Source organism: Nesterenkonia aurantiaca (genome assembly GCF_004364585.1).
In the GTDB taxonomy this organism is placed as follows: domain Bacteria; phylum Actinomycetota; class Actinomycetes; order Actinomycetales; family Micrococcaceae; genus Nesterenkonia; species Nesterenkonia aurantiaca.
Genome location: NZ_SOAN01000010.1, coordinates 1 through 56,474 on the forward strand (window position 1 = coordinate 1; position 56,474 = coordinate 56,474).

Consider the following 56,474-nt stretch of genomic DNA (forward strand, 5'->3'; position numbering starts at 1 on the left):
CTGCTGACCGAGGAAGCCGCGAACAAGCAGTCCGAGCTCGATGAGTCACTGCCCAACGCAGCGACCCTGCCAGCTGCCTGTGGCACGCTGACCGCTTCACAGATGGACGGGATGCCTGAAGGCGGCGCCGACACCGGCGTTGCCGGCGGGTCCCAGGGTGCAGGCATGGCCATGGCCGCCGGTGGCGGCGTGCTCGCCCTCGGCGCGATCGGAGCCGGCGCGTACTTCATGCGCCAGCGCCCCACCGAGTCCTGAGCCTCACGCCCGCTGAAGGGCATGTAGGTTTCCAGCTCGGTCGCGTCTCCACCTCAAGGGTGGCGACCGGCATCGCTGACCTGGCCTCGACTGAGGCCACAGCTTGAGGGTGGCCCCGTGGATCCGAGAGGTTCCGTGGGGCCACCTGTATGTCCAGCCAGCAGATCGGGCACTCCGGCCCCGGCTGGGCGACGCAGACCCGGAAGGAAGATGAGCCCACACCATGACCTCCCCGCACTTACTTCTCGTCCTCGTGCGAGGCTTGTGCCTGATCAATCTTGGAGCCCTGGGGCTCCTCTTCGGCTCAGCAGGGTTGTACATCCAGGACTTCCGCGGACTGGACGTCCACGGCCTGGGGGCCATCGGGCTCCACGTCACCTCCGGATTGCTGGCGGTGGCGCTCCTGCTCATGGTCAAGGTTTCCAAGACTGGCCGCGTCCCCACAGTTCTCGCGTTGGCCACCTTTGGGTTGTCGTTCCTGCAGGCTGCCATCGGCAGCACCATGACCCTCGCGGGGCACGTCAGCGGAGCACTGCTGCTCACGGTGATGCTCACCTGGGTCACCGCCTGGGCCTTCTCGTCGCGGCGGCGCGGCGAGGAACACCGGAGAACCGAAACAAGAAATCACTCGCTAGAAGGAGCATCCTCATGAGCATCAACGATCAGAAGACCCTCCGGAGGAAGTTCCTCCTGGCTCCAGCAGCAACGGCAAGCCTGCTGCTGCTCGCCGCATGCGGCCAGAGTGAGAGCCCAGAGCCGGATGCCCCGGAGACCGAGGAGACCGAGGCTGTCCAGTCGGAGGAGACCGACGCCGGGGCGCCGGAGGACGCTACCGATGAGGAAGATGCCGAGGCCGAGGCGCCGGAGGACGCGACCGATGACGAGGATGCCGAGGCCGGGGAATCCGCCGAGGGGGTTCTCACGATGGAGGAAGTCGAGCAGAACGACTCCCCGGACTCGTGCTGGACCGTCATGAGCGGGACGGTCTACGACCTCACCGACTGGATCGACCAGCACCCAGGTGGAGCAGATCGAATCGAAGGCTTGTGCGGCACTGACGCGGCGGCCGCCTTCGAAGCACAGCACGGGGACCAGGACGGCCCCGAAGGACAGCTCGCCGAGTTCGAGATCGGCACCCTGGCCGACTGAGCAGCTCAGCGCGAGGGTGAAACGGGTCTGGCACCTGCTCGCCCGCTTCGGTCGGCAACCCATGAACTGAGGGCTTCTACGACAGGAAGACCCTATGGCTGGCCCGTCAGGGGCCACTAGAATGAGTCATGGCTCAGACCGGCCGGACCACTGTCGCGGCGGTGTTGCTCGTCCTGACGGCAGCACTGGCGCTGCTGGGGGTGCTGGTCCACCACAGTTTCCTTCTCGAGTACGGCGTCATCACCGATACTGCCTTCGAGGGCCTGGTCTGGGGTTTGACGGCCGGTTTCTCCGGTGTCGCTCTGGTTGTGGTCGGCGTCGTCGCGGTGTTCGTCCTGGTGCTCTCGCCGCGAATCTGGATTCGGTTCACCGCCATCGTGATCCCGGTGCTGATGCTCCTCGCGATGTTCGCTCTCAGCCCTGTGGCGCTCCGGCAGAAGATCGAGGCTCAGTACGACTCCGTTCCGCAATGCGTGACCGAAGGCTCGGGGGAGCCCGCGAGCACTGCGGAGCGTGAGTCGCAGCAGGCGTTCGACTCCATCGAGCACATCGGCCACTTCAGCCGGGGTGGCGCCAGCGGTGTCGATGGCTGTGACCGCAGCCTGGAGGTCTCCGAAGAGATCGATGTGCTCGGGCACTACCGCGCAGCGCTCCCGGAGGCCGGTTGGGAAGTGGTCGAGGACGACGGGCGCCATCTCCGCGCCGAGCGGGAAGGCATGGCGTTCGAGGTCGCGCTCGGGCCCGGAGGCGGGGTCGTCTGGGCCGGAACAGACGAGGGTGCCAGCGCCCATAGGATTGACCCATGACGGACACGCATCAGCAGCACGGGGAGTACAAGGTCGTGGGCGGCAAGCTCGTCGTCGTCGACCTGCACACCGACCTCGACCCCCGGATCCACCCGCGCGAGGCGAAGATCACCGCCGCCTCGGTCAACGGTGACTTCTTCCTGGAGCCCGATGAGGCGCTGGGCTCGCTCAACGCCGCGCTGATCGGGCTGCCGACCCGGGCGACCCGGGAGGAGATCGCCGAATCCGTGCGCGCCCAGCTGCCCGCGGAGGCACAGATGTTCGGCTTCGACGAATACGCCATCGCCACCGCAGTGCGCCGTGCGCTGGGCCATGCCACCCGCTGGGAGGACCACGACTGGGAGGTCATGCCCGCGGTGCAGCTGCCCGTGGAGATGCACGTGGCGCTGGATCAGGTGCTCACCGAGGAGGTGGGCCGCGGGAACCGCCCGCCGCTGATGCGGATGTGGGACTACTCCGGCCGCGCCGTGGTGATCGGCTCCTTCCAGTCCCTGGCCAACGAGGTGGATTCTGAGGCCGCGCAGCGGATGGGCGCCACGGTGGTCCGGCGGATCACCGGTGGGGGAGCGATGTACATGGACGAGGGCAGCTTCGTCACCTATTCGCTCTCGGTGCCGGCGTCTCTGGTGGACGGGCTCAGCTTCGCCGACTCCTATCCGTTCCTCGACGCCTGGGCGATGGAGGCGCTGACCTCGATCGGGATCACCGCCTCCTATAAGCCGCTCAACGACATCGTCTCCACCGAGGGCAAGATCGGCGGGGCCGCGCAGAAGCGACTGGCCAGCGGCGGCATGGTGCACCACGTGACGATGAGCTACGACATGAATGCCGATGACATGCTCCAGGTGCTGCGCATCGGGCGGGAGAAGATCTCCGATAAGGGGATCACCTCCGCGGCGAAGCGGGTGGACCCGCTGCGCAGCCAGACCGGGCTGGCCCGCGCGGAGATCCTGGACGCTTTCGTGCAGACCTTCGCGACCAAATACGGGGCACGGGTCGCCGAGATCCGCCCCGAGGAGCTGGCCCGGGCCGAGCAGCTGGTGCAGGAGAAGTTCAGCACCCAGGAATGGACCGCCAGGGTCCCCTGATCTGGGCGGATCCCGGGTTCGACGGCGAGTGCTGAAGCCCCCGATTCGCGGTCCCGTTCTGCGTCATGCTAATGTTTCTTGTCGTTGCCTTTGAGGCATAAACACGATGCGCGGGTGGCGGAATAGGTAGACGCGCTAGCTTGAGGTGCTAGTCCTCGTAAAGAGGGTAGGGGTTCAAGTCCCCTTCCGCGCACATCGGAGAACGAAGCAGAGACCCCGGTCTGATCTGGAGCAATCCAGTCGGCCGGGGTCTTTTGCGTGCCCGGACTCACCCCCCTGCGTTGAGGGGCTGATTCTCCGAGCATCTCATGCGGATTCAGGGTGTAACTGCTCGGTACTTCCGCCCCTCAGCAGCTGTCTAGCGCGGTGACGCGATGCTTAGAACGGGACCTGGGTGGTGAGCAGTCCCGCAGCGGGTGCCCGACCGCTGGTGGCGCGGCAGAACTCGAACGGGTCCATTGAGATGGGCTCTCCGTCCCTGCGGTGGCCCCCGCCTGCGTTCCCACCGTGGCCGAACGCCCAGTGCCCTCCCGCGGGTCCGCTGAGCTCGAGGGCGACGGGCCTCCCGTGACGCTGGGCCCACTCGCGGACGACGTCGTCGAGGATGACCCCTTCGTGGTCGGCCGTGGCGACCATCGGCACGCCCGTGGCTCGGGTGATGTCGATCCGGTGCATGAACGGGTCGCGGGTCAGGATCACGTCGAACAGGTAGCCGAAGGTCCATCGCCCGTCGGTCTCCTCCTCCATGGTCTGGTTCCGCAGGAACCTCGGTGCGCGGAGTCGGTTGCGGACAGCCCGTGGGCTCAGCCTCCGGTATTCCCGGGCGACCTCCTCGGCGGTGAGTGCTGCATTCTTCTCGACCTGTAACGCGGTGAGTGCGTCGATCTGCAAGCCGCTGCGGCGTCTTGCACGCAGGGTGGCCGTCGCCTGCTGGCGGATCATCTCGGGCACCGAGGCCGCCATCTGGACCATCCCCAGCATGTGCCCGGCCATATCTCGGACCTCCCAGCCGGGGCAGTCGGTCGGCGCCGCCCACTGCTCGGGCGTGAGGCGGTCCAGGAGATCGGCGACGCGCGCGTACTCGGCGGCGGCGAGCTGGGTCGCGAGGGTGCGGTCCAGCTGGGGGAGGCGGGCTTCCCGGGGCAACTCTTGCTGCTTGGTGCTCATGACTGCTCCTTAGGGCAGTGGGTGGTTGTGGACTCGAGGCAGACCGAGGTCGTCGGCCAGCATGTCGATGGCACGGTCGAGCAGTTGAGCCCAGCGGTCTCCGCCGGGATCGTTGGCGTGTTGAGAATCCACCAGGCCGCCTACCAGCGCGGTGAACAGGTCGAGGTCCTCCTGTGCCGTGAGGCCGTGACGAATGAAGATCTCGCGAGCGAGGTCCAGCGTTGCGACGGCGGGGGCGTAGTTCTGCGCGCTCGGGGTGAAGCCCGGGATCGTCCGCAGGTTCATCAATTGATGGCGGGGGAGGTCGCTCACGGCGAAGTCGAAGAAGCTGCGCGCGAGCAATCTGAGCGCCTCGCGTGCGTCGTCCGGGACCTGCTCCCGCATGGACTCGAACTGGGTGAGGCATTCGACCCAGGCCTGCCCGAACATGGCGTCGTAGATCGCGTGTTTGGATCCGAAGTGCGTATAGAGCGACGGCGCCCGCATGCCGACCCGCTCGGCCACCCCGCGCAGGGTGATCTCCGCAAGCCCCAGCTCACGCGCCATGGACCAGGCAGCAGCGAGGATCTCGAGCTGCGTGGCCTCACGCCGTTCGGCCTGCCTATCACGCGTAGTTCCACCTAACATAGTTAGGATTCAAGCACCGGTGCGAGCGGACTGTCCAGGCTTCGGGTCCGCATCCCCACCCCACGTTGAGGGGCGGATTCTCCGGGCATCTCATGCGGATCTAGGGCCCAACTGCTCGGTACTTCCGCCCCTCAACGTGGGAGGGGCTTGGCTCAGCCGTCGTTCGCGGCCCACTGCTCCGCGCAGGTGCCACCGGCCGGATTCTGCTCCCAGTCGGCGCGTGCCTGGGACTGCCGCCATAGCTGCTTGTCGACCTCTTCCTGGGACTGTCCGGTCCTCACAAGAGTCGAGGTCTCGTTGCCTTCCCAGCAGGCGGTGTGCGCCTCCAGGTCTTCCCACTCATCGATCTGCAGGTAATCGGGGTGGCATAACGGATCCGGCATCGTTCCGGTGCCGTCCCAGTCCTGCGGCCAGCCGATCGGTTCGGCGCCGTCGTTGTGCGCTGCCTTCGCGGCCAGCGCCTCGTCGTCCGCACAGTGCAGATGGAAGACTTCATCGCCGTCGTCATCCTCGGGCGAGATTTAGAAGAACTCCACACCGTCGGTGCCAATGATGAGCTGCTGGCCCCCCGGGTGGTTCGCATCGGCATCCTCGGAGCCAGGCGCGTCAGCGGCCGGTGCAGCAAGCTCATCATCGCCCTCGCCCGCGGCTGCCTCCTCGGACTCGCTGGAACTCGACGCCGGCTCCTCCTCGGTGACCTCGGCGGCAGGATCCCCGGCCGCGCAGGAGGCGAGCAGCAGGGCCGCACCGAGGGCGGGAAATACAGGCATCCATGTTTTCTTCAACATGATCACACCCTACGCAGTTACAACTATTTAGTGAACAACAATCGCTAATCTATTGGTCCGGCTTGGACGGAAAGAATCTCAACGTGGCGCTGATGGTGTTGTCCTGCGTCCTGCTTGCCCTGATGGTGTTCACGCCGCTGGGGGCCGAAGCGGATGGCAGCACGAATAGGATCCTGTGGGGTCCCATCACCGGTCAGCCCTCCGAGGTGGCGCAGCTCGCGCTGGCCCTCTGGGGCTCGGCGGTGCTGGCGCGCAGAGTCCAGGGGGTTCCAGGTGTCACCCACTGGTTGTTCCCGTTGGTGGCTCCGGGGGTGCTGGTGGTGCTCTCGCTGGTCCTGCTGGGCGGGGATCTGGGCACAAGCTTGATCATCCTGGTGATCGTCGGTGGACTGCTGTTGACCGCCGGCGTCGCCGCACGCCGTCTACTGCTCACCGCCGGCGTCGCCGTGTCTGTGGTGGTCCTGTTGATGTGGACCACGCCCTACCGGATGATGCGCGTCTCTGCCTGGTAGCGCCTGAACTGTGATCACCCTCCGGCGCCCTGCCAGCAGTGGGAGCGGGGCTTCGAGGCACTCACCGCAGGAGGATTCCGGGGCGTGGGGCTGGGCGAGTCCCAGCACCGGTCGGACCTCCCAGAGGCAGAGCATGACTTCATTTCCAGCATCCTCGGCGAGGAGCTGGGTCTGCTGGGGGCGGCCGTCGCAGCCTGGATCGCAGGTCAGGCGTCTCTCAATATCGGCATGGTCACAGGCCTGCTTCCCGTGGCCGGAGTGCCGCGGCCCTTCATCTCCGCAGGCGGTTCGGCGCTGACCTGCGGGCTGCTCGGCGTCGGGGTCATCCTGAACTTTGCGCGCGGTCAGCTGATGTCCCGACACGCGGGAACACCCCCACACGCGCTGAGGGGCGGATTCTGCGAGTAGATCAGCCTGTTCAGGGCCTAACTAGTCGGAGAATCCGCCCCTCAACGTGAAGGGTGGAGAAGGCTCAGCGGGCGGTGCCTGCGCTGGGGTTGCCGGGGCTGCGGCCCGAGCGGTTGCGGACGGTGCGGAAGACTTTGCGGCCGAGCCACATGAGGACTGTTCTGATGATCATGTTTTGGAGCATAGCCGAGGACACTCCCAAAGTGCGTATGCAACCTGAACAGGGCCTGGGAAGGTGAGACTCGCTAGGCTGGTGGCAGAAGATTCCCTACCCCAGGAGACGCCCTGTGAGCATCGCCCCCGGAACGAATCCCGCAGATCCCGCCGCCGCAGCCGAGACCGAGGTGATCGATTTCTGCCGCGACCTGATCCGCTTCGACACCTCCAACTGGGGCGAGGGCAAGTCCAACGGAGAGCGCGAGGCTGCGGAGTACTGTGCCGCAGTCATGCGCCAGGCCGGTCTCGAGCCGGAGATCTACGAATCCGCTCCCGGGCGCACCTCCGTGGTGGCCCGCATGAAGGGTGCCGACCCGGAGCTGGGCGCGCTGGTGGTGCACGGGCACCTCGACGTCGTCCCGGCCCAGGCGCAGGACTGGCAGGTCGACCCCTTCGCCGCCGAGATCCGCGACGGGATGATCTGGGGCCGCGGCGCGGTGGATATGAAGGACATGAACGCCATGATCCTGGCCGCGATGCTGCGGATGCACCGCGAGGGCCACCAGCCCCAGCGCGACCTGATCTTCGCCTTCTTCGCCGATGAGGAGGACAACGGCAACTTCGGCGCCAAGTGGATGGTCAAGCATCACCCGGAGGTCTTTGACGGCGCCACCGAGGCGATCAGCGAGGTCGGCGGGTTCTCCACCGACGTCGCGGGTCAGCGCGCCTACCTGATCCAGACCGGAGAGAAGGGTCTGCACTGGACCAAGATGACCGCCTCCGGCACCGCCGGGCACGGTTCGGCCATCCACAGCGACAACCCGGTGGTCCGGCTCGGCGCCGCAGTGGCGGCCATCGGTGAGCACGAGTGGCCGCTGGACTACACCAAGACCACCCGGGCGCTGATGGAGCAGCTCTCCGAGCTCACCGGGATCCCCTTCGACGAGAAGGACCCCTCGAAGCTTCTCGAGGCCACCGGCAGCGCCTCGAAGTTCATCGCCGCCACGCTGCGCAACACCTCGAACCCGACGCTGCTGGAGGGTGGATATAAGCACAACGTGGTCCCCGGCTCCGCCTCGGCGCTGGTGGACGCGCGCACCCTGCCGGAACAGGATGACCAGGTCGCCGCGAAGCTCAAGGAGCTGGCCGGCGAGAAGGTCAGCTTCGAGCTGCTCAACGGCGGGCCCTCGCTGGAGGTCCCGTTCTCCGGGCTGCTGGTCGAACAGATGGTCGCCTCGCTCAAGGCCGAGGACCCCGAGGCCGTGGTGCTGCCCTACATGCTCGGCGGCGGCACCGACAATAAGCACCTGGCCTCGCTGGGCATCTCCGGCTACGGCTTCGCCCCGCTGCAGCTGCCTGCCGACCTGGACTTCACCGGCATGTTCCACGGTGTGGACGAGCGCGTGCCCACCGAGGCGCTGACCTTCGGGGTCCGGGTGCTGCACCGCTTCCTCGCCGCCCAGTAAGCAGCCCGGAAGACACTCCCGACGACACCCACCCACCGCAGGAGCCCACCATGGACCCCATCACCGCCGTGCTGACCCCGTCGCTGCTGTCGCGCATCGCGGAACGCGCCCCGGGCTACGACGCCCGCAACGAGTTCTGCCACGAGGACCTCGCCGAGCTCACCGAGGCCGGGTACCTGCGCGCCATGGTTCCGACCGAGCAGGGCGGGCTCGGCTGGGACCTGCCGATCCTGGTCGCCGCGCAGCGCCGGCTCGCCGCCGCCGCACCGGCCACGGCGCTCGCGGTGAACATGCATCACATCTGGGTGTCCGTGGCACGCAGCATGGTCAGCGGCGGGCACACAGCCTTCGAGCAGGTCCTGACCGAGGCCGCCGCCGGGGAGATCTTCGCCTTCGGCATCTCCGAGGCCGGCAACGACGCGGTGCTCTTCGACTCCACCACCCATGCCGAGGTGCACGAGGACGGCGCGGTCAGCTTCACCGGCACCAAGATCTTCACGACCCTGTCTCCGGTCTGGACCAGGCTGGGTCTGTTCGGCAAGGACACCTCCGCCACCGGGACAGAGGGGGAGACCCCGCTGATCTTCGGGTTCCTGGAGCGGGAGGCTCCAGGCTGGCGCACCCTCGAGAACTGGGACACCCTCGGGATGCGCGCCACCCAGTCCCACGCCACAGTCCTGGAAGGTGCCCGGATCCCGGCGGAGCGGATCGTGCGACGGCTCCCGGTGGGCCCGAGCCCGGACCCGCTGGTCTTCGCCATCTTCTCCTCGTTCCTGACCCTGCTCGCCGCGGTCTACACCGGGATCGGAGACCGCGCGCTGAGCCTGGGTGCGGAGCTGGTCGCCCAGCGCCGCTCGCTGCTCAGCGGGGAGACCATGGATCGGGACCCCGACGCCCGGTACAAGCTCGCCGAGGCGCAGCTGGCCCAGCTGTCCCTGGACTCCCAGCTGCGCGGACTCGCCGCAGAGATCGAGGCCGGAGCCGAGCATGGCGCCTCCTGGTCACCTCGACTGGCCGCGCTGCGCACCAACGCCACCCGCACCGCCCGCAAGGTGCTGGACCTGGTGCTGGGCGTCAGCGGGGGAGCGCAGTACCACCGCGAGTCCGAGCTCAGCCGGCTCTACCGCGACGCCCTGGCCGGGATCCATCACCCCTCCGACGACGAATCGGCGCACCGCACGCTGGCGAACTACACCCTCGGCCCGCTCTGAGCAGAGCCTCGCTGGGCCGGTCCGGCCCGGCAGAAGCGACCGGTCCGACACAGACCGCGCGAGCGCCTCGACCCCCGGCGGAAACTACATCGTGCGCTGGACCCGCATCACCCGACGGCGCAGCCAGTATCGGCGCAGTCCGCCGGTGTAGATCATGGAGCGGCGCAGCTCCCATTTGCCGTACTCTGCGTGCTCGGTGACCCGGCGCCGAACCTCCTTCAGCGACTCCTGCGGCTGGCAGGTGATGACCATGTACTCCCAGGTGGGGCCGGCGTCGTCGGTCGTGGTGTAGAGCTCAGCCATGGGCTGGGACCACCAGTTCTGCTGGGTCATCAGGGGTTCACCTTCACTTTCGTGGGGAGGCTTCAGCCTACGTCGTAGCGAGTCTCCATCCGAGGTCTGAACCAGGACTTACCGAAGTGGTCTCTCGTTGGTACGGTGAGCATATGACTATGGATCCTCGCGTGGCACTCAACGCGCTGACGAACGCTCTCGAAGAGCACCTCTCCGCCTCGATGAACCGCCGGGGGAACGAGGATCCCTCAGTGGAGTCCGCGTTCTACAACATCTCCGACGCCTTCGAGGCCTACGAGGACGCGCTCTTCGCCGCCAGCGGCGAGGTCACCCCGCTGGACCTCTATGACGAGGACGACAGCGACGAGGACGACAGCGATGACGACGGCGACTACGACGATGAAGACGAGAACAGCGACGACGAGACTGACGACGCTGACGAGGATGCCGACGGCTCGGATGAGAGCTACGAGGACGAGGACGACGAGGAGCGCTGAGCTCAGCCACGCCTTCTTTTCTCAGAACACCCTCAGCCCGTTTCCAGGCCATTCCCAGCCATGAGTGATCCGCGCCACTGAAGTCGGTGTCCGGGATCCAGACTCCGATGCTCTAAGCTCGGCCTGTGCAGTGGATAGAAGCGATCATTCTTGGCCTGGTGCAGGGTCTCACCGAGTTCCTCCCCATCTCCTCGTCCGCGCATCTGCGCATCGTGGGGGAGTTCCTGCCCGGAGCCGCCGACCCCGGTGCGGCGTTCACCGCCATCACCCAGCTCGGCACCGAACTGGCGGTGCTGGTCTACTTCTGGCGCGACATCGTCCGGATCCTCAAGGCCTGGTTCTCGGCCCTGACGGGCAAGCTGCCGCACTCCGACCCGGATGTGCGGATGGGCTGGCTGATCATCGTGGGCACCATCCCGATCGTGATCCTGGGGCTGCTGCTCGAGGACATGATCGAATCGGTCTTCCGCACCCTGTGGCTGACCGCCACGATGCTGGTCATCTTCGGGGTGCTGCTGGCCTTCGCCGACGCCTATGGCAAACAGCGCAAACCGCTGGACCAGCTCAGCGTCCGGGACGGCATCATCTTCGGCTTCGCCCAGGCCATGGCACTGATCCCCGGAGTCTCCCGCTCCGGCGGCACCATCACCGCGGGCCTGCTGATGGGCTACACCCGTGAGGCGGCGGCCCGGTATTCGTTCCTGCTGGCGATCCCGGCGGTCTTCGGCTCCGGGTTCTACAAGCTCTTCGGCTCGCTGGGAGAGCAGACCGGCCCCTACACGATGGGCCAGACCTTGGTGGCGACGGCCGTCGGCTTCTTCGTGGCCTATCTGATCATCGGCTGGTTCCTGAAATACGTCTCCACGAACTCCTACACCTTGTTCGTGAACTACCGGATCCTGCTTGGCCTGTTCGTCTACGTGATGCTGGGGTTCGGAATCATCAACGCCTGATCGGCGTTGCGTAAATAACGACTCTCCTCCGGCGGCGAGATCTGCGGCAGCTCGACGCCGGAGACCACCTGCCGGGCTGCCCCACTGGTGAAAGGACCTCTGCGTGAAATCGTGGACCTCCCCCGACGTGCCCACCCTGCCTGCGCTGCCGGAAACCCTGCAGCTGCACGACACCTCGGCGGACGCTCTGGTCCCGGTGGAGTCCACCGACGGCGTGGGGTCCCTCTACGTCTGCGGCATCACCCCCTACGACGCGACCCATCTGGGCCACGCCAACACCTACGTGCAGTTCGACCTGCTGGTGCGCTACTGGCGCGCCGCCGGGCTGCGGGTGAACTATGTGCAGAACGTCACCGACATCGACGATCCGCTGCTGGAACGGGCCAGCGCCACCGGTGTGGACTGGTTCGAGCTCGCCCAGGACCAGACCCAGCTCTTCCGCGAGGACATGGCCGCCCTGGGCGTGATCGCTCCCGACACCTATCTGGGCGCGGTGGAGACCATCCCGGTGGTCGCCAAGGATGTGGCCCAGCTGGTCGAGCTGGGCATGGGCTACCCGGTGCCGGTGCCTCTGGAGGAGCTCGCCGACGGCGTCACCCCCGGTGACCCCGAAGCCTTCGACACCTACTTCGACACGACGGCGGCCCAGGCCAGCACGCCGTGGACCCTGGGCAGCATCGGAAACTACGACCGCGCCGAGATGGAAGAGCTCTTCCCGCAGCGCGGCGGAGACCCCGAGCGCGCCGGCAAGCGCGACCCGCTGGATCCGCTGCTGTGGCGTGCGCGCCGCAACGGGGAGCCGCACTGGGACGGCGGCAGCCTCGGTCAGGGCCGCCCGGGCTGGCACATCGAATGCTCGGTCATCGCCCGCCGGCATCTGCCCGCCCCCTTCATGGTCCAGGGCGGCGGCTCGGACCTGCGCTTCCCGCACCACGAGTTCAGCGCCGCCCACGCCACCGCTGCTGACGGTGTGGCGCTGGCCAAGACCTACCTGCACGCCGGGATGGTCGGGCTCGAGGGGGAGAAGATGTCCAAGTCCAAGGGCAATCTGGTGCTCTCCTCAAGGATGCGCGCCGAAGGCGTGGATCCACAGGTGATCCGGACGCTGCTGCTGGGCCACCACTACCGAGCGGAATGGAACTACACCCCCGATCTGCTCGAGGCTGCGGCGCAGCGCTGGGAGCGCTGGAACGCCGCACTGGCCGCGGCTCCAGAGACCGACGGCCACGGGGAGCTCGGCACCGCCGATGCCCGGCCCGAGGACCTGCAGTACGCGCTGCACTCGGCGCTCTCCCAGAACCTCAACGCACCGGCCGCGCTGGAGACCCTCGACATGTGGGCCACCGGGAAGCTCGCCGGAGGTACCAGCCGGGGGCGGGTCATCGCGGTGGTCAAGGCGCTGCTGGGGATCGAGCTGCAGGAGACGAGTCCCGCGCAGGGCGTGCCGGTGAGCTCGGTCAACACCGCCGCGGGCTGAGTCCTGCTGCGGAGCTAGCTCTCGGGACGCTTCCGGCGCCGCAGGTAACGCTCAAACTCCTGGGCGATGGCCTCGCCGCTCGCCTCGGGCAGGTTCGTGGTGTCGGTGGCCTCTTCGAGCCGCTTCACATAGTCGGCGATCTCGGCGTCCTCCTCGGCCAGGTCATCGACTCCGCGCTCCCAGGCCTCGGCGTCCTCGACGACCTCACTCTCATCCAGGGTCAGGCCCAGCAGGTCCTCGAGCTCTCGCATGATCGCCAGCTGCGCCTTCGGTGAGGGGGCCTGGCCCACGTAGTGCGGGACCGCCGCCCAGAGCGAGACGGCGGGCAGCCCGGCCTGCGCGGCCGTGTGCGCGAGCACCCCGACGATCCCGGTGGGACCTTCGTAGGTGGGCTCGTCGATGTCCAGGATCTCCTGCAATGCGGCGTCCTCACTGGAGAGCGAGGCCGGTATCGGGCGGGTGTGCGGCACGTCGGCGAGCAGCGCGCCGACCAGGATGATCCCGGAGACGTCGTTCTCTGCGGCGCGGGTCAGCAGGTCCGCGGTGAAGGCCTGCCAGCGGAAGCTCGGCTCCACGCCGTGGACCAGCAGCAGGTCCACCGCGGCCCGGGGCGGCCTGGCCCGGTAGATCTTGGTGGAGGGCCAGATGATCTCGCGGTGCCCCCCGGTGCTGCGGATCTTGGGTCGGGAGAACTGGTAGTCGTAGTAGCCCTCGTCCTCGACCTTGCCGATCAGTTCGGCGCCGCAGGCCTGTCCCACCGCGCGCACCGCGGAGGAGGCGGCCGCGCCGGCGTCGTTCCAGCCCTCGAAGGCCATCACCATCACGGTGGGCCGTGAGCGTGGGGCGTCGGTCTCACCGGTGGCCGCAGCGGTCTGGATGGCGCTCAGGTGCTCGGCGAAGCGTTGGGCGAAGCCCTCGGGGAGCGCGGATGGCTCCCGGGGGTCGCCGGTGGCCTCGTCGGAGGAGTCCTGAGACGCTGTTTCGTCGCTCACGCTTCTCACACTATCCCTCTTGGCGATCCCGCGGGAAGCGTACGATTGGGCCCATGTCTTCGACGTCTTATGCCTCCGTCCAGCCCCTGACCTCCGCAGCTCGCACCGCCACCAGCTCCTCGGCTCGCGCCGCCGCGGAACCGCTCTCCGGGGAGCTCCAGGCCGTGTTCTGGGACATGGACGGCACCCTGGTGGACACCGAGCCATATTGGATCTCCGAGGAGCGTGCCCTGGTCGAGGCGCACGGCGGCACCTGGTCCCAGGAACAGGCGCACGGCCTGGTCGGACAGGCGCTGAGCTACAGCGCCTCGGTGCTGCGCGAGGCCGGAGTGGATATGACGGTACGTGACATCATCGATCACCTGATCACTCGGGTCGCGGCACGCGCGGTCGCCGAGATGCCCTGGCGTCCGGGGGCCCGCGAGCTCCTCGCCGACCTCAACGCCGCCGGGGTGCGCTGCGCCCTGGTCACCATGAGCGAGAAGCCGCTGGCCGAGGCGATCGTCGCCGCACTGCCGGAGGGGCAGCTGGAGTTCATCGTCAGCGGCGACATGGTCAGCCGCGGCAAGCCGGACCCGGAGGCCTACCAGCAGGCGTTCAGCAGGATGTCGGGGGACCACGAACAGCGCAGCGGCGAGCCGCTGCGCCTGGACCGTTGCATCGCCATCGAGGACTCGGTCCCGGGAGTCACCGCCGCAGCGGATTCCGGGCTGGTCACCATCGCGGTCCCGCACTACACCCCGATCCCGGCGGACCCGCGCTGGCAGAGCCTCGACGGGCTGGCAGGCGTCATCGCGGCAGACCTGGAACGGCGCCTGCCGCGATGACCTCACGCCCCGGCGGCCGGCCCAAGAAGGCGATGACCCTGATGCGGATCGCCGGGATCCCGGTGCGCTTCCGCGCCTCCTGGTTCCTGGTCAGCGCCGCCATCGTGGCGCTCTTCGGACCCCAGGTGCTCCGGATCTTCCCGGAGCTGGGCGCCCTGGCCTACCTGGTGGCACTGGGCTACGCGGTGCTGCTGATGTTCTCGGTGCTCGCCCATGAGCTGGCCCACGCCCTGGCGGCACGCTCCTTCGGCTGGCCCGCCACCGAGATCGAGCTGAACCTCTGGGGCGGACACACCGAGTTCCACGCCCACCGGGCCACCCCGGCGAAGTCCCTCGCGGTCTCCCTGGCCGGGCCCGCCGCGAACCTGGTGATCGCCGGTCTGGGCCTCTACCTCTCCGGAGCGCTCGCGCTCACCGGGGTCACCGCCCTGCTGGTCGAGGTCACGGTGCTGGTGAACTTCTTCGTCGGGGTGTTCAACCTGCTCCCCGGGCTGCCGCTGGACGGCGGGCGGATCGTGGAGTCCGCGGTCTGGGCCGCCACCGGAGACCAGGACCGCGGGATGCGCGCCGCCGGATGGGCCGGGCGCCTCGTCGTCCTCGCGCTGCTGGCGGGCCTGGCGGTCCTGGTGGTCAGCGGGGTGCGGGAGGTCAGCCTCGTCGTCGTGGTGGTGGCGGTGATGGTCTCCTTCTTCATCTGGCAGGGGGCCTCGGAGAACGTGCGGGTGGCCAACGCCCGGCTGAGCCGACGGCGCTGAAGCGGCTGAGCCGAAGGCGCTGAAGCACAGCGCAGTCCCGCGAGCGATACCCGCGAATGTTCCGCGCAACTGTTACGTCGGGTCCGACGGAGGATCAGCCCCCGCTGAGAGTCACGGCCTGACAGGGATAGGCTGAATGCAGATGAAACGTCCGCCTGCACCGGATCCTGGTCGGCGGAGCCGCAGCACCTTGAGAGAGCGAGATTCAGTGACCACGAGCACCTCCGGCGAGTCCCCGGCGAGCACCCCAGGTCCCATCGGGTCCCATATGCGCACAGGTCCGCTGCGCGCGGGCCAGCGCGTGCAGCTCACCGACCGCAAGGGTCGGCCCAGCACCATCACGCTGCAGCCGGGCGGCGAATGGCACACCCACCAGGGGGTGCTGCGCCACGACCTGCTCATCGGGGCCAGCGAAGGCATCCTGGTGGCCAACGACGCCGGCCACGAGTACCAGGTGCTGCGCCCGCTGCTCAACGACTTCGTGCTCTCCATGCCGCGCGGCGCCACCGTGGTCTACCCCAAGGACTCCGCCCAGATCGTCGCGGTGGCCGATATCTTCCCCGGCGCCCGCGTGGTCGAGGCCGGCGTCGGCTCCGGGGCGCTCTCGATCTCGCTGCTGCGCGCGGTGGGAGATCAGGGCGTGCTGCATTCCTTCGAGCGGCGCGAGGACTTCAGGGACATCGCCGTGGGCAACGTGGAGGCGTTCTTCGGTGAAGCCCACCCCGGCTGGGAGGTCTACCTCGGAGATATGCAGGAGGAGGTCCTCACCGTGGAGCAGCCCGGCAGCGTGGACCGGGTGGTGCTGGACATGCTCGCCCCCTGGGAATGCCTGGACGCGGTGAAGACCGTGCTGGCCCCGGGCGGGGTCTGGGTCAGCTACGTCGCCTCTGTGACCCAGCTGTCCCGGCTGGCCGAGGAGATCCGCGCCTCGGAGGGCTTCACCGAACCCGAGGCGCACGAGACCATGCTGCGCACCTGGCACCTGGATGGCCTCGCGGTGCGCCCGGATCACCGGATGGTCGCACACACCGGCTTCCTGCTCTCGGCCCGCCGGCTCGCCGATGACCAGACCCCGCTGCAGCTGAAGAAGCGCGAGAAGGTCTCGGTGGTCAGCGAGGAGGACCGCGCCGCCTGGCCGGCCAACGACCCGGACGCGGTCTGGGACGAGGCCAGCCTGAAGACCCGCACCGTCTCCGGGAAGAAGGCCCGCAAGGCCTCAGCTCTGTCGCAGAAGATCGCCGCCCAGGCCAAGGAGGTGTTCACCCGTGAGTGAGCAGACCGACCATGAACAGAACCGGCTCGCCCAGGCGCACCGGCAGCTGGACACGCTGCGCAGCCGCGCCAAGCAGCTGGAGGCCCAGCTGCAGAGCGCCGGGCGGAACAACCAGCGGATGGCTGACCTGCTGGAGACCACCCGCAACGAGATCTCCCAGCTGCGCAACGCGCTGCAGGCCGACGGCCAGGCGCCGTTCACCTTCGGCACCGTGCTGGGCTACCGGCCCGAACACCCGCAGGCCGAGGGGCGTGAGATCCAGGCCACCACCGTGGCCGGCGTCGACATCCTCCAGGCCGGACGCAAGCTCCGGGTCAGCCTGTCCCCGCTGATCAGCCCGGAGCAGCTGCAGGCCGGCGATGAGGTGCTGCTCAACGAGAACTTCACCATCGTCGCGATCCTCGGTGCCGAGCGCACCGGGGAGCTGGCCCGGGTCAAAGAGGTGCTGCCGGATGCCCGGCTGGTGATCATCTCCCGCGGCGAGGACGAGCGGGTGGTCACGCTCACCGCCGCCGCCTCCGCCGCCGCCCAGCGCGACGGGCTGCACAGCGCCCGGGTCGGCGACGCCGTGATGGTGGACCTGCGCACCGGCACCGCCACCGAGATCGTGCCGCTCTCCGAGGTCGAGGACGTGGTGCTCGAGGAGTCCCCGGACGTCTCCTACGCCGACATCGGCGGGCTCTCCGAGCAGATCGAAGCCATCCGCGACGCCGTGGAGCTGCCCTTCCTGCACGCCGACCTCTACAAGGAGCACGGGCTGCGCGCGCCGAAGGGGATCCTGCTCTACGGGCCTCCCGGCTGCGGCAAGACCATGATCGCCAAGGCCGTGGCGAGCTCGCTGGCCGAGACCCGCCGAGCCTCAGCGGCAGCCGATGACGCCGGCCCGGGTACCGGCCCAGACGCCGGCCCGGGTGCCGGGGCGAGCCGGGGCGCGTTCTTCCTCAACATCAAGGGCCCCGAGCTGCTGAACAAGTACGTGGGCGAGACCGAGCGGCACATCCGGGTGATCTTCGCCCGGGCCCGCGAGCGCGCCTCCGCCGGGCAGCCGGTGGTGGTGTTCTTCGACGAGATGGAGGCGCTGTTCCGCACCCGCGGCTCCGGGGTCTCCTCAGATGTGGAGACCACCATCGTCCCGCAGCTGCTGGCGGAGATCGACGGGGTGGAATCGCTGGAGAACGTCATCGTCATCGGCGCCTCCAACCGCGAAGACATGATCGACCCGGCGATCCTGCGCCCCGGACGCCTGGATGTGAAGATCCGGGTCCAGCGCCCCGGACGCGCGGGTGCCGCAGAGATCCTGGGCATCCATCTCGGTGGAGCCGTCCCGCTGCACGCCGAGCTGCTCGCCGCCCACGAGGACCGCGGCGCCGCCGTCGACGCCCTGGTGGACGCGCTGGTGGACCGGCTGTTCCCGGCGACCCCGCAGGCAAGGCTGCGCCTGATCCACGCCGATGGCACCCAGACCGCCTTCCAGGCGGCGGACTTCATGTCCGGCGCGGTGCTCAGCAATATCGTGGACCGGGCGAAGAAGGCCGCGATCAAGGACTTCCTGCGCTCCGAGAGCGACCCGGCGCAGAAGGGCCTGACCCGCGAGCACCTCTTCGCCGCCGCCGAGGAGGAGCTGCGCGACCAGGAGGACCTGGTCAACACCGCAGACCCACAGGCCTGGTCTCGGGTGGTCGGCGCGTCCACCGCCCCGGTGGTCCGGATCGAACGCCCCTCCGAGGCTGACCCGGCCGCGGCACCCTCCGGCCCCCCGGACCCCGCAGTCGGCTCGCCCGCAGTCGGCTCGCCCGCGGTCGGCTCGCCCGGCTCGGGCGCAGCCAACGAGGTGCGCGGATGACCGTGCGCCGACTGATCGGGATGGAGACCGAATACGGGATCCACGCCCCGGCCAACCCGCGGGCCAGCCATATCGCGCTCTCCATCGAGCTGGTCAACGCCTACGCCGCCCACGTCACCGAGTCCGGCGGGGCGGTGGCCGGCACCGAATGGGACTACCAGTCCGAATCCCCGCTGGTCGACGCCCGCGGCTGGGTGCTGCCCCGCTCGGCCGCGCACCCCTCCCAGCTCACCGACACCGGGGAGGCGCTGGCTCACGCCAGCCACGAGGAGGGTCTCACCCACGCGACCGAGCAGGAACCCGGCCAGGGACCGGTGCGTGACGCGCTGGGCAACGTCAGCGCCGGTGACCCCAGCCCGGCCGACGTCGCCGGGTCCTTCCACGCCCCCGGGTCGCCGCACTGGCGCGGGGACTTCTTCCAGGCCGCCGAGGGTGCCCCGCAGCTGCTGATGAACCTGGTCCTGGGCAACGGGGCCCGGTTCTACGTGGACCACGCCCACCCCGAATACTCCGCACCCGAGGCGATCGGGGCGCGCCGGGCGGTGCTCTATGACGTGGCCGGAGACCGGGTCGCGCTCGCCGCCGCCCGCCGGCTCAGCCAGGAGCAGCACGCCCCACAGGTGCTGCTGTATAAGAACAACACCGACAACAAGTCGGTCTCCTACGGCGCCCACGAGAACTACCTGGTGCCGCGCAGCCTGGACTTCGACGCGATCGTGGCGGGCCTGCTGCCGTTCTTCGCGACCCGGCAGATCCTCTGCGGGGCCGGACGGGTGGGGATCGGGCAGACCAGCGGACGCCCCGGATACCAGATCTCTCAGCGTGCGGACTTCTTCGAAGAACAGGTCGGGCTGGAGACCACGGTGCGCCGCCCGATGATCAACACCCGCGACGAGCCGCACGCCGATCACGACCGGTTCCGCCGGCTCCACGTGATCATCGGCGACGCGAACATGAGCGAGTACTCCGCCTGGATGCGGGTGGGCAGCACCGCGCTGGTCCTGGACCTGATCGAATCCGGCCGAGCCCCGGAGCTGACCCTGGATGACCCGGTGGCGGCGCTGAAGACGATCTCCCATGACCCGACGCTGACCGCCACGGTGCCGACCTCCCGCGGAGCCCTCACCGCCCTGGAGATCCAGCAGCTCTACCTGCAGGCCGCGCTGGCCTGGGAGCAGGAGAAGACCCCGCCGCCGGGCACCGAGAACCTCCCGGACACCGAGACCGCCGAGGTGCTCGAGGCCTGGGAGGAGCTGCTGCGGGACCTGAGCACCGACCTCTACGCCGCGTCGGACCGGGTGGACTGGATCGCGAAGCTGACCCTGCTGGAGTCCTACCGCCGCCGCGACGGGCTGTCCTGGGATGCCCCGCTGCTGGGCATGGTGGACCTGCAGTACGCGGACCTGCGCCCGGAGAAGGGGCTGTACTACAAGCTCGCCCGCGCCGGCCGGATGCGCCGGCTCTTCACCGATGCGCAGCTCGACCGGGCGACAGAGCACCCGCCCGAGGAGACCCGCGCCTGGCTGCGCGGCCGGCTGATCAGCCAATACCCCGGCGTCGTCGTCGGCGCCAGCTGGGATCAGATCCTGCTGCGCGCGAACGACGTCGCGCCCGTGGTGCGCCTGGGGCTGCCCGATCCCTATACCGGGACCCGTGCGGCGGTGGAGAATACACTGGTCAGCGCGGCCACCCCGGAGCGCCTCATCACCGGACTCCAGCGGCTGCTGGGTCAATAGAACCGCTGGGTCGATCAAGGAGAGATCATGTCCACTCAACCGCAGAAGCGCCCCCAGGGCGGCAACGACGACGGCGCCCCCGAGGCGGCGGCCACGGCCGGCGCCAACGCGCAGGCCCAGAAGCGCGCCGGCGAGCTCGACAGCCTGCTCGACGAGATCGATTCGGTGCTGGAGTCCAACGCCGAGGAGTTCGTGAAGGGCTTCGTGCAGAAGGGCGGGGAGTAGGCCCCATGGATCGGCGCGTCATCGGGGTCGAGACCGAGTTCGGCATCACCCATACCGGCGGCACCCACCGCGGTCTGCCCCCGGACGAGGTGGCCCGCTACCTGTTCCGCCCGGTGCTGCGCTGGGGGAGAAGCTCCAACGTCTTCATCCCCAACGCCTCCCGGCTCTACCTCGACGTCGGCTCCCACCCGGAATACGCCACCGCCGAATGTGATGACCTGCTGGACCTGATCGCCTCCGACCGGGCTGGGGAGCTGATCATGCATGACCTGGCCCAGCGCGCCGAGGCCGCGATGGCCCAGGACGGCTTCGACGGCAGCATCTACCTGCTGAAGAACAACGTGGACTCCCAGGGCAACTCCTACGGCAGCCACGAGAACTACCTGATCCCGCGCACCACCCACTTCCGTCGGCTCTCCACCATCCTGCTGCCCTTCCTGGTCACCCGGCAGATCATGGTCGGCGCCGGCCGGCTGGTCCCGGCCACCGACGAGACCCCCGCGCACTACGCGTTCTCCCAGCGCGCAGACCACATGTGGGAGGGCATCTCCTCGGCCACCACCCGCTCCCGGCCGATCATCAACACCCGCGACGAGCCCCACTCCGACGCCGCGGTGCACCGCCGGCTGCACGTGATCGTGGGCGACTCCAACATGTCCGAGACCACCAGCCTGCTGCGCTACGGCGCCACCGACCTGGTGCTGCGCATGGTCGAGTCCGGGGTCCCGGTGGGGGACTTCGAGCTGGAGAACCCGATCGGTGCGATCCGGCACATCAGCCATGACATCACCGGGCAGGCCGTCGTGAAGATCCGCAACGGGGGCCAGCAGACCGCGGTGGAGGTCCAGGCGAGGCTGCTGGACCGGGCCCGACGCTTCGTCCGTGAGAACGGCGCCCACCACGACCGGGTGGATCAGATCTTCGAGCTCTGGGAGCGCACCCTGCAGGCCGTGGCCAGCGGCGAGCACGCTCCGATCGAACGCGACATCGACTGGGCGATCAAGAAGCGGCTGCTCACCGATGTGGCCGAACGCGGCGGCCTGCCCATGGGGCACCCGAAGCTGGAGCAGCTCGACATGGCCTATCACGACGTGCACCCGACCCGCGGGGTGTTCAACCTGCTGGCCGCCCGCGGCCGGGCCAGCACCCAGTTGGAGCCCGAGCGGATCCAGCGCGCCATCGTAGACCCGCCGGCCACCACCCGTGCCGCGCTGCGTGGACGCTTCCTCTCCACCGCCCGGGCGGTGGGCGCCGAGCACACCGTGGACTGGGTGCACCACAAGCTGGTGGACCGGCCGCTGGACGCCCTGATGCTCAAAGATCCGCTCAGCGCGGAGGACCCGCGGGTGGACACCCTGCTGGACCGGCTGGGTGAGCGGGTCGCCTCGCTGCGTGAGCAGACCCTTGACGAGCGCCGCGCCCAGGAGCTCCCGCTGGCGCTCAGCGAGCGCTACAAGCTGGAGCATCCCAGGGAGCTTGCCGAGCCTCCGCTGATCTGACGAACCAGGTATCCGGCCTGTACAGTGCTGAGCAGGCCCAGGCCTTGTCAGGTCGCCATTCAAGTTGAAGGAAACACCGTGCATTCTCCGTTCCGCCGCACCTGCGTGGCATTGTCCATCCCGGCAGTCCTGCTGCTCAGCGCATGCTCCGACAACGGTCTGGGAGACACCGACGCGCTCTCCGGCGTGGACCTGCATTTCACCGATGAAGGTACCCCGGAGGTCATCCTGCGCAGCCCGCTGGAGCTCGAGGAAGAGGCCTCCCGGGTGCTGGACCGCGGCGACGGCGAAGACATCGACGAGGGACAGATCCTCGAGGTCTCCCACGCCGTGGCGGACCCCGAGTCCGGGGAGATCCAGGAGGAGAGCTTCAGCGCGGACAACCCCTCGATGATCTACCTGCCCCAGATGCAGGAGCAGAGCGAGTTCATCTATGACTCGCTCACCGACACTGACCTGACCATCGGCTCCGAGATTGCGCTCTTCGAACCCGCCAACGCTGAGACCGGCGCCTCCGCGACGCTGCTGGTGCTGCGCGTGGAGGACCAGTCCCCGGCCTTCGCCGAGGGAGGGGTCCAGGAGCAGGACGGCGAGCTGCCCGAGATCGAGAACGAACAGGGCGTGCTCCCGGAGCTGCTCGGCGGCAACGACGGTGAGGAGCCCGAGGAGGTCAGCACTGAGGTGCTCATCCAGGGCGACGGCGAGGAGGTGGCCGCCGAGGACCAGGTCGTCGTGCGCTACTCCGGCTGGAAGTGGTCCGACGGCGAGCTCTTCGACTCCAACTGGCCCCAGGACGACGAGGAGCCCGACGCCGGTCCGGCAGGCTTCCCACTGAGCAGCCTGGTGCCTGGCTGGGCCGAGGGCCTCGAGGGTGAGCAGGTCGGCTCCCGCGTGCTGCTGGTCATCCCGCCGGAGTCCGGCTACGGCGAGAGCGACGAGGACGCCGAGGAGGGCACCCAGCACGAGCTCGCCGGCGAGACCCTGATCTTCGTGGTCGACCTGATCGCCTCCGCCGAGGCGCCCGAGGCCGCGGCGCCTGCCCCCGAGTCGGGTCAGCCTGAGCTCTCCGAGGAAGACATCCAGGAGATGATCGAGCAGATGGAAGCCGAGCAGGGCGGCGCTGAAGACGGCGCCGAGGGCGAGGATTCCGGCAGCGACGATACAAGCAGTGACGAAGCAAACAGCGACGAAGCAACTGATGAGGAGACCGACTGATGTCCTTCGGCCAGCGCAGCTATGACCGCACCCGCCCCGAGATCGACTTCCCCGGCGACACCCCGCCTGAGGAACTGGTCATCGAGGAGCTCATCGCCGGCGGCGGACACGCCGTAGAGCCCGGCGATGCGATCTCCTGCCACTACGTGGGCGTCTCCTGGTCCACCGGCGAGGAGTTCGACGCCTCCTGGAACCGCGGCGAGACCCTCGATTTCACCGCCGGCATCGGCCAGGTCATCCAGGGCTGGGACCAGGGCCTGATCGGGATGAAGGAGGGCGCCCGTCGCCGCTTCGAGATCCCGCCGCACCTGGCCTACGGGGAGCAGGGCGCCGGCGCCGCCATCGGTGCCAACGAGACCCTGATCTTCGTGGTGGACCTGGTCAGCGTCCGCAAGGCTTCCTGATCCGCCACGGTGACTGAGACGATCGACGACGGCGGGACGGATCAGCTCGCGGAGGAGGAGCAGGACGTCTTCGCCGACTACGGCGTGGCGCGCGCCTTCTCCCTGGCCGCGAGCATCCTCGACGCCGGAACCGGTGGGCTCACCAAGGCTGAGATCCGGGAGCGGGTGGAGCACTACCGGAGCCAGTCCCAGGAGCAGTCCCAGGACGCCTGGGAGCGGCTCTTCAGCCGCGACAAGGACCACCTGCGCAGCTGCGGCATCGCCATCGAGGAGCCCGCCGCCGACCGCGAGGACTATCGCTACCGGATCGACCCGGCCGACTACGGGCTGCCCCCGCTGTCGCTGAGCGAGACCGAGACGCTGGTGCTCTCCCGCGCCACCCAGCTCTGGGCCGGCAGCCGCACCCGGTCCTGGCTGGACCAGGCCAGCTGGGCGCTGGCCGGACCGGCCGAGCCCGCAGCGTCGTCCTTGCGTGCGTCACAGCCGGCGTCACAGCCGGCGTCACAGTCTGCGGCTCAGCCAGCGGCTCAGCCGGCCGGCCTCGGGGCGCTGAGCTTCAACCTGGGCAGCGACGAGGAGTTCGAACGGCTCACCGAGCTCGCCGCGCTGCCGGCGCGGCAGCCGATCAGCTTCGACTACACCGGCAGGGGAGCCCAGCAGCCGGCGGCCCGCCGCGTGGTGCTGCTGGACTTCGCCGCCCGGGGCCACTGGTATCTGATCGGTCACGATCTTGATCGAGGTGCCCGCAGGACCTTCCGGCTGGACCGCGTGCACGGCGCCATCACCGCGCTGCATCCGGCACCGGCGTTGACCGAGGCGGACCGCGCCGCCATCGAGGCGGCGGTCAGCAACGCGGCGGACGCCGGCTCCGCGCTGGACGGACTCGCCGCCGAAGAGGACCCGAGAAGGCTGCTGCACGGTGTCCTGGAGGCCCACCAGGGCCCCGCCCCGAAACCACCCCGACTCGCTCCCGCCGGGTCCCCGCGCCGGGCCGATCCCGCGCACCGCAAGGTGGAGCGGGTGCTGGCCATGGCCGGCTATCTGCTCAGCGCCGACGGGGTCCGCCCGTCTGAGCTGCTCGCCCGGCATCAGATCACGCCGAAGCAGCTGCTCAAGGACCTGCTCTCGATCCAGCAGTCGGGCAGCTTCGGTCCCGGGCAGTACGGGGAGTTCATCGACATCCACCCCGCGCCGCCGCTGAATCTGGAGAGCTTCACCCAGGACTACCTGGTCACCGATGCGCCGATCACCCTGGCGATGCCCTCGGAGCGCACCGGAGACGTCCTGGCCCGCCCGCTCACGCTGACCAAGCCCGGCGCGCTCTCGCTGCTGATCGCGCTGAACACCATGATCAGCGCGGCCGAATCCGGTCCTGACGCGGCTGAGTCCGGTCACGGCACGGCTGAGTCCGGTCTCGGTACGGCCGAATCCGCTCCTGGCAACGCCGAACCTGGTCTCGGTTCGGCTGAATTCGGTCACGAGTCGGCCGAATCCGGTCCCGAGTCCGCCGAAGGCTGGCTCTCCGCCGCCGAGTCGCTGCGCTCCAAGATCACCACCGTGCTGCCCGAGGGGCTGCAGGAGGCCGCGACGAAGGTCGCCGCCGGAGCCCAGACGCACAGCCCAGCCATGGCCGAACTGCGGGAGGCGGTGACCGGCGGCTACTGCGTCCAGCTGCGCTACGAGGACGCCTCCGGGACCATCACCGAGCGGGTGGTCGAGCCGACCCACATCTACCTCGACGGTCCCCGCACCTATCTCCAGGGCTGGTGCCGGGTGGCGCAGGGGCCGCGGAACTTCCTCAGCTCCCGGATCCGGGAGCAGCGCCCGCTGCCCGAGGAGCCGATCAGCGAGACCGCACGGCGGCTCGCGCAGGCACCCGCCGAGCCGCCGCGCCCACCCCGGGACAGCGGGGCCTTCGACGTCGTCCTGCGATTCTCCCCGGCCGCCGCCGCGCTGGCCGATCGCTATGCGCCCCGGCGCCAGCGCATCCAGCCCGACGGAGCCCGATTCATCAGCACCTGGTTCCAGAGCCGGGAGGCGCTGATCAGGCTGTGCCTCCAGCTCGGCGGGGATCTCGCCGTCCTGACCCCTGCCGAGATCCGGGAGCGGGTCACCGCTCGGGCCCGCGAGGAACTGTCGGCTCTGCCGGGGCGAGTGGCGTAGCATTGGCGACGAGGAAAGGATCCACGCCATGAATATCACCGGCTGGCAGATCGCGATCATCGCGCTGCTCATCATCCTGCTCTTCGGAGCCCCGAAGCTGCCCAAGCTGGCCAAGTCCGTAGGCCAGTCGATGCGCATCTTCCGGTCCGAGGTGCGCACCATGAGCGAGGAGTCCAAGCGGAACTCCTCTGACTCTGATGCCCCTGACGTCGCGGCCGAGCCCAGCGACGACCCCCGCCGGGATGAGCGTGCTCCCGTGGAGGGCCGTGTGCTCAACCCGAATGACTCCACCGCCGAGCAGGCCCGCCGCACCGAGCGGGAGCAGCGGGGAGACCACCGCTAAGCAGCATGGCCACCTCGAAGAAGCGGCGGCGCGACCCCGAGCGCACGATGGCGCTGAAGGAGCATCTCCGAGAGCTGCGCAATCGCCTGATCAAGGCGGCCATCGGAATCCTGCTGGGTGCGATCGCCGGCTTCTTCCTCTATGACTGGCTGTTCCGGCTGCTCGCCGAGCCGATCGTGGGCTACGAGGTGGAGGGCCGGCTCGCCGAGATCGCGTTCAACACCGTGGGCGGCCCGCTGGATCTGATGATCCGACTCTCGCTCTTCGTCGGCGTCGTGATCTCCTCACCCGTCTGGCTCTACCAGATCTGGGCGTTCATCATGCCGGGTCTGAAGAAGACCGAGAAGCGCTACGCCATCGGCTTCATCGCCGCCTCCGTGCCGCTGTTCCTCGGCGGAATCGTCGGGGCCTACAGCGTGCTGCCCCAGGCCATCAACTTCTTCTTCGCGCTGAACCCCGAGGGCACCTCGAACCTGATCAACCCTGATGTGTACTTCACCTTCGTGCTGCACCTGTTCCTGGCCTTCGGCCTGGCCATGGTGATCCCGGTGGTGCTGGTCGGGATCAACATGATGGGCCTGGTCACCGGCAAGCAGGTGCTCAAGGCCTGGCGCGGAGTGGTGATGCTCATCGCCGTGGTCTCCGCGCTGGCCGCCCCCGGAGGCGACGCGGTGAGCATGTTCTTCATCGCCCTGCCGCTGACCGTGCTCTTCGGGATCGCGATCCTGCTGTGCATGCTCAACGATCGACGCCGGTCCAAGCGCGAAGCCGCCCGCGAGACCGAGATCGACGAGCTCCTGCTCGACTAGGTCCTGGCTGAGTACAACCAGGCCGGGCCGGGCCCCTCGATCACACGGTGGCCCGGATCGCTTCCCGGTTCCGGCCGAGAAGCTCCCACCCCAGTCCCGTGAAACACGGCCCGGAGGTCGCCTCGGAGAACTTGATGTCGTTATGTCCGCTGTTCCACTCCAGCACTTGAACCGAACCGTCGCGAGCAACGGTCAGATCCCAGCCGATGGACGGGACCACCGGGATTCGCCGGTGCAGCCGTTCGACCGCCTCGAGACATGCGGCGTAGTTCGGCACCTGGTTGCCGGCGAAGACGAAGCCAGAGTCGGGATGCCGGTCGATCTCGAGCCAGTCCACCGAGTATCCGACCGGGCTGAATACGCCGGTAGCAGTATCGAGAAGAACCCGGATGTTGGAATCTGAGATCACGTGGTCTTCGGTATCCCGGCCGAAGCGCAGGTAGGCGTCCCTGACGGTGATCGTCCCGTCAGGTTCGACTACGCTCGTCATCCGCAGCGTCCCGACCGAGCGGGACGCGACCTGGGCGAAGGTCTCGTGCTGGTCGATGAAGGGCTGAATCACGCCGTCGGGAAGACTCGCCGCGGCCCGCGTGAACCCGTCTCGATCCAGGAGATGCACGCCCCGGCCGCGATCACTCGCGTCAGCCTTGAAGGCGATCTTGTCTCCGCCGGCAAAGATGAGGTCGGTGAACTCTTCCAACGAGGAGACCCGTTCGAGGGATGAATTGAACAGCCGACCCTTGGCCACGTATCCGCAGTCGGGAATCTCCTTCTCGTGCCCGAAGATGCGCGATGTCATCGAGCGCATGTCCGAGAGCTCGGCATACCGACCTTCGATGGCTGGAAGCACCACCGACATGTAGTAGTTGTCGGGGATCCATCCCTCGCGGAACTCACCGGCGATCGTGCCATAGACGTAGAGCCAGGGGGCATAGCTCTTGGAGCCGAGCACCTCCACGGCGTAGGCATCGGCCTGAGCCCTGAGATGCTTCGGGAGCGGACCCTTCGCCGCTTCGATCGATCTGAGCACCTTCGCGGCGTTCCGGCTGTTCAGACGTGAACGGACTCGCATCCGCAGGTCATTCTCGGTCTGCTCTATCGTGTTCAGATTCATGCCGACTCCTCTGATTTCAGGTGCTGACAATATATGTTCATCTGGACACAAAAGACAGGGTTCTGCTGAATCGGAGAAGAATTCACGGGGAGTCTTCTGCAGAAGGAGTCTGATCGCAGCCCTGGGCCCCTCTCGTACCCTCTCGAGCGATCTGTCGCATGCCCATGCCATGTCCCACGGCTATGGACGGAAATAGCGATGGGACATGGCATAGAGGTGCGACAAACCCGTCGCGGGAGGCCCGGCCGGCTCGCCCACCCAGCCCCTGGCGGGAGGCCCCGCTCAGGCCTGGGCCGCCGCCTGGGCGCGGAGTCCGCGCAGCAGCTGATCCTGTTCCTCGATGAGCAGCCGGCGCAGCGCCGCGGGGGCCTCGGCGTTCGCCTCAAGCCAGGCCTGGGTGCGCAGCGCCACCGGGTGCTCGATCGGCTCTGCTCCGACCTCGAGATCCTGGGCCCCGGGGTAGAGCCCGGAGACCACCCGGGTGGCCTGTCCCTGGCTCATCCGTTCCCATACCTCGGTGAGCGCCTCGAAGTAAGCCTCGCTCTGGCGCTCGATCACCGCGGCAGTCTCCGGGTCACCGGCCACGGTGAAGCCCTCCACGGTCGCGGTGAGGTGGTCGTTGGAGAGCTCCTGGCCGGCGTCGTCCGTCCCGGCCAGCGCCTGCCCGAAGGCCCGCTCCTTGACCCGACGGTCAGGCCGCGCGGCGGCGGCGAGCCGGTGCGCGATCCGGGCCCGGGCGGTGGTCTTCGCGGTGAGCTCGGCATCCAGCTGGTCCAGGCTGACCCGGCCGTGCGCGGCCAGGGCCTGCAGGAACGCCCAGCGCAGCTCCTCGTCGATCCGGAGCCCGGAGATCCCGTGGTCTGCCGCGCCGCCGTCGAGCAGCGCCTCGAGCAGCTCCAGCTGCGAGCCTTCGCGGCGGGACAGCGTGGCCAGGGCGCGGGCGGTCGCGCGCTGGTGGTCCCCGCCGCTGCGCCGGGTCAGCTCCGCGGCGAGCCGGGCGGCGAGGTCACGCTGCAGCGTGCCCCGCTCCGCCACCGGGGTATAGCGCTCCAGCGCGGCCAGCGACTGGCGCAGCAGCCCTTGGACGACGACGATCTCTTCGATGTCCAGGCCCAGCTGTTGCACGGCGGCCAGGAAGCGGCGGGCGGGCAGCTCGCCGTCGCGCACCATCGACCACAGCGCGGCCCATACGGTGGCGCGCGCCAGCGGATCGGCCACCGGGTAGCTCAGCACGGCGGCGAGCGACTCCGCGTCCAGGCTGAGCTTGGCGTAGGTCAGATCATCCTCGTTGGGCAGCAGCAGCCGCGGCAGGTCCTCCGGGACGCTGAGCTCCGGCACCGGGGTCAACCCCTCCGGAGCGGCGGGATCCAGGAAGACCTCCTGAGCGGCATGCAGCACCAGCGTCTGGCGCTCGGGATCCAGCACGTGGACCCCGACGTGGATCTTATGCGGCCGGGACACCGACTCTCCGGTGGCCGGGTCGACGCCTTGCTCGCGGACCAGCACCTCTCCCGGCTTGAGCCCGGGCTCGAGCCCTGAGCCGAGCTCCGCGGAGAGCACCGGGACCCCAGCGGTCTGCAGCCAGGCTCGCGCCCAGTCGTCCATGTTGGCTCCGGTGACCTCCTCGAGCACCGCGAGGAAGTCCCCCAGCGAGGCGTTGCCGAAGGCGTGCCGGGCGAAGTAGCGCCGGGCGGCCTCGCGGAAGGCCTCGCGACCGGCGTAGGCGGCGAGCTGCTTGAGCACCGAGGCGCCCTTGGCGTAGGTGATCCCGTCGAAGTTCTGGTCCGCGGCCTCGAGGTCGCCGATGTCCGCGACGATCGGGTGGGTGGTGGGCAGCTGGTCCTGCACATACGCCCAGGCCTTGCGCCCGTTGGCGAAGGAGATCCAGGAGGTGCTCCAGTCGGTGGCCTCGTCCACGGCCAGGGACCCCATGTAGTCCGCGAAGGACTCCTTCAGCCACAGGTCGTCCCACCAGTGCATGGTCACCAGGTCGCCGAACCACATATGCGCCATCTCATGCATCAAGGTGTTCGCCCGGGTCTCGTACTGGGCGTCGGTGGCGGCGGTGTCGAAGACGTACTTCTCGGTGAAGGTCACCAGTCCCGGGTTCTCCATCGCGCCGAGGTTGTACTCCGGGACGAAGACCTGGTCGTACTTGCCCCAGGGGTAGGGGTAGGCGAACTCGGCGTGGAAGAAGTCCAGGCCGCGCCGGGTCAGCTCCAGCAGCGCATCGGCGTCGAAGTGCTCCGCCAGGGAGGCCCGGCAGAGCACGCTCAGCGGGATCTCCACCTGCTCGCCCTCGGGCACCCCGCCGCGGTAGTGGCCCTCGACGTGGTGATACGGACCCGCCAGCAGCGCGGTGATGTAGGAGGACATCCGCGGGGTCTCGGCGAACTCCACCCGGACCAGCGGGCCGACAGCGACGCCGTCCTGTGCTGCGGCGCTGCGTGCCCCGGCGGCGCGCTCGGCCTCCGCGCCCTCCAGCGGCATCCGTGTGATGGCAGGGCTGTTGGAGCGCAGCTGCCAGTGCTGCGGACCGATGATCGAGAAGCTGAACCGGGTCTTGAGGTCCGGCTGTTCGAAGACCGGGAACACCCGGCGTGAATCGGCCGGCTCGTACTGGGTGTAGAGGTAGACCTGCTCATCCACCGGGTCCACGAAGCGGTGCAGCCCTTCCCCGGAGCGGGAGTAGCGCGAGGTGGACCGGATCTCCACGGTGTTCTCGCCCTGCAGCCGGGGCAGCAGGATCCGCGCCGGCCCCACATGGGTGCTCAGATCCAGCGTCTCACCGTTGAGCACCAGCGACTCCACCGAGGCGCCCAGGTGGTCCAGGAAGGTGCTGGCCCCGACCTCGACGCTGGAGAAGTCGATGCTGGTCTGCACCGGGTAGGTCGCGGCCCCGGGGGCGGGCGCCCCGCGCAGATCCACCTCGACCCGGCAGCTCGTGACCTCGAGCAGGGCGCTGCGCCGGGCGGCCTCCTCGCGGGTCAGGTTCTCGACGTCGGCACGGGGAAAGGGCAGCTGAGCAGTCATCCTGCTATTCAAGCAGACCGCCGCTCAGCCGCCCATCAGCTGCGCATCAAGCGTCCCGAGGCACGCTCACTTCCGTCGTGCGTGGATCAGCTTCTCATCCACCGGCGCCTCGGGGGAGGCGCGCAGCGTCCGGTAGTACTCCATGGACTCGTCCTGGCGCCGCTGCTCGGAGCCGGAGGTGATCTCCATGCGCACGTGCTCGGGGGAGTAGCCGAAGGAGTCCACGATGTCCTGGGCGTGCGGGCGCAGCCGCGCCAGCAGCCGGTTCACGTACGGGCTCAGCGTGCGGGCGCGCTGGGCGGAGATCCGGCCGTGGAGCAGATACCAGTCCAGCGTGTCCTCGATCTTGGTCAGCGCGTAGAGGTCGCGCAGCCAGGTCATGATCTGCCGGGTGCCCGGATCGCTGACCTTCTCCAGGGCCTCGGTGAAGGACTCCCAGAGCAGCAGGTCCGCGTGGGCCTTGGCGGCGTTGATGATCTCGTACTGGTGTTCGTTGAAGATCTCCGCCTGCTTCGCCGCCGGCAGCTTCGAGGCCGAGCGCAGCTCGCCGGCCACGTCGATGACCATCTGCCGGGAACGGTCGGTGAGCAGCGCCCGCTGCACGTCGGGCTGCTTGAACCAGTTGGCGCTGCGGCGTTCATCTCCGGTGTCCTGGACGGACTGGAAGGCCCTGCGCAGCCCGAAGCGGTTCATCACGGTGCCTTGGGCCTGGTTGGCCACGTAGCGCGAGAGCACCCCGAAGTCGGCGCCCTTGAACTCCGCGGCGTAGTCGCTGAGCAGGCGCTTGGCCACCAGCTGGAGCAGCACGTTGTTGTCACCTTCGAAGGTGACGTAGACGTCGAGGTCCGCGCGCAGCGAGACCAGCCGGTTCTCCGAGATGAACCCGGCGCCGCCACAGGCCTCGCGGGCCTCCTGCAGGGTGTCCAGCGCGTGCCAGGTGGTCACGGACTTGATCGCCGCGGCCAGGGTCTCCAGCTCCTGCCGGTTCTCATCCGAGTCGTCCTTGCCGGAGAACACGTCATCGAGCTTGACCAGGAGGTTCTCGTGCGCGAAGTTCGCCGCGAAGGTGGTCGCCAACCGGGGCAACAGTCGGCGCTGGTGCAGCTGGTAGTCCAGCAGCACCTCTTCCTCGATGGTGGAGGAGGCGTTGAACTGGCGGCGCTGGTTGCCGTAGGTGACCGCGCCGATCAGCGCGAGCTTCGAGGCCGCCACCGAGGCGCCGGTGAGTGAGACCCGTCCCTGCACCAGGGTTCCCAGCATCGTGAAGAAGCGCCGGCCTGGGGAGTCGATCGGGGAGCTGTAGCTGCCGTCCGCGGCGACGTCGCCGTAGCGGTTGAGCAGGTTGGTCCGTGGGACCCGGATGTTGTCGAAGGTGAAGCAGCCGTTGTCGACCCCGTTGAGGCCGCCCTTCTGGCCCTCGTCGGTGATGGTGATCCCTGCCAGCGGCTGACCGTCCTCGCCTCGGATGTTGGTGTAGAGGCAGTGCACCCCGTGGTTGACCCCATTGGTGATCAGCTGGGCGAAGACCACGGCGTCCTTGGCGTCATTCGCGGCATTGCCGAGGTAGCGCTTGGTGGCCGCCGGGAACGGAGTGTTGAGGATGAACTCCTCGGTGTCCGGATCGTAGGTCGCGGTGGTGCCGATGGAGGCCACATCGGAGCCGTGCCCGAACTCGGTCATCGCGAAGGCGCCGGGGGCCCGGAGGTCCATGGTCGCGGGAAGGAATCGGCGGTGGTGGTCGGCGGAGCCCAGGTGCAGCACCGCGGCGGCGAAGAGCCCCCATTGGACACCGGCTTTGATCTGCAGCGAGGGGTCAGCGGTGACCAGCTCCTCGAAGGCCGCAATGTTCGCGCCATGGGCATCGGCGCCGCCGAACTCCTTGGGGAAGGCCCGGTGCACGGCGCCGTCCTCGGAGAGCTGGACCATCTGCTGAAAGACCCGCTCGCGGTGGTCCTCCTTAGAGAGCCCCTCGACCTTGTGGAAGGTGGAGTCCTTGAGCAGCTCACGGGCCTGGCGCCGGGTCTCGGCCCAGTGTCCGAGCAGCACGTCCTCCATCACCTGCTTGTCCACGCGGACCGCGTCGGCGGAATCGAGGGTCTCGATCGGGTCGGTGATGGGGTGAGCGATCGGGTCGGTGACCGGGTGGTGTGACATGAGGTCTCCTCAGACTGGGGTTGAGCGTCAGGCGCACGGGATGATCGGCGCCGGTTCCTCGGCGCGGGGGTGATCAGTGATCCTGCACACAAAATAGTCTATGATACTGACCAGTAACAAATGCAAGACCTGCCGGACCCGCTGACCCAGCGGATATGCCGTCGGGTGCCTGCACCCCTCGACCCAGGAGTCAGTTCCATGAGTGCACAGAACATCCGCGACGCCGTCATCATCGGCGGAAACCGCATCCCCTTCGCCCGGGCCCACACCGCCTACGCCACCGCAGGCAACCAGGACATGCTCACCTCGACGCTGAACGGCCTCGTGGCCCGCTTCGGGCTCCAGGGTGAACAGATCGGCACCGTCGCCGCCGGTGCCGTGATGAAGCACTCCAAGAACTTCAACCTCACCCGCGAGTCGGTGCTGGGCACCCCGCTGGACCCCAAGACCCCGGCCTTCGACGTGCAGATGGCGTGCGCCACCGGCATGGAGGCCATCGGTTCGATGGCGAACAAGATCAAGCTGGGCCAGATCGACTCGGCCATCGCCGGGGGAGTGGACTCCATCTCCGACGCCCCGATCGTGGTCACCGACGAGCTGCGCGGGATCCTGATGGAGGCCAACCGGGCGAAGACGGTCAGCCAGCGGCTCAAGGCGCTGGCCAAGATCCGCCCAGGCCACCTGGCCCCGCAGGCCCCCGGAGTCAACGAGCCGCGCACCGGCATGTCCATGGGTGAGCACATGGCGATCACCGCCCACGCCTGGGGCATCACCCGGGCCGAGCAGGACGAGCTCGCGCTGGCCAGCCACAAGAACCTCGCCGCCGCCTACGACCGCGGCTTCTTCGACGACCTGGTCACCCCGTTCAAGGGCGTCAGCCGGGACAACAACATGCGCGCCGACTCCACCCTGGAGAAGCTGGGCAAGCTCTCCCCGGCCTTCGGGCGTGACCTCGGCAATGAGGCCACCATGACCGCGGCGAACTCCACCGCGCTGACCGACGGCGCCTCCGCAGTGCTGCTGGGCTCCGAGGAATGGGCCGATCAGCACGATCTGCCCAAGCTGGCGAACTTCATCGACTACGAGGAAGGCGCAGTGGACTTCGTCGACGGCGCCGAGGGCCTGCTGATGGCTCCCGCCTATGCCGCCGCCCGGATGCTCAAGCGCAACAACCTGAGCTTCTCGGACTTCGAATACCTCGAGATCCACGAGGCCTTCGCCTCCACGGTGCTGGCCCAGATCAAGGCCTGGGAGTCCGAGGAGTTCTGCAAGAACAAGCTCGGACTGGACTCAGCACTGGGCACCATCGACCGCAGCCGGCTCAACGTCAACGGCTCCTCACTGGCCGCCGGGCACCCCTTCGCCGCCACCGGCGGACGCATCGTCGCCACGCTGGCCAAGGCGCTGCACGGCAAGCCCGGCAAGCTCGGTTTCATCTCGGTCTGCGCCGCCGGCGGCCAGGGCATCACCGCGATCATCGAAGGACGGTAACCGCTCCATGGCTCGAGACACCTACACCGAATTCGCCAACACCGGCTTCGGCCGCGCCCTGACCAAGAACCTCGGCCTCCCGCAGCCGGCGAAGCTGCGTCGGCACCGACCCGGACGCCCGCTCATCGAGGGCCCCGTGGTCGTGCTGGGCAGCTCCGCGGCCGCCTCGGCGCTCGCGGACCGGCTGCTCGGCTGGAACCTAGACGTGCGTCGGCACGTCGGGCCCAAGGAGAAGGTGGCCGGCGTCGTCGCCTGCTTCGACTCCGCCTCCAGCCCAGCAGCCCTGAGCAGCACCGTGTTGGAGACCGGGATGCTGCTCAAGCAGCTCAAGCCCTCCGGCCGGGTCATCACCGTCTCGCGGGACCCGCTGGGCACCGGCGATCCCGCCGTGCGCGCGGCCCGCAGCGCGGTCCAGGGCCTGACCCGCTCGACCGCGCATGAGATGCGCGCCGGCGGCACCGCCAACGGCATCGTGCTCGCCGAGGAGCTGGACCCCTCCGCGCCCGGTGTGGCCGGAGCGCTGCGCTTCCTGCTCTCCGGACGCTCGGCCTTCGTCTCAGGCCAGTTCATCTCGGTGGACAGCGTCAACGGGGCGCTGCCGGGGAACTGGGACCGGCCGCTGCAGGGCCAGGTCGCGGTGGTCACCGGCGCCGCCCGCGGGATCGGCGCCTCCATCGCCCGGACGCTGCACCGCGACGGGGCCGCGCTGATCCTGGTCGACATCCCGGCCGCAGGCGAGCAGCTGGCCGGAGTCGCCAACGAGGTCTCCGGCACCGCGCTGCAGCTGGACATCACCGCGCCCGACGCGGGGGAGCGGATCCTCGCCCACGCCAAGCAGCATCACGGACGGCTCGACATCGTGGTGCACAACGCTGGAATCACCCGGGACAAGCTGCTGGCCAATATGGACGAGTCCCGCTGGAACTCGGTCATCGCGGTCAACATCGAGTCGCAGCTGCGGATGAACCGGGCCTTCCTGGCCTCGGAGCTCTTCAACGCCGACGCCCACGGGGCCATGGGGCCGCGGATCATCTCGCTGGCCTCGACCTCCGGCATCGCCGGCAACCGCGGCCAGACCAACTACGCCGCCTCCAAGGCCGGTGTCATGGGCATGGTCTCCGCGACCGCCGCCCAGCTCGCCGCCCGGCACGGCACCATCAACGCCGTCGCCCCGGGCTTCATCGAGACCGAGATGACCGCGAAGATCCCGTTCGCCACCCGGGAGGTGGCCCGGCGGCTGAACTCGCTGAACCAGGGCGGACTGCCGGTGGACGTGGCCGAGACGATCGCGTTCCTGGCCTCGCCGCAGGCCGGAGGCACCTCGGGACTGACCCTGCGGGTCTGCGGACAGAATCTCGTGGGGGCCTGACCCATGAGGACTGAATCCATGATCACCGAGATCGAGATGCCCTCGCTGAGCAGCCTCTACGGCCGCGCCGCCCTGGGCGCCGCGCGCTCGAAGCTGCGTCCCGGGGCCGGGGCCCGCAGCCTGCCGGGGAAGACCATGCTGGCCCAGCACCCCGGGGTCAGCGCCGAGCAGGCCGAGAGCTACCGTCGACTCTTCGGCGGAGAGGCGTTCGACGGCGCCCACCGCACCGCGCTGCCCTCGGTGCTGGTCCACATCATCGGGTTCCCGGTGCAGATGGCCCTGATGAGCCAGGACGAGTTCCCGCTGCCGCTGATCGGACTGGTCCACGTGGCCAACGAGGTCGAGCACCTGCGTCCGGTACGGGTGGACCAGCCGGTGCAGATCCTGGTCGCCGCGGAGAACCTGCGCCCGCACCGGCGGGGCACCCAGGTCGACATCACAGTCACCGTGCTCGAGGCCGGGGCCGACCCGGCGGGTGCCGGACGCGCGAGTTCGGGCGAGGCCTCAGTGCTGTGGCGCTCGGTCTCGACCTATCTGAGCAAGGGCGCCCAGCTCGGAACGGAGATCTCCCAGGCTTCCGGGGCTGAGCAGGTCGGATCCTCCGCAGTGACCCGGTCCGAAGAGCGTGAGTCCTTCGTCCCGCCGGTCAAGACCGCCTCCTGGCGGCTGGGCGCGGACGCGGGTCGGGCCTACGCCGCAGTGTCGGGTGACTACAACCCGATCCACGTCTCCCAGCTGGCCGCGAAGACGCTGGGGATGCCCGCCGCGATCGTGCACGGCATGTACTCGGCCGGCAGGATGCTCGAGGGCCGGGAGCCCGAGGGTGCCGGGCACCGCTGGTGGATCCGCTTCGAGGCACCGGTGACCCTGCCCGGCACCGTGGCCTTCGCCGCGGAGCCGCAGGGACGCAAGGTCGTGCGCTTCACGGGATGGAACCCACGCAAGGCGAAGCGCCACTTCAGCGCCGAGCTGCAGCTGCCCTGAGCTGACCTGCCCGCCGATCGGAGTCTGCGCGGCAGGTTCGCCGGGGGATCCGGGCCGCTAGAATGAGCCCCATGGCTTCTCAGCGGACCGGGTCCTCGCGGACCGGCACACAGCGCAGCGGCGGCGCGGGCCGCGGCGCGAAGGCGGCCGAGGGGCTCGACTTTCGCAGCGTCGCCCCCGCCCCGCTGATCCTGCTCAAGGGCACCGAGGACTACCTCGCCAGCCGCGCGCTGGACAGGATCAAGCAGGCGCTGCGGGCGCAGCACCCGGACCTGGAGTTCACCCGGCTCGACGTCTCGGCCGCCGCTCCCGGGGAGCTGTTCACCGTCACCTCACCCTCGCTCTTCGGCGAGGCGCGCCTGGTCCTGGCCGAGGACCTCGCCGCGATGAACGACACCTTCCTCACCGATGCCCTGGCCTACCTCGAGGAGAAACCCGAGGACGTGACCCTGGTGCTGCGGCACAGCGGCGGCAACCGAGGCAAGAAGCTGCTCGACGCGCTGACCAAGCGCGCCGTCGTCGTGGACTGTGCCGGGGCCCGCAACGACAACGAGAAGCTCGACTTCGTGCGGCGCGAGTTCCGCGCCGCCGGACGCGAGATCCATGCCGACGGCGCCCGCGCCCTGGTCGCCGCGGCCGGCTCCACACTCTCGGACCTCGGCGGAGCCTGCCAGCAGCTCATGGCCGACGTCGCCGGGGACATCACGGAAGAACACGTGGACCGCTACCACGGGGGCCGTGTCGAGGCCTCGGCGTTCAAGGTGGCCGACGCCGCCTTCGAGGGCCGCCGGGAGGCCGCCACCCGGCTCTACCGCCACGCCATCGCCACGGGCGTCTCTCCGATCGCCGTGACCGCCGCACTGGCGAGGAAGGGCCGGCACATCGCCGCTCTGGTGGATCACCGCGGCAGCCCCGCCGCGCTGGCCTCCACCCTCGGCGCGGCCCCCTGGCAGCTGCAGCAGGTGGCCGAGACCGCCCGGCGCTGGCACCCGCTGCGCGCGGCCGAGGCCATCGAGGCGATCGCCCGCGCCGACGCCGAGGCCAAGGGCGCCTCGCGGACCCCGGAATACGCCGTGGAGCGCGCCATCACGGCCATCGCCTCCTCGGTGGGCCGCTGAGCCCACGGCTGCCCCGCAGTCGAGCTCGCCGCAAGGCCCGGACACGGGCCGGCTCGGTGGCTGGAGTGCGGCTTCTCTGCTATCGTCTATAGGCAGTGTCTGGGGTTCGAAAGAGCCCCAAAACCCTGCGGCAGCAAGTCTCGCGCAGTCCTGGGCCCTCTACCTCAATGGGCTGCGCAATCGCTATGGCAACCCCACGCCACTGAAGTTTGTCTGCTGCCGGCCGACAGGGACGTATCCTCACGACCAGTGACCTCAGACAGAAAGACAACTCGTGGCAAACATCAAGTCTCAGAAGAAGCGCATTCTCACCAACGAGAAGGCGCGCCAGCGCAACCAGGGCGTCAAGTCCCAGCTGCGGACCGCCATCAAGAAGGTTCGCAACGCAGTTGCCGCCGGCGATAAGGATGCTGCGATCGCAGCGAACCGCGAGGCAGCCCGCAAGCTCGACAAGGCCGTCTCCAAGGGTGTTCTGCACAAGAACAACGCCGCCAACCGCAAGTCCGGTCTGGCCGCCACCGTCAACGCTCTGTGAGCTTGACTCTCTAGAACGTCCGCTCACCTCGCGAGCGAGCAACGGGGCCCTGCGCGCTGCGCGGGGCCCCGTTCGTGTAAGACCTGACCGCGCAGCCCCCGCATTCCTGCAGTCATGGAACAATGAAGAGCCAGATGCAGCACCATGCCCGGCGTCTCGACGAAGCAAAGGACCCCCACCACCGTGTCACCGAAGGCCCGCAGCTCGCAGGTGCCCGCCGCCACTGACCCCAGTGTCATCCGGAACTTCTGCATCATTGCGCACATCGACCACGGCAAGTCCACGCTTGCAGACCGGATGCTGCAGCTGACCGGGGTGGTGCAGGCCCGCAACATGAAGGCCCAGTACCTGGACCGGATGCCCATCGAGCGCGACCGCGGCATCACCATCAAGTCCCAGGCGGTGCGGATGCCCTGGGAGCTCGACGGGCAGACCTACGCCTTCCATATGATCGACACCCCGGGCCACGTGGACTTCTCCTATGAGGTCTCCCGCTCGCTGGCCGCCTGCGAGGGCGCCCTGCTCCTGGTCGACGCCGCCCAGGGCATCGAGGCGCAGACCCTGGCGAACCTCTACCTGGCCATGGAGCACGACCTCAAGATCATCCCGGTGCTGAACAAGATCGACCTGCCCTCGGCCCAGCCGGAGAAGTACGCCGAAGAGATCGCCTACCTGATCGGCTGCGAGCCCGAGGACGTGCTGCGCGTCTCCGGCAAGACCGGCGACGGGGTCGAGGAGCTGCTGGACAAGATCGTCGCCGAGATCCCCGCCCCAGAGGGCGACGCCGAGGCTCCGGCCCGCGCGATGATCTTCGACTCCGTCTATGACACCTATCGCGGCGTGGTGACCTTCGTGCGCGTGGTCGACGGCAAGCTCGGGCACCGCGAGAAGATCAAGATGATGTCCACCGGCGCGACCCACGAGCTGCTCGAGATCGGGGTCTCCTCACCGGAGCCCGAGGCCACCAAGGGCCTCGGCGTCGGCGAGGTCGGCTACCTGATCACCGGTGTGAAGGATGTGCGGCTCTCCAAGGTCGGAGACACCGTGACCTCACAGAACCGGCCCGCCGCGGAGATCATCGGCGGCTACGACGACCCGTCCCCGATGGTCTTCTCCGGACTCTTCCCGCTCGACGGCTCCGACTTCCCGGTGCTGCGCGAGGCGCTGGAGAAGCTGCAGCTCAACGACGCCGCACTGAACTTCGAGCCCGAGACCTCCACCGCGCTGGGCTTCGGCTTCCGCGTGGGCTTCCTGGGCCTGCTGCACCTGGAGATCACCCGGGAGCGACTGGAGACCGAGTACAACCTCGACCTGATCTCCACCGCCCCCAACGTGGTCTACGAGGTCACCGCCGAGGACGGCGAGATCCACCGCGTGACCAACCCCTCGGAGTTCCCCGAGGGCAAGGTCACCGAGATCCGTGAACCCATCGTCGACGCCACCGTGATCGTTCCGGCCGAGTTCATCGGCCCGGTGATGGAGCTCTGCCAGTCCCGGCGCGGCACCATGGAAGGCATGGACTACCTCTCCGCCGAGCGGGTGGAGATCCGCTACAAGATGCCGCTGGCCGAGATCGTCTTCGACTTCTTCGACCAGCTGAAGTCCCGGACCAAGGGCTACGCCTCGCTGAACTGGCAGGGCACCGGCCAGCAGGCCGCTGACCTCGTCAAGGTCGACATCCTGCTTCAGGGGGACCAGGTCGACGCGTTCTCCGCGATCACCCACCGGGACTCCGCCTACGCCTACGGTGTGAAGATGGCCTCCCGGCTCAAGGAGCTCATCCCGCGCCAGCAGTTCGAGGTCCCGATCCAGGCCGCCATCGGCTCCCGGATCATCGCGCGGGAGAACATCCGCGCGATCCGCAAGGACGTGCTCTCCAAGTGCTACGGCGGCGACATCAGCCGCAAGCGCAAGCTGCTGGAGAAGCAGAAGGAGGGCAAGAAGCGGATGAAGATGGTCGGCACCGTGGAGGTCCCACAGGAGGCCTTCATCGCCGCGCTGTCCTCGGACGAGGACGCCGGCAAGGAGAAGGCCGGGAAGAAGTAGGCCTTGCCTTCCACCCTTCCCCTCGGCGACCCGGTCCCGGCCGACGGCGGCTTCCCCGCAACCGTGGCGCAGGCGCTTCCCGCCCGCGCCGAGGCGCCCTTCGGCCTCTACGTACACATTCCGTTCTGCAGCGTGCGCTGCGGCTACTGCGACTTCAACACCTACACCGCCGAGGACCTCGGCCCCGGGGCGTCCCAGGTGTCCTACCCGGACACGCTGATCTCCGAACTGGTCTTCGCCCGTGAGGTGCTCGAGAAGATGGGCGCCCCGGAGCGCCCCTTCTCCACGGTGTTCTTCGGCGGCGGCACCCCGACGCTGCTCCCGCCGGAGGAGCTCGCCCGGATCCTTACCCGGGCCCGTGAGCTCTTCGGCTTCCGACCGGACGCCGAGATCACCACCGAGGCAAACCCCGACACGATCACCGACGCCACCGCGCAGGTCCTCGCCGAGGCCGGGTTCACCCGGCTGAGCCTGGGCATGCAGTCCGCCGTGCCGCATGTGCTGGGGACCCTGGACCGCACGCATGACCCGGCCAACGTGGAGCGCGCGGTCCACGCCGCTCGCGCCGCAGGCCTGCAGGTCAGCCTGGACCTGATCTCCGGGACTCCGGGGGAGAGCCTCGAGGACTGGCGCACCAGCCTGGAGCACGCGGTGGCGCTGGCGCCCGACCATATCTCGGCCTACTCGCTGATCATCGAGGAGGGCACCGCCATGGCGTCGAAGATCAAACGCGGCGTGCTGCCCGACATCGACCCCGATGACCAGGCCGATAAGTACCTGCTCACCGATGAGGTGCTCGGAGCCGCCGGGCTGACCTGGTATGAGGTCTCCAACTTCTCCACCAGCGTGGCCACCCGCTCGGAGCACAACCTGAACTACTGGCTGGACTCCGACTGGTGGGGCGCCGGCCCCGGTGCGCACTCGCATATGGCGGGGCTGCGCTGGTGGAACGTGAAGCACCCAGCCGCCTATGCCCAGCGGCTCTCCAGCGGCGCCACCCCCGGCCACGGCCGGGAGCTGCTCGCGGACGCGGACAAGACCCTGGAGCATCTGATGCTGCGGCTGCGCCTGGCCGACGGGCTCGACGTCGCCGGGTTCAATGCGCTGCCGGAGCTGCGCCGCAGCCAAGGTGAGAAGATCTCGCGCAAGAGTGTCCAGGCCTTGGTGCATGACGGGCTGATCGAGGAGGGCGCGGCCCAGCCGAGCAACGCGCATCCTCAGGGGCGGGCGGTGCTCACCCTGCGCGGACGGCTGCTGGCCGATGCGGTGACCCGAAGACTGGCGCCCTGAGCCGAGCCTGAGGGCTTGGCGGGACGCAGGAGGATGTTCGGTGGATCAGATGAAGATTCTCAGTGGATCAGCCGAAGATTCAGCGGGTACCGGTAGGGGCGCCCCTTATTGCACTGGATGCCGGCGACCAGGCCGGAGATGGTCATCGTGATCCAGATCAGCACCGCCAGCAGGCCGAAGATCCAGCCGATGGCGGGGATCAGGGCCAGGATATAGCAGCCCAGCATCACGGCGGTCAGCGGCAACGTGAAGTTCAGCGCCTCTTTGGACTCCTGGGCCGTGAAGGGGCCGCGGTCGCGGTAGACCAGGTAGATCGCGAGTGCGGGGAAGCAGCCGATGAGCGCGCCGAAGTGGGACAGCGTCGCCCAGCGTCGATCCTCCGCCGGGGTCAGCGAGGCGGCGGCGGCAGAGGAACCCTTCAGGCGTGGCGCTGCGTCCGTTCGAGCGTCCTGTTCCGACTGCTCGCCCTGGGGTTTCTGATTATGCGTCACTGCACCTCCGTGATCATGGTGCCGCCCTTGCGATACGCGGCCGTTCCCACTTTCGGATTCTATCCACTGACGCTGAACATCAACTGGCCGTCGCGGGCGTGTCGGCCTTCAAGTTCCGGGCGCTCCCGCGTGATGCAGTGTCCCTACTAGTCATTGCGTCATTGCGTTTCGGTGCTGCGGCTCATGGCTCCACCGTGACGAAGTCGATCAGCTCCTCCACGCGTCCGAGCAGCGAGGGCTCCAGGTCGGCGTAACTCGTGACCTGGGCCAGGATCCGCTTCCAGCCGTGCGCGATGTCTCGCTGGTTCGCGTGCGGCCAGCCCAGGGCCTGCAGCGTGCCGACCTTGATGTCCTGGCTGCGCGGGACCTCGGGCCAGCGCCGCAGCCCGAGCAGGTGCGGCTTCACCGCCTGCCAGACGTCGACGTAGGGGTGACCCAGCACCGCGATGTTGCCCCGTGCGCCCGGCTGCTGCATGACCTCGCGGGCGATGCGGGACTCCTTGGAGCCCGGGACGAGGTGATCAAGCAGCACCCCGACCCGTCGCTGCGGACCGGGCCCGAACGCACGGATCGCCCCGAGCAGGTCATCGGCGCCGTGCAGCGGCTCCACCACGATGCCTTCGATCCGCAGGTCCTCGCCCCAGACCTTCTCCACCAGCTCGGCGTCGTGGGTGCCCTCGACCCAGATCCGCGAGGCCCGGGCCACGCGGGCCGGCGCATTGGCCACCGCCACCGATCCGGAGGCGGTGCGGGTGGGCTTCGCCGCGACGGCCCGGGGGGTGGGGGGCGTCAGCTCCACCGGCTGGCCCTCGTGCAGGAATCCATGGCCCAGCGGGAAGGAACGGACCTTGCCGCGCCGGTCCTCGAGGCTCACCACGTGGACCCCGCCGGAGGCCTCCACCGAGATGATCGCGCCGACCCAGCCGGACTCCACCTCTTCGATCACGGCGCCGTAGTCGGCCGGCATCGTGGAGACCTTGCGGAGCTGGCTCTGGCGGAGCCGGGAGAGGTCCTGGGCACCCCAGTTCGGGGTGGAGGAGTTACGCCAGTCGGGGAGGTGCGGAGCGCTCATGATCACCCATTGTAGAATTAGCACTTGTACTCGAAGAGTGCCAGAGGTTCAGGAGGCGCCAAGCTTACATGTCCGACACCCGTCGTCTGCAGGTTCTGCGTGCCATCGTGGAGGACTATGTCCACACCCGGGAGCCGGTCGGGTCCCGGGCCCTGGTGGAGCGTCACGACCTGGAGGTCTCACCCGCCACGATCCGCAACGACATGGCCCACCTCGAGGAGGAGGGCCTGATCGCCGCGCCGCACACCTCCGCCGGGCGGATCCCGACCGATCTCGGCTACCGGCGATTCGTGGACAAGATCACCGAGGTCCGTCCGCTCACCTCCGCTGAGCGGCGCGCCATGGACACTCTGCTCGAGACCGCCGATGACCATGACGCGATGCTCGAACACACCGTGCGGCTGCTCGCGATGCTCACCAATCAGGTCGCTGTGATCCAGCATCCGCAGCGCTCCACCGCGAAGATCCGGCACATCGACATCGTCTCGATGTCCTCGCACAAGGCGCTGGTGATCGTGATCCTCTCCTCCGGGAAGGTCGATCAGCGCATGGTCACCCTGGCCGACGCGATCGGTGATGACTCGCTGCACCGGCTCGCCCAGGTGCTCTCCTCTGAGCTGCACCAGCGCTCCATCTCGGCGCTGCCGCTGCCCGCAGACACCCTGATCAGCCGGGTGGAGCCGGTGCTGCGACCGTCCATGGCGATCCTCGCCCAGGCCGTGGAGACCATCCTGGAATCGTCTCGGGTGGATCGCATCATCATGGCCGGGACTGCTAACCTCGCCAGGTCGGGCCGCGACCTCGGTCCCTCCATCGGCCCCATTCTTGAAGCGCTCGAGGAACAAGTCGTGCTGCTTCGACTGTTGACAGAGATGGAGCAGGACCGGCGCGGTCTCTCCATCCGCATCGGTCACGAGACCAGCCATGATTCGCTGATCGAGACCGCTGTGGTCGCAGCGGAGTACGGCAGCCATACGGGAGCCGAGGGTGCCAAGCTCGGCGTCGTCGGTCCGACCCGCATGGACTACGGCTCCACCATGTCCGCGGTGCGCGCAATGGCGCGCTACCTGTCCCGAATTCTTTCCGAAGGGTGAACGTCCACGAAGATGACGACTGACTACTATGAGGCGCTGGGCGTCAGCCGCTCGGCGTCCACCGAAGAGATCAAGAAGGCCTACCGCAAACAGGCCCGGAAGCTTCACCCGGACGTGAACCCCTCCGACGACGCCGCCGAGCAGTTCAAGGTGCTCGGCCGCGCCTACGAGGTGCTCGCGGACCCGCAGAAGCGGCAGAACTACGACGCCACCGGCGATGAGAACGGCCGCTCCGGATTCCCCGGCGGTGGAGCAGGCGGTGCCGGCTTCGGCGGGTTCGGCGACATCTTCGAGACCTTCTTCGGCGGGGGAGGCGGCGGCCCCGCCTCACGCACCCGCCGCGGCCAGGACTCGCTGATCCGGGTCCGGATCGACCTGCGCGACGCCGTGTTCGGCACCACCAAGGAGGTGGAGCTGGAGACCGCGGTCACCTGCACCGTCTGTGACGGCTCCTGCACCCGCAAGGGCACCTCGCCCACCACCTGCCCGGACTGCCACGGCCAGGGCCAGGTCCAGCGCCCGATGCGCTCGATCCTGGGCACCGTCATCCAGACCCAGACCTGCGCGCGCTGCGCCGGCTTCGGCAACATCATCGAGGACCCCTGCCAGGAGTGCGACGGTCAGGGCCGGGTGCGCGAGCGTAAGTCCCTGAAGGTCAAGGTCCCGGCAGGCGTGGACCGGGGCAACCGGATCCACCTGGCCGGCGAGGGCGAGGCCGGGCTGGCCGGCGGACCCTCCGGGGACCTGTTCATCGAGGTCGAGGTCAAGCAGCACGAGGTCTTCACCCGCCGCGGCAACGACCTCCACGCCACCGTCTCGATTCCGATGACCGCGGCCGCCCTGGGCACCACGGTCGGGCTGGAGACCTTCGACGGGGCCGAGGAGCTCAGCGTGAAGCCGGGCACCCAGTCCGGTGAGGTGCTCACGCTCAAGGAGCGCGGGGTGACCCACCTGCGCGGCGGCGGTCGCGGGGCGCTGAAGGTGCACCTGAAGGTGGAGACCCCCACCAAGGTCTCCGAGCGCGAGGCCCAGCTGCTGCGCGAGCTCGCCCTGGAGCGTGGCGAGGAGCGCGGGGAGTCCACCACCGAACACCGTGGCGTCTTCGCCAAGCTGCGCGAACGCTGGGACGCGCTCTAGAGATGCGCGAGGCGAGATGACGGCACCGCTGTTCCACCTCGAACCGGGCGCGCTTGACCACGTTGGCGTGGCCGAGGTGATCACGCTCGCCGGGTCGGAGGGCCACCACGCCGCCACCGTGATGCGCCTGCAGCCCGGTGAGCCGGTGCTGCTCTCCGACACCGTGGGCCGGCGCGCCGAGGGTCGGGTCCGCTCCGCCGGAAGCGGGCAGCTCGAGGTGGAGATCCTTTCGCTGCTCCAGGAGCCGCGGCTGCTGCCACGTCTGGTGCTGGTCCAGGCGCTGGCCAAGGACCGCCGGGACCTTCAGGGCGTGGAGTCCGCCACCGAGCTCGGCGTGGACGCGGTGATCCCCTGGCAGGCCGAACGCTCCGTGGCCCGCTGGAAGGCCGGACGCGAGGCCAAGAAGCACGCCGAATGGGTGGCGATGGTGCGCACCGCGGCGAAGCAGACCCGGCGCACCACAATCCCGGAGGTCCGCCCGCTGCACAGCACCTCCGGCTACCTGCAGGCGATCAAGGCGGCCGGCGCCGAGGTCGGCGTCGTGGTGCTGCATGAGACCGATGAGACCTCGCTGGCCCAGGCGATCGCCGCACTGCAGGCGCCAGGCGGGCACGCATCGCAGGCGCCCGGAGCACCCGCGCACCAGCTGACCGAGCTGCATCTGATCGTCGGACCCGAGGGCGGGATCAGCGACCGCGAGATCGAGCTGCTCACCGGGGCAGGCGCGCGGATCGCCAGGCTCGGACCCACCGTGCTGCGCTCCTCCACCGCAGGGCCCGCAGCGCTGGCCGCCGCGCAGCTGCTGCTGGGCCGCTGGGACTGGGACACCGGGGCTGGTCACCCCGAACAGAGCGCATAGACTGAGGACCAATGACTGAGACTTCGCAGAACCCGAGCACATCGACCATCTCCGGAGCGGCCCGCGGCGCCACCGCCGCCGCGCTGGGCAACATCGAGCGTCAGGTCTACTTCGCCGACGCCGACACCATGTTCCGCAGCCTCGGCGCCGGAGATCTCGCGCTGCGGATCCTGCAGGGGATCTACCCGGCTTCCTCCATTGGGTTGCGCGACCAGCTGGTCACCGTGGGCGGACCCGCCGAGGAGGTCACCGGGATCGTGGAGATCCTCAACCAGCTCAAGACCCTCGCCGCCTCCGGGACCACGGTCACCGAGGAGATCATCGAACAGGTCGCCACCATGGTCCGCGCCGACGCAGCGCAGGACTCCGCGCGGATCGTGACCACCAACATCCTCTCCCACCGCGGGCGCACCATCCGGCCCAAGACCAAGAACCAACAGACCTACGTGGACACCATCGACGAGTCCACCGTGGTCTTCGGCATCGGCCCGGCCGGCACCGGCAAGACCTACCTGGCCATGGCCAAGGCGGTCCAGGCGCTGCAGGCCCGCGAGGTCAACCGGATCATCCTGACCCGCCCGGCCGTGGAGGCCGGCGAGAAGCTCGGCTTCCTGCCCGGCAGCCTCAATGACAAGATCGACCCCTATCTGCGCCCGCTCTACGACGCGCTGCACGACATGATCGACCCCGATTCGATCCCACGTCTGATGGAGTCCGGCATCATCGAGGTGGCCCCGCTGGCCTATATGCGCGGCCGCACGCTCAACGACTCGTTCATCATTCTGGACGAGGCGCAGAACACCACCGCCGAGCAGATGAAGATGTTCCTGACCCGGCTCGGCTTCAACTCCAAGATCGTGGTCACCGGCGACATCACCCAGGTGGACCTGCCGCGCGGCACCGACTCCGGGCTGCGCACCGTGATCGAGATCCTCGACGGCGTCGAGGGCATCGAGATCTCCCGCTTCGGCTCCGAGGACGTGGTCCGCCACGAACTCGTGGGCCGCATCGTGGATGCCTACGAACGCCACCAGGACCGGGCCGCCGCCCCCAGCGCCCGGCGCGGAGGACGACGATGACCGAGGTCCAGGTCACGGTCGAGGACAGCTCGGGCTCCGCGCTGATCTCCGGGGAACACCTGGCCGAGCTGCTGGACCTCACCGGGTTCCTCTACGCCAAGCTGCACCTGGGCCCGGAGGTGACGCTCTCGATCACCCTGGTGGACGAGGAGACCATCGAAGGGCTGCACCTGGACTGGATGAACCTGCCCGGACCCACCGACGTGATGAGCTTCCCGATGGACGAGCTGACCGCCGGCACCGCCGGGGACCCGGTCACCGAGGGCGTGCTGGGCGACATCGTGATCTGCCCCGGCGTTGCCGCCGCGCAGGCGAGTGCCCACGGGCACCCGCTGAGCGCCGAGCTCGCGCTGCTGGCCACCCACGGGGTGCTGCACCTGCTTGGACACGATCACGGCGAGCCGGCGGACCGTGAAGAGATGTTCACCCTGCAGCGAGTGCTCCTGGAGGAGTTCCTCGGCCACGCCGCACCGACGCCGACGGTCTGATCCATGGTCCTCGGGATCCTCATCATCCTGGCGCTGGTCTGCGCCGTCCTGGCCTTCGCGCTCTCCGCGGCTGACTCCGCGTTCCTGCGGCTGAGCCGCCGCGAGGCCGAGGAGATCGCCGAGAAGCGCGGCTCCACTGCCGTGGAGAAGATCCTCGCCCAGCCGGTGGCGCACACGCTTGCGCTGCAGACCTGGCGCTGGCTCTTCACCACCGCCGTGGTCGTGCTGGTGATCGTGTCCTCTGCGCTGGCACTGGACGGACTCGGCGCCGGCGCCGTGGCTGGCTCCGCGATCCTGCTCATCGGCGGGGTCATCGTCGCGGCGATCTCCCCGCGGCGCATCGGTCGCGGCCACCATCTGTTCGTCGCCGCGGCGACTGCCGCGCTGGTGCGCACCCTGCGGGTCGTGCTGGGACCGTTTCCGGAGGCTCTGAGCAGCATCGGCGCGCGCACCGTCCCGGGCACCGCGCACACCGATCAGGGCTTCTTCGACGACGAGGAGTTCCGGGAATTCGTGGCCCGCGCCTCGGAGAAGGACATCATCGAAGACACCGAGGCGGAGCTGATCCAGTCGGTCTTCGACCTCGCCGCCACCCGGGTCCGGGCCGTGATGGTCCCGCGCACCGATATGGTCACCGTGGAGTCCGGGACCAGCCTCGCCGAGGTCATGACGCTGTTCTTCCGCTCCGGCTACTCCCGGATCCCGGTGGTCCGAGGCTCCGCGGACGACATCACCGGCATGATCTACCTCAAGGACGCCGCCTTCCTGCACCATCGGCTGCGCAGCGGGGAGCTGCTCAGCTCCTACGGCGATCGCGACCCGGATTCGATCATCATCGACGAGCTCCAGCGCGACGTGCGCTACGTGCCCGAGTCCAAGCCGGTCTCGGAGTTCCTCTCCGAGCTGCAGCGCGAATCCACCCATGTCGCCATCGTGGTGGATGAATACGGCGGCACCGCCGGGATGGTCACCCTGGAGGACCTGATCGAAGAGATCGTCGGGGAGATCGTGGACGAATACGACACCGAGGCCGCCGAGACCGAAGATCTCGACGACTCACGACGCCGGATCTCCGCCCGGATGTCGGTGGACGACTTCGCCGAGCTCTATGACCTCGACCTCGATGACGAGGAAGAGGTGGACACCGTCGGCGGTCTGCTCGCCAAGGCCCTGGGCCGGGTGGCGATCGCCGGATCCGAGGTCGAGATCCCACGCCGCCACGGCCCCGGAGTCGTGTTGCGCGCCGACCGGCTCCAGGGCCGCCGCAACCGAGTGAGCCACGTGCTCGCCTGGGAGGCCGAAGATCGACGCGGCGCCAGGGCCGGGCTGGGCACCGACGCCGAGCCCGACGCGCTGCACCGCACCGCGCACCGCACCCCAGCCGGGGTCGGGGCCGGAACCACGACAGAGACCACGGCACGAGAAGCAGCACCGTATGAGGATCGAGCCGCAGCCGCGGACTCGACGCAGGAGAGGATCAGGACACCACGATGAGCCCCACACAGATGCCGCCGCAGCAGGAGGGCTTCGCCGCGTTCGACGAGAACTTCCGCGCCGGATTCGCCAGCCTTGTAGGACGCCCGAACGCAGGGAAGTCCACCTTGACCAACGCGCTGGTGGGGGACAAGGTCGCGATCACCTCCTCCAAGCCGCAGACCACCCGGCACACCATCCGCGGGATCGTGCACCGCAGCGACTTCCAGCTGGTCCTGGTCGACACCCCCGGGCTGCACCGTCCACGCACCCTGCTCGGCAAGCGGCTCAACGGTCTGGTCATCGACACCCTCTCCGAGGTCGACGTGGTCGGGTTCTGCATCCCCGCCGACGAGAAGGTCGGACCCGGTGACCGGTTCATCGCCGCACAGCTCACCAAGCTTCCGCACAAGCGGGTGATCGCGCTGGTCACCAAGGTGGACAAGGTCTCCCGCGAGGACCTCGCCGAGCAGCTCATGGCGGTGGACCAGCTCGGCCGCGAGCACCTCGCCCAGGAGGGCAAGCAGGCCGGCGGCTTCGCCGAGATCATCCCGGTCTCCGCGCTGGAGGGGGAGCAGACCGAGGTGGTGGTGGAACAGCTTGCCGCCATGATGCCGAAGTCCCCGCCGCTCTACCCCGAGGGTGAGCTCACCGACGAGCCTGAGGCGATCATGGTCGCCGAGCTGGTGCGCGAAGCCGCTCTGGAGGACGTCCGCGATGAGCTGCCGCACTCGATCGCCGTGGTCGTCGAGGAGATGGTGCCCCGCGAGGGTCGCCCCGCGGACAAGCCGCTGCTCGACGTCCGGGTCTCGATCCACGTGGAGCGCGACTCGCAGAAGGCGATCATCATCGGCAAACGCGGCGCCCGGCTCAAGGCCATCGGCACCGATGCGCGGGCCGGCATCGTGAAGCTGCTGGGAACCCCGGTCTACCTGGACCTCCATGTGAAGGTCACCAAGGAGTGGCAGCGCGACCCGAAGAAGCTCGGTCGGCTCGGCTTCTGAGCAACCCGGCCTGGGACCGGTGCATCGGCGTCGTCCACATGATGAGAATCAGGGTGACCCACTGCACAGGCCCGCGCTGCGTGCTATTTTGAATGGCGTGCAGACGATACGCCAGCGAGTCCTACGACTAGAGCTTCTCCGCCGCAGCGGGGAAGAGCTCGCGCGCGTCTGATCCCAGCTCACCTCTCCGGTCAAGCTCGTCGATCCAGCACAGCGCAGCACTTCCAGGTCGAATCCCCGCTGCGGAGCTCCTCCGCCTCGACCGCTCGCCCGCAGCTCGTTCACAGCAAGGAAGCTCTCATGCGCAAACTTCAGAAGACCTCCCCGATGCCCTTCAACCGGTATGTCCCCTTCGAGGATCAGATCACCGTCTCGCTGCCGGACCGGACCTGGCCGGACCAGACCATCAAGGCCGCCCCGCGCTGGTGCGCAGTGGACCTGCGTGACGGCAACCAGGCGCTGATCGACCCGATGACCCCGGATCGCAAGCACCGGATGTTCGAGCTGCTGGTGAACATGGGGTTCAAAGAGATCGAGGTCGGCTTCCCCTCCGCCTCGCAGACCGACTACGACTTCGTCCGGCAGCTCATCGAGCAGGACAAGATCCCCGAGGACGTCTACATCCAGGTGCTCACCCAGGCGCGCGAAGCCCTGATCGAGCGGACCTTCGAGGCCATCGCGGGGGCGCCACGGGCGATCGTGCACCTGTACAACTCCACCTCCGTGCTGCAGCGCGAGGTGGTGTTCAAGGCCGACCGCGACGGGATCGTGGACATCGCCACACAGGGAGCCCGGCTGTGTCGGAAATACGAGGAGGCGATGCACGCCGCCTCGGAGACCCCCACCGAGATCGTCTACCAGTACTCCCCAGAATCCTTCACCGGCACCGAGCTGGACTTCGCCGCGCACATCTCCGATGCGGTGGTCGACGTCTTCGGCGCCACCCCGGAGAAGCCGGTGATCATCAACCTGCCCGCCACGGTGGAGATGGCCACCCCGAACGTCTACGCGGACTCCATCGAATGGATGCACCGGAACCTGCGCAACCGCGAATCCATCGTGCTCTCGCTGCACCCGCATAACGACCGGGGCACCGGGGTCGCCGCCGCCGAGCTCGGCTATATGGCAGGCGCCGACCGGATCGAAGGCTGCCTGTTCGGCAACGGTGAGCGCACCGGCAACGTCGACCTGGTCACCCTGGGCATGAACCTGTTCAGCCAGGGCATCGACCCGGAGCTGGACTTCCGGGATATGAGCAGCATCCGCAGCATCGTGGAGCACTGCAACCAGATGGGTGTCCCGGAACGTTCACCCTATGGCGGCGACCTGGTCTTCACCGCCTTCTCGGGCTCGCACCAGGACGCGATCAAGAAGGGCTTCGAGCACATGGACGCCCGCGCCGCGGCGGCCGGGACCTCCCGGGACGAGATCACCTGGGCCGTGCCGTACCTGCCCATCGACCCGAAGGACATCGGCCGCAGCTACGAGGCGGTCATCCGAGTCAACTCTCAGTCCGGCAAGGGTGGCGTCTCCTATCTGCTCAAGGCCGAACGTGGCATCGATCTCCCGCGCCGCGCGCAGGTGGAGTTCTCCGGGGTCATCCAGCGTCGGGCCGACGACGGCGGCGGCGAGGTCTCCGGTGAGGAGATCTGGCAGATCTTCCAGGACGAGTACCTGCCGGTGGACACCGCGGACCACCAGTGGGGCCACTACCGGTTGGACGAGGTCAACACCTCCTCCAACGCCGAGGGCGTGTTCCACATGGAGGTCGAGCTGCAGGCCGGCGGTCACTCCACCTCCCAGGCCGCTCACGCCAACGGTCCGATCGCGGCGCTGCTGAAGATCCTTGCGGAGGACGGGGTCGATGTGCGGCTGCTGGACTACACCGAGCACGCCATGAGCCAGGGCGGAGACGCCCAGGCGGCCTCCTTCGTGGAGCTGGCGATCGGGGAGCGGGTGCTCTGGGGCGTCGGCCTGGATCACAACACCACTCTGGCCTCGCTGCAGGCCGTGATCTCGGCCGTGAACCGGGCGCTGCGCGACGTCGCCCCGGTGGCGTAGCCCGGGCTCGCGCCGCAGTATGCCCGGGCATGCGCTGCAATATCCCCGGGCCTGCGCCGCGATATCCCCGGGCATGCGCCCATGCCGCTGTAGTACTCTGCCACCATGGCCGGCTCCACCTTCGCGTCCCGTTCCTATCGTGACGCCGCGATCATCCTGCGCACCCAGAACCTGGGTGAGGCGGATCGCATCATCACCGCGCTGACCTCGGCGAACGGGCTGGTGCGTGCGGTGGCGAAGGGGGTGCGCCGCACCTCTTCGAAGTTCGGCGCCACCGTGGAGCCGTTCATGGTGGCAGACGTCCAGTTCGTGCACGGCCGGTCGCTGGACATCGTCACCCAGGCCACCTCGAAGAACACCTATGGGCCGCCGATCGTGGCCGACTACGACAAGTACATGGCAGCGAGCACCATGGCCGAGACCGCCGAGCGGCTGATGGACGTCGAGTCCGATCCGGCCTTCGGCGGTGCCCAGTTCCGACTGCTCCACGGCGGGTACTCCGCACTGGCACGCGGAGTCCATCCGGCCGACGTCGTGCTGAACTCCTACCTGCTGCGCGCGCTCTCCGCCGCCGGCTGGGCGGTCACCTGGACCGCCTGCGTGGCCTGCGGCAAGCCCGGGGCGCACACCGGCTTCCATCCCGCCGCCAGCGGTCCGGTCTGCACCGACTGCCGACCCCCGGGCACCCGAACCCTGGACCCGGCCACGGTGGAGCTGCTGCACGCGCTGCAGCACGGGCATTGGGAGCAGACCCGGTCCTTCCGCAGCGATATTCGGCATGAGGCCACCAATGTGGTGATCAGCTATGCCCAGCACCACCTGGAGCGCCGGCTGAGCTCTCTGGGACTCTGAACCCGCCGGCTCGCCACCGCGGGTACGGCGTTGGTCTGCCGACACGACATGGAAGAATGGGAGCCATGTCCCGGCCCACGCATCAGGATCCCACCCCGCACCCCGACGACGTCTGCGCACCGCGGCTGCCCCCGGAACTGGTGCCGGCCCATGTCGGGATCGTGATGGACGGCAACGGCCGCTGGGCGAACCAGCGCGGGCTCCCGCGCACCGAGGGTCATCGGGCCGGCGAGGCCGCACTGATGGACGTGATCGCCGGAGCCATGGAGATCGGCGTCCAACACATCAGCGTCTACGCCTTCTCCACCGAGAACTGGAAACGCTCACCCGATGAGGTGCGCTTCCTGATGGGCTACTCCCGCGAGGTGCTCCGCCGGCAGCGCGACGTGCTGAACTCCTGGGGCGTGCGGATCCGATGGAACGGACAGCCCGGACGGCTGTGGCGCTCGGTGATCAAGGAGCTGGAGATCTCTGAGGAGCTGACCCGGAACAACACCCGGTTCACCCTGACCATGTGCGTGAACTACGGAGGCCGCGCGGAGATCACCGACGCGGTCAAGCTGATCGCCGCCGAGGTCGCCGCCGGCCGGATGGACCCGCGCCGGATCACCGAGCAGACCGTGGCGGCACACCTGGATGAACCCGACCTGCCCGACGTCGACCTCTTCCTGCGCAGCTCCGGGGAGCAGCGCATCTCGAACTTCCTGCTCTGGCAGTCTGCCTACGCCGAGCTGGTGTTCATGGACGTGCTCTGGCCGGATGTGGACCGCACCACCCTGTGGGAGGCGGTGGAGATCTACGCCCGCCGGGACCGCCGCTACGGCGCCGCGGTGGACAGTTTCTCGGCCGGCCGCTCGGCCTCGGGGGCGTAGGCCCGCAGCCAGCGCTGAACCTCGTCCAGCGCCCGGTTGCGCACAGCAGCCTCCGAGGCGAAGACGTCATGGATCGCCCCGTGCACCCGCACCACGGTGACCTGATCGCCGAGCTTCACGGCCCGGCGAGCCAGCAGCTCCACATCGAGCACCGAATCTGACTCCTGCAGCTCCTGCGTCCAGTGTCGCCGGTAGGCGGTCGCCGTCGAGAGCAGCACCAGGATCGGCAGCTGCAGCCCCAGGCCTTCGTGGACCTTCCGGTGACCCACCAGGACCGCGCGCATCCAGCCCACCCGGATCGGAAACGACGTGCGCGGACGCCACTTCGGATGCAGCGTCCATTCGCCCCGGGCCTGATCCGAGAGCGTCTGCCAGTAGTTGTCGATGGCCGGAAGCTTCAGCGCCCGAGTGGGGGCGAACTGGCCCAATGGGGCAAGGATGCCCTCGGTGGCGGTGCGCGCGGCGACGTCGCCGGAGAGCTCCAGCCAGGGGCTGTTGAGCACCAGCGCGCTGATCCGTCCGGGATTGCGCTGTGCCCAGAGTGCGGCGACCAGGCCGCCGGTGGAGTGGGCTTCGATGATCGGGGGCGGGGCCTGCGGGTGCATGGCGCGGATCTCGACCAGCGCGGCGTCGATGTCGGCGTCGTAGGTGCCCAGGTCATCGACGTAGCCCGGGGTCTGCCAGCTGCGCAGACTCCGGCCGTACTTGCGCAGATCCAGCGCGTAGAACGGGCGACCCCAGCTCTGCCAGCGGCGAGCCATCGGGATGTTGTAGAAATAGTCGGCCCAGCCGTGGATATGCAGCACCGGAGCCAGTTCCGGCGGGTGGTCCGGCTCCGCCGGGGTGTTGCGCGCAGCGGCCACGGCTTCGGCCTCTCCCGGGCGCTCATCCTGGACCGCCTGCTGTTCCGGGTCGGGGGAGTAGCTGACCAGCGTCGCGCTGACCGGCCCCTCCTGATCCTCACCGAGCGGAAGCGTCAGCCGCTTGCAGCCCTGGAGGTGATCAGGAGACCAGACACCCACCGGGGAGTCTTCGAGCAGTTCGTTCATAATTCCCATCCTATGAGCCAACGTTGCGCGGACCGGCATCCTAGGATGGGAGCCATGTACCGCTTCGTCTTCAAGACCGTGTTCACCCGGATCGATCCCGAGCAGGCCCACCACCTGGTCATCTCCGGGCTGCGGCTCGGCACGCGCATCGGGGCCGGCAGGGTGCTGGAGCGGCTCTGCCGCCCGGCGGAGTCGCTGCAGGTCCGAGCGCTGGGCCTGGTCTGGCCCTCACCCTTCGGCCTGGCCGCAGGCTTCGACAAGGGCGCCACCTCGGTGCTCCCGCTGGCGAACCTGGGATTCGGGCATATCGAAATCGGCACCGTGACCGCCGCCGCGCAGCCGGGAAACCCGAGGCAGCGGCTGTTCCGACTGGTCAGAGACCGCGCGCTGATCAACCGCATGGGATTCAACAACGACGGCGCCGCCGCGGTCCGCCCGCGTCTGGAGGAGATCCGCTCTCAGATCGCCGAGTTGAAGCGGGCCGGACGCCACGTTCCGGTGATCGGGGTCAACATCGGCAAGACCAAGGTCACCCCGCTCGAGGAGGCCACCGAGGACTACCTGATCTCCACTCGGACCCTGGCGCCGGTGGCGGACTACCTCGTGGTCAACGTGTCCTCGCCGAACACCCCCGGGCTGCGCCAGCTCCAAGACATCACCTCGCTGCGCCCGCTGCTCGCCGCGGTGGGCGCCGCCGCCGATGAGGCTGCGCAGCGCCACGTGCCGCTGCTGGTGAAGATCGCCCCCGATCTGGCCGACGCCGACGTCGACGCGGTGGCCGAGCTGGTGAGCGATCTGGGACTGGACGGAGTGATCGCGACGAACACCACGATCTCCCGGGAAGGGCTGCAGAGTGACCCGGCGCAGGTGC

General features: G+C 68.8%; 51 protein-coding genes, 1 tRNA gene and 2 pseudogenes (1 of these 54 running past the window's edge). 42 read left to right on the forward strand and 12 right to left on the reverse strand.

Going from position 1 to position 56,474, the window contains the following annotated elements; translation table 11 throughout:
- The 6 genes and pseudogenes from EV640_RS13610 to EV640_RS11750 form a co-directional block, all read left to right on the forward strand.
- A pseudogene (locus EV640_RS13610) lies at nucleotides 1-255 on the forward strand (hypothetical protein); the annotation flags it as partial.
- 223 nt (nucleotides 256-478) lie between these two features.
- Complete coding sequence (locus EV640_RS11730; protein ID WP_133726520.1) at nucleotides 479-907, forward strand: hypothetical protein; 429 nt, start codon at nucleotides 479-481, stop codon at nucleotides 905-907.
- Nucleotides 904-1,404 (forward strand): cytochrome b5 domain-containing protein, encoded by a 501-nt coding sequence (locus tag EV640_RS13745; protein WP_208292204.1) that lies wholly within the window; start codon nucleotides 904-906, stop codon nucleotides 1,402-1,404. The genes EV640_RS11730 and EV640_RS13745 overlap by 4 nt, the downstream gene beginning before the upstream one ends.
- Nucleotides 1,405-1,532: 128 nt before the next feature.
- A complete protein-coding gene (locus EV640_RS11740; RefSeq protein ID WP_133726521.1) occupies nucleotides 1,533-2,210 on the forward strand; it encodes a hypothetical protein in 678 nt (225 codons plus the stop codon).
- On the forward strand, nucleotides 2,207-3,298 hold the full coding sequence (gene lplB / locus EV640_RS11745; protein ID WP_036475195.1) for a lipoate-protein ligase small subunit: 1,092 nt from the start codon (nucleotides 2,207-2,209) through the stop codon (nucleotides 3,296-3,298). The genes EV640_RS11740 and lplB overlap by 4 nt, the downstream gene beginning before the upstream one ends.
- A gap of 108 nt (nucleotides 3,299-3,406) precedes the next feature.
- Nucleotides 3,407-3,491, forward strand: a tRNA-Leu gene (locus EV640_RS11750).
- Nucleotides 3,492-3,676: 185 nt separating this feature from the next.
- Here EV640_RS11750 and EV640_RS11755 read toward each other — a convergent pair.
- The 4 genes from EV640_RS11755 to EV640_RS11770 all read right to left on the reverse strand — a co-directional run bounded on the left by EV640_RS11755 (nucleotide 3,677) and on the right by EV640_RS11770 (nucleotide 5,880).
- Nucleotides 3,677-4,465, reverse strand: coding sequence for a maleylpyruvate isomerase family mycothiol-dependent enzyme (locus EV640_RS11755; RefSeq protein ID WP_133726522.1), 789 nt, complete (start codon nucleotides 4,463-4,465; stop codon nucleotides 3,677-3,679).
- A 9-nt stretch (nucleotides 4,466-4,474) separates the two neighbouring features.
- Nucleotides 4,475-5,092 (reverse strand): TetR/AcrR family transcriptional regulator, encoded by a 618-nt coding sequence (locus EV640_RS11760; RefSeq protein WP_133726523.1) that lies wholly within the window; start codon nucleotides 5,090-5,092, stop codon nucleotides 4,475-4,477.
- Nucleotides 5,093-5,244: 152 nt separating this feature from the next.
- Entirely contained in the window at nucleotides 5,245-5,475 is a 231-nt protein-coding gene (locus EV640_RS11765) for a hypothetical protein (RefSeq protein ID WP_133726524.1), read from the reverse strand.
- Between the two features lie 138 nt (nucleotides 5,476-5,613).
- On the reverse strand, nucleotides 5,614-5,880 hold the full coding sequence (locus tag EV640_RS11770) for a hypothetical protein (protein ID WP_133726525.1): 267 nt from the start codon (nucleotides 5,878-5,880) through the stop codon (nucleotides 5,614-5,616).
- 92 nt (nucleotides 5,881-5,972) lie between these two features.
- Between EV640_RS11770 and EV640_RS13900 the strand changes: the two are divergent.
- The 3 genes and pseudogenes from EV640_RS13900 (at nucleotide 5,973) to EV640_RS11790 (ending at nucleotide 9,633) form a co-directional block, all read left to right on the forward strand.
- Nucleotides 5,973-6,800: pseudogene (locus EV640_RS13900) on the forward strand (FtsW/RodA/SpoVE family cell cycle protein).
- A gap of 287 nt (nucleotides 6,801-7,087) precedes the next feature.
- Nucleotides 7,088-8,422, forward strand: coding sequence for a M20/M25/M40 family metallo-hydrolase (locus tag EV640_RS11785; protein ID WP_036475200.1), 1,335 nt, complete (start codon nucleotides 7,088-7,090; stop codon nucleotides 8,420-8,422).
- Nucleotides 8,423-8,472: 50 nt separating this feature from the next.
- On the forward strand, nucleotides 8,473-9,633 hold the full coding sequence (locus EV640_RS11790) for an acyl-CoA dehydrogenase family protein (RefSeq protein ID WP_133726528.1): 1,161 nt from the start codon (nucleotides 8,473-8,475) through the stop codon (nucleotides 9,631-9,633).
- 84 nt (nucleotides 9,634-9,717) lie between these two features.
- Here EV640_RS11790 and EV640_RS11795 read toward each other — a convergent pair whose 3' ends face one another.
- Entirely contained in the window at nucleotides 9,718-9,936 is a 219-nt protein-coding gene (locus EV640_RS11795; RefSeq protein WP_036475243.1) for a DUF5703 family protein, read from the reverse strand.
- Between the two features lie 143 nt (nucleotides 9,937-10,079).
- Between EV640_RS11795 and EV640_RS11800 the strand changes: the two genes are divergently transcribed.
- The 3 genes from EV640_RS11800 (at nucleotide 10,080) to mshC (ending at nucleotide 12,854) form a co-directional block, all read left to right on the forward strand.
- Nucleotides 10,080-10,424 (forward strand): hypothetical protein, encoded by a 345-nt coding sequence (locus EV640_RS11800; protein WP_036475202.1) that lies wholly within the window; start codon nucleotides 10,080-10,082, stop codon nucleotides 10,422-10,424.
- Nucleotides 10,425-10,549: 125 nt separating this feature from the next.
- Nucleotides 10,550-11,377: an undecaprenyl-diphosphate phosphatase gene (locus EV640_RS11805; RefSeq protein WP_036475205.1), complete on the forward strand. Its 828-nt coding sequence runs from the start codon at nucleotides 10,550-10,552 to the stop codon at nucleotides 11,375-11,377.
- A 103-nt stretch (nucleotides 11,378-11,480) separates the two neighbouring features.
- Nucleotides 11,481-12,854, forward strand: a complete 1,374-nt coding sequence (mshC, locus tag EV640_RS11810) for a cysteine--1-D-myo-inosityl 2-amino-2-deoxy-alpha-D-glucopyranoside ligase (protein WP_051501119.1) — start codon at nucleotides 11,481-11,483, stop codon at nucleotides 12,852-12,854.
- Nucleotides 12,855-12,868: 14 nt separating this feature from the next.
- Here mshC and EV640_RS11815 read toward each other — a convergent pair whose 3' ends face one another.
- Nucleotides 12,869-13,846 (reverse strand): PAC2 family protein, encoded by a 978-nt coding sequence (locus EV640_RS11815; RefSeq protein WP_051501120.1) that lies wholly within the window; start codon nucleotides 13,844-13,846, stop codon nucleotides 12,869-12,871.
- A gap of 53 nt (nucleotides 13,847-13,899) precedes the next feature.
- On the opposite strand from EV640_RS11815, the gene EV640_RS11820 reads away from it, so the two are divergent.
- The 12 genes from EV640_RS11820 (at nucleotide 13,900) to tatC (ending at nucleotide 26,938) form a co-directional block, all read left to right on the forward strand.
- Complete coding sequence (locus tag EV640_RS11820; protein ID WP_084479531.1) at nucleotides 13,900-14,673, forward strand: HAD family hydrolase; 774 nt, start codon at nucleotides 13,900-13,902, stop codon at nucleotides 14,671-14,673.
- Nucleotides 14,670-15,428 (forward strand): site-2 protease family protein, encoded by a 759-nt coding sequence (locus tag EV640_RS11825; RefSeq protein WP_133726529.1) that lies wholly within the window; start codon nucleotides 14,670-14,672, stop codon nucleotides 15,426-15,428. Before EV640_RS11820 ends, EV640_RS11825 begins: the two co-directional genes overlap by 4 nt.
- Nucleotides 15,429-15,570: 142 nt before the next feature.
- Nucleotides 15,571-16,701 (forward strand): tRNA (adenine-N1)-methyltransferase, encoded by a 1,131-nt coding sequence (locus tag EV640_RS11830; RefSeq protein WP_133726530.1) that lies wholly within the window; start codon nucleotides 15,571-15,573, stop codon nucleotides 16,699-16,701.
- Nucleotides 16,694-18,544, forward strand: coding sequence for a proteasome ATPase (arc, locus tag EV640_RS11835; protein ID WP_084479532.1), 1,851 nt, complete (start codon nucleotides 16,694-16,696; stop codon nucleotides 18,542-18,544). Before EV640_RS11830 ends, arc begins: the two co-directional genes overlap by 8 nt.
- The gene (gene dop, locus EV640_RS11840; RefSeq protein WP_036475209.1) at nucleotides 18,541-20,280 is read left to right on the forward strand and encodes a depupylase/deamidase Dop; all 1,740 of its coding nucleotides are present in this window, start codon (nucleotides 18,541-18,543) and stop codon (nucleotides 20,278-20,280) included. Before arc ends, dop begins: the two co-directional genes overlap by 4 nt.
- A gap of 27 nt (nucleotides 20,281-20,307) precedes the next feature.
- A complete protein-coding gene (locus EV640_RS11845; protein ID WP_036475212.1) occupies nucleotides 20,308-20,505 on the forward strand; it encodes a ubiquitin-like protein Pup in 198 nt (65 codons plus the stop codon).
- A 5-nt stretch (nucleotides 20,506-20,510) separates the two neighbouring features.
- Nucleotides 20,511-22,004 carry a Pup--protein ligase gene (gene pafA, locus EV640_RS11850; RefSeq protein WP_036475213.1) on the forward strand — a complete coding sequence of 498 codons (1,494 nt, stop codon included), beginning with the start codon at nucleotides 20,511-20,513 and terminating at the stop codon, nucleotides 22,002-22,004.
- Between the two features lie 78 nt (nucleotides 22,005-22,082).
- A complete protein-coding gene (locus EV640_RS13980) occupies nucleotides 22,083-23,219 on the forward strand; it encodes an FKBP-type peptidyl-prolyl cis-trans isomerase (RefSeq protein ID WP_133726531.1) in 1,137 nt (378 codons plus the stop codon).
- Entirely contained in the window at nucleotides 23,219-23,623 is a 405-nt protein-coding gene (locus tag EV640_RS11860) for an FKBP-type peptidyl-prolyl cis-trans isomerase (RefSeq protein WP_036475218.1), read from the forward strand. The genes EV640_RS13980 and EV640_RS11860 overlap by 1 nt, the downstream gene beginning before the upstream one ends.
- 9 nt (nucleotides 23,624-23,632) lie before the next feature.
- The gene (locus EV640_RS11865) at nucleotides 23,633-25,786 is read left to right on the forward strand and encodes a WYL domain-containing protein (RefSeq protein ID WP_133726532.1); all 2,154 of its coding nucleotides are present in this window, start codon (nucleotides 23,633-23,635) and stop codon (nucleotides 25,784-25,786) included.
- Between the two features lie 28 nt (nucleotides 25,787-25,814).
- Nucleotides 25,815-26,129, forward strand: a complete 315-nt coding sequence (locus EV640_RS11870; protein WP_036475223.1) for a twin-arginine translocase TatA/TatE family subunit — start codon at nucleotides 25,815-25,817, stop codon at nucleotides 26,127-26,129.
- Between the two features lie 5 nt (nucleotides 26,130-26,134).
- Entirely contained in the window at nucleotides 26,135-26,938 is an 804-nt protein-coding gene (gene tatC, locus EV640_RS11875; RefSeq protein ID WP_036475226.1) for a twin-arginine translocase subunit TatC, read from the forward strand.
- Between the two features lie 40 nt (nucleotides 26,939-26,978).
- Here the strand turns inward: tatC and EV640_RS11880 are convergent, their stop codons facing one another.
- The 3 genes from EV640_RS11880 to EV640_RS11895 form a co-directional block, all read right to left on the reverse strand.
- Nucleotides 26,979-28,052, reverse strand: coding sequence for a sugar-transfer associated ATP-grasp domain-containing protein (locus EV640_RS11880; protein WP_161634809.1), 1,074 nt, complete (start codon nucleotides 28,050-28,052; stop codon nucleotides 26,979-26,981).
- A gap of 282 nt (nucleotides 28,053-28,334) precedes the next feature.
- Nucleotides 28,335-31,085 carry an aminopeptidase N gene (pepN, locus tag EV640_RS11890; RefSeq protein WP_133726534.1) on the reverse strand — a complete coding sequence of 917 codons (2,751 nt, stop codon included), beginning with the start codon at nucleotides 31,083-31,085 and terminating at the stop codon, nucleotides 28,335-28,337.
- 66 nt (nucleotides 31,086-31,151) lie between these two features.
- A complete protein-coding gene (locus EV640_RS11895) occupies nucleotides 31,152-33,239 on the reverse strand; it encodes an acyl-CoA dehydrogenase family protein (protein ID WP_051501122.1) in 2,088 nt (695 codons plus the stop codon).
- 198 nt (nucleotides 33,240-33,437) lie between these two features.
- Here EV640_RS11895 and EV640_RS11900 point away from each other — a divergent pair, with 198 nt between their 5' ends.
- The 7 genes from EV640_RS11900 to hemW all read left to right on the forward strand — a co-directional run bounded on the left by EV640_RS11900 (nucleotide 33,438) and on the right by hemW (nucleotide 42,072).
- On the forward strand, nucleotides 33,438-34,730 hold the full coding sequence (locus EV640_RS11900; protein WP_051501123.1) for an acetyl-CoA C-acetyltransferase: 1,293 nt from the start codon (nucleotides 33,438-33,440) through the stop codon (nucleotides 34,728-34,730).
- A gap of 7 nt (nucleotides 34,731-34,737) precedes the next feature.
- A complete protein-coding gene (locus EV640_RS11905) occupies nucleotides 34,738-36,099 on the forward strand; it encodes a 3-oxoacyl-ACP reductase (RefSeq protein WP_133726535.1) in 1,362 nt (453 codons plus the stop codon).
- A gap of 18 nt (nucleotides 36,100-36,117) precedes the next feature.
- Nucleotides 36,118-37,083 (forward strand): MaoC family dehydratase, encoded by a 966-nt coding sequence (locus EV640_RS11910; RefSeq protein ID WP_051501236.1) that lies wholly within the window; start codon nucleotides 36,118-36,120, stop codon nucleotides 37,081-37,083.
- Nucleotides 37,084-37,154: 71 nt separating this feature from the next.
- Complete coding sequence (gene holA, locus EV640_RS11915; RefSeq protein WP_341802714.1) at nucleotides 37,155-38,201, forward strand: DNA polymerase III subunit delta; 1,047 nt, start codon at nucleotides 37,155-37,157, stop codon at nucleotides 38,199-38,201.
- Between the two features lie 274 nt (nucleotides 38,202-38,475).
- Nucleotides 38,476-38,736: a 30S ribosomal protein S20 gene (gene rpsT, locus EV640_RS11920; protein ID WP_036475968.1), complete on the forward strand. Its 261-nt coding sequence runs from the start codon at nucleotides 38,476-38,478 to the stop codon at nucleotides 38,734-38,736.
- Between the two features lie 144 nt (nucleotides 38,737-38,880).
- Nucleotides 38,881-40,782 (forward strand): translation elongation factor 4, encoded by a 1,902-nt coding sequence (gene lepA, locus EV640_RS11925; protein ID WP_369797217.1) that lies wholly within the window; start codon nucleotides 38,881-38,883, stop codon nucleotides 40,780-40,782.
- A 3-nt stretch (nucleotides 40,783-40,785) separates the two neighbouring features.
- Nucleotides 40,786-42,072, forward strand: coding sequence for a radical SAM family heme chaperone HemW (hemW, locus tag EV640_RS11930; RefSeq protein WP_036475974.1), 1,287 nt, complete (start codon nucleotides 40,786-40,788; stop codon nucleotides 42,070-42,072).
- A 59-nt stretch (nucleotides 42,073-42,131) separates the two neighbouring features.
- Here the strand turns inward: hemW and EV640_RS11935 are convergent, their stop codons facing one another.
- Complete coding sequence (locus EV640_RS11935; protein ID WP_036475976.1) at nucleotides 42,132-42,563, reverse strand: DUF4870 domain-containing protein; 432 nt, start codon at nucleotides 42,561-42,563, stop codon at nucleotides 42,132-42,134.
- A gap of 181 nt (nucleotides 42,564-42,744) precedes the next feature.
- Nucleotides 42,745-43,635, reverse strand: a complete 891-nt coding sequence (locus EV640_RS11940) for a DUF3097 domain-containing protein (RefSeq protein ID WP_133726537.1) — start codon at nucleotides 43,633-43,635, stop codon at nucleotides 42,745-42,747.
- A gap of 68 nt (nucleotides 43,636-43,703) precedes the next feature.
- Between EV640_RS11940 and hrcA the strand changes: the two genes are divergently transcribed.
- From hrcA to EV640_RS11990, 10 genes are all read left to right on the forward strand, one after another.
- Complete coding sequence (hrcA, locus tag EV640_RS11945; protein WP_036475977.1) at nucleotides 43,704-44,729, forward strand: heat-inducible transcriptional repressor HrcA; 1,026 nt, start codon at nucleotides 43,704-43,706, stop codon at nucleotides 44,727-44,729.
- A gap of 12 nt (nucleotides 44,730-44,741) precedes the next feature.
- Nucleotides 44,742-45,866, forward strand: coding sequence for a molecular chaperone DnaJ (gene dnaJ / locus EV640_RS11950; RefSeq protein ID WP_036475979.1), 1,125 nt, complete (start codon nucleotides 44,742-44,744; stop codon nucleotides 45,864-45,866).
- Nucleotides 45,867-45,882: 16 nt separating this feature from the next.
- Complete coding sequence (locus EV640_RS11955) at nucleotides 45,883-46,725, forward strand: 16S rRNA (uracil(1498)-N(3))-methyltransferase (protein WP_051501237.1); 843 nt, start codon at nucleotides 45,883-45,885, stop codon at nucleotides 46,723-46,725.
- An 11-nt stretch (nucleotides 46,726-46,736) separates the two neighbouring features.
- Nucleotides 46,737-47,804 (forward strand): PhoH family protein, encoded by a 1,068-nt coding sequence (locus EV640_RS11960; RefSeq protein WP_051501238.1) that lies wholly within the window; start codon nucleotides 46,737-46,739, stop codon nucleotides 47,802-47,804.
- The gene (gene ybeY / locus EV640_RS11965; protein ID WP_036475981.1) at nucleotides 47,801-48,292 is read left to right on the forward strand and encodes an rRNA maturation RNase YbeY; all 492 of its coding nucleotides are present in this window, start codon (nucleotides 47,801-47,803) and stop codon (nucleotides 48,290-48,292) included. The genes EV640_RS11960 and ybeY overlap by 4 nt, the downstream gene beginning before the upstream one ends.
- Before the next feature lie 3 nt (nucleotides 48,293-48,295).
- On the forward strand, nucleotides 48,296-49,786 hold the full coding sequence (locus EV640_RS11970; RefSeq protein ID WP_084479601.1) for a hemolysin family protein: 1,491 nt from the start codon (nucleotides 48,296-48,298) through the stop codon (nucleotides 49,784-49,786).
- Entirely contained in the window at nucleotides 49,783-50,769 is a 987-nt protein-coding gene (gene era, locus EV640_RS11975) for a GTPase Era (protein ID WP_424991614.1), read from the forward strand. Before EV640_RS11970 ends, era begins: the two co-directional genes overlap by 4 nt.
- A 300-nt stretch (nucleotides 50,770-51,069) precedes the next feature.
- The gene (leuA, locus tag EV640_RS11980; protein WP_036475982.1) at nucleotides 51,070-52,830 is read left to right on the forward strand and encodes a 2-isopropylmalate synthase; all 1,761 of its coding nucleotides are present in this window, start codon (nucleotides 51,070-51,072) and stop codon (nucleotides 52,828-52,830) included.
- Nucleotides 52,831-52,935: 105 nt separating this feature from the next.
- A complete protein-coding gene (gene recO / locus EV640_RS11985; protein ID WP_036475986.1) occupies nucleotides 52,936-53,682 on the forward strand; it encodes a DNA repair protein RecO in 747 nt (248 codons plus the stop codon).
- A 56-nt stretch (nucleotides 53,683-53,738) separates the two neighbouring features.
- On the forward strand, nucleotides 53,739-54,554 hold the full coding sequence (locus EV640_RS11990) for an isoprenyl transferase (RefSeq protein ID WP_036475993.1): 816 nt from the start codon (nucleotides 53,739-53,741) through the stop codon (nucleotides 54,552-54,554).
- On the opposite strand, the gene EV640_RS11995 is transcribed toward EV640_RS11990, so the two are convergent.
- A complete protein-coding gene (locus EV640_RS11995; RefSeq protein WP_166645921.1) occupies nucleotides 54,500-55,603 on the reverse strand; it encodes an alpha/beta hydrolase in 1,104 nt (367 codons plus the stop codon). The genes EV640_RS11990 and EV640_RS11995 overlap by 55 nt on opposite strands.
- A 54-nt stretch (nucleotides 55,604-55,657) precedes the next feature.
- On the opposite strand from EV640_RS11995, the gene EV640_RS12000 reads away from it, so the two are divergent.
- Nucleotides 55,658-56,474, forward strand: the 5' portion of a protein-coding gene (locus EV640_RS12000) for a quinone-dependent dihydroorotate dehydrogenase (RefSeq protein WP_133726539.1). The gene runs 257 nt beyond the window's last position; 817 of the gene's 1,074 nt are visible here — the first part of the coding sequence; the start codon lies at nucleotides 55,658-55,660; its stop codon lies off the right edge, out of view.

What these genes read in the sequence shown, in the direction of transcription:
- EV640_RS11740 (WP_133726521.1), top strand. Translation starts at nt 1,533, where the DNA reads ATGGCTCAGACCGGCCGGACCACTGTCGCGGCGGTGTTGCTCGTCCTG.
- recO (WP_036475986.1), top strand. Translation starts at nt 52,936, where the DNA reads ATGGCCGGCTCCACCTTCGCGTCCCGTTCCTATCGTGACGCCGCGATC.
- EV640_RS11960 (WP_051501238.1), top strand. Translation starts at nt 46,737, where the DNA reads ATGACTGAGACTTCGCAGAACCCGAGCACATCGACCATCTCCGGAGCG.
- EV640_RS13745 (WP_208292204.1), top strand. Translation starts at nt 904, where the DNA reads ATGAGCATCAACGATCAGAAGACCCTCCGGAGGAAGTTCCTCCTGGCT.
- EV640_RS11730 (WP_133726520.1), top strand. Translation starts at nt 479, where the DNA reads ATGACCTCCCCGCACTTACTTCTCGTCCTCGTGCGAGGCTTGTGCCTG.
- dop (WP_036475209.1), top strand. Translation starts at nt 18,541, where the DNA reads ATGACCGTGCGCCGACTGATCGGGATGGAGACCGAATACGGGATCCAC.
- EV640_RS11880 (WP_161634809.1), bottom strand. Translation starts at nt 28,052, where the DNA reads ATGAATCTGAACACGATAGAGCAGACCGAGAATGACCTGCGGATGCGA.
- EV640_RS11800 (WP_036475202.1), top strand. Translation starts at nt 10,080, where the DNA reads ATGACTATGGATCCTCGCGTGGCACTCAACGCGCTGACGAACGCTCTC.
- dnaJ (WP_036475979.1), top strand. Translation starts at nt 44,742, where the DNA reads ATGACGACTGACTACTATGAGGCGCTGGGCGTCAGCCGCTCGGCGTCC.
- EV640_RS11790 (WP_133726528.1), top strand. Translation starts at nt 8,473, where the DNA reads ATGGACCCCATCACCGCCGTGCTGACCCCGTCGCTGCTGTCGCGCATC.
- lepA (WP_369797217.1), top strand. Translation starts at nt 38,881, where the DNA reads ATGCCCGGCGTCTCGACGAAGCAAAGGACCCCCACCACCGTGTCACCG.
- lplB (WP_036475195.1), top strand. Translation starts at nt 2,207, where the DNA reads ATGACGGACACGCATCAGCAGCACGGGGAGTACAAGGTCGTGGGCGGC.
- EV640_RS11970 (WP_084479601.1), top strand. Translation starts at nt 48,296, where the DNA reads ATGGTCCTCGGGATCCTCATCATCCTGGCGCTGGTCTGCGCCGTCCTG.
- EV640_RS11900 (WP_051501123.1), top strand. Translation starts at nt 33,438, where the DNA reads ATGAGTGCACAGAACATCCGCGACGCCGTCATCATCGGCGGAAACCGC.
- leuA (WP_036475982.1), top strand. Translation starts at nt 51,070, where the DNA reads ATGCGCAAACTTCAGAAGACCTCCCCGATGCCCTTCAACCGGTATGTC.
- EV640_RS11990 (WP_036475993.1), top strand. Translation starts at nt 53,739, where the DNA reads ATGGGAGCCATGTCCCGGCCCACGCATCAGGATCCCACCCCGCACCCC.
- EV640_RS11755 (WP_133726522.1), bottom strand. Translation starts at nt 4,465, where the DNA reads ATGAGCACCAAGCAGCAAGAGTTGCCCCGGGAAGCCCGCCTCCCCCAG.
- EV640_RS11895 (WP_051501122.1), bottom strand. Translation starts at nt 33,239, where the DNA reads ATGTCACACCACCCGGTCACCGACCCGATCGCTCACCCCATCACCGAC.
- hrcA (WP_036475977.1), top strand. Translation starts at nt 43,704, where the DNA reads ATGTCCGACACCCGTCGTCTGCAGGTTCTGCGTGCCATCGTGGAGGAC.
- ybeY (WP_036475981.1), top strand. Translation starts at nt 47,801, where the DNA reads ATGACCGAGGTCCAGGTCACGGTCGAGGACAGCTCGGGCTCCGCGCTG.
- era (WP_424991614.1), top strand. Translation starts at nt 49,783, where the DNA reads ATGAGCCCCACACAGATGCCGCCGCAGCAGGAGGGCTTCGCCGCGTTC.
- EV640_RS11995 (WP_166645921.1), bottom strand. Translation starts at nt 55,603, where the DNA reads ATGAACGAACTGCTCGAAGACTCCCCGGTGGGTGTCTGGTCTCCTGAT.
- EV640_RS11765 (WP_133726524.1), bottom strand. Translation starts at nt 5,475, where the DNA reads ATGCCGGATCCGTTATGCCACCCCGATTACCTGCAGATCGATGAGTGG.
- EV640_RS11955 (WP_051501237.1), top strand. Translation starts at nt 45,883, where the DNA reads ATGACGGCACCGCTGTTCCACCTCGAACCGGGCGCGCTTGACCACGTT.
- holA (WP_341802714.1), top strand. Translation starts at nt 37,155, where the DNA reads ATGGCTTCTCAGCGGACCGGGTCCTCGCGGACCGGCACACAGCGCAGC.
- pafA (WP_036475213.1), top strand. Translation starts at nt 20,511, where the DNA reads ATGGATCGGCGCGTCATCGGGGTCGAGACCGAGTTCGGCATCACCCAT.
- tatC (WP_036475226.1), top strand. Translation starts at nt 26,135, where the DNA reads ATGGCCACCTCGAAGAAGCGGCGGCGCGACCCCGAGCGCACGATGGCG.
- EV640_RS11845 (WP_036475212.1), top strand. Translation starts at nt 20,308, where the DNA reads ATGTCCACTCAACCGCAGAAGCGCCCCCAGGGCGGCAACGACGACGGC.
- EV640_RS11905 (WP_133726535.1), top strand. Translation starts at nt 34,738, where the DNA reads ATGGCTCGAGACACCTACACCGAATTCGCCAACACCGGCTTCGGCCGC.
- pepN (WP_133726534.1), bottom strand. Translation starts at nt 31,085, where the DNA reads ATGACTGCTCAGCTGCCCTTTCCCCGTGCCGACGTCGAGAACCTGACC.
- EV640_RS11870 (WP_036475223.1), top strand. Translation starts at nt 25,815, where the DNA reads ATGAATATCACCGGCTGGCAGATCGCGATCATCGCGCTGCTCATCATC.
- EV640_RS11860 (WP_036475218.1), top strand. Translation starts at nt 23,219, where the DNA reads ATGTCCTTCGGCCAGCGCAGCTATGACCGCACCCGCCCCGAGATCGAC.
- EV640_RS11830 (WP_133726530.1), top strand. Translation starts at nt 15,571, where the DNA reads ATGAAACGTCCGCCTGCACCGGATCCTGGTCGGCGGAGCCGCAGCACC.
- EV640_RS11825 (WP_133726529.1), top strand. Translation starts at nt 14,670, where the DNA reads ATGACCTCACGCCCCGGCGGCCGGCCCAAGAAGGCGATGACCCTGATG.
- EV640_RS11770 (WP_133726525.1), bottom strand. Translation starts at nt 5,880, where the DNA reads ATGTTGAAGAAAACATGGATGCCTGTATTTCCCGCCCTCGGTGCGGCC.
- EV640_RS11910 (WP_051501236.1), top strand. Translation starts at nt 36,118, where the DNA reads ATGATCACCGAGATCGAGATGCCCTCGCTGAGCAGCCTCTACGGCCGC.
- EV640_RS11760 (WP_133726523.1), bottom strand. Translation starts at nt 5,092, where the DNA reads ATGTTAGGTGGAACTACGCGTGATAGGCAGGCCGAACGGCGTGAGGCC.
- EV640_RS11795 (WP_036475243.1), bottom strand. Translation starts at nt 9,936, where the DNA reads ATGGCTGAGCTCTACACCACGACCGACGACGCCGGCCCCACCTGGGAG.
- EV640_RS11940 (WP_133726537.1), bottom strand. Translation starts at nt 43,635, where the DNA reads ATGAGCGCTCCGCACCTCCCCGACTGGCGTAACTCCTCCACCCCGAAC.
- EV640_RS11820 (WP_084479531.1), top strand. Translation starts at nt 13,900, where the DNA reads ATGTCTTCGACGTCTTATGCCTCCGTCCAGCCCCTGACCTCCGCAGCT.